This is a genomic window from Ruegeria sp. BI12 (assembly GCF_056537985.1).
This window is the reverse complement of the sequence record NZ_JBQFSL010000004.1, coordinates 56,372-111,193: the sequence shown is the minus strand read 5'-3', so window position 1 is coordinate 111,193 and position 54,822 is coordinate 56,372. Positions and strand designations below refer to the sequence as shown.

The 54,822-nt window shown below is 58.1% G+C and carries 63 protein-coding genes (1 of these 63 running past the window's edge); 29 read left to right on the top strand and 34 right to left on the bottom strand.

Going from position 1 to position 54,822, the window contains the following annotated elements:
* The 5 genes from ACR0AK_RS21795 to argH all read right to left on the bottom strand — a co-directional run.
* A protein-coding gene (locus ACR0AK_RS21795; RefSeq protein WP_480794957.1) for a TIGR02302 family protein crosses the window boundary here: on the bottom strand, positions 1-1,817 show its 5' portion. Its footprint begins 730 nt before the window's first position; the window shows 1,817 of its 2,547 coding nt (coding positions 1-1,817); it begins with the start codon at positions 1,815-1,817; the stop codon falls past the left edge of the window.
* Between the two features lie 36 nt (positions 1,818-1,853).
* Entirely contained in the window at positions 1,854-3,119 is a 1,266-nt protein-coding gene (lysA, locus tag ACR0AK_RS21790; RefSeq protein ID WP_480794956.1) for a diaminopimelate decarboxylase, read from the bottom strand.
* A 53-nt stretch (positions 3,120-3,172) separates the two neighbouring features.
* Positions 3,173-3,322 carry a hypothetical protein gene (locus ACR0AK_RS21785; RefSeq protein ID WP_480794955.1) on the bottom strand — a complete coding sequence of 50 codons (150 nt, stop codon included), beginning with the start codon at positions 3,320-3,322 and terminating at the stop codon, positions 3,173-3,175.
* Positions 3,323-3,403: 81 nt separating this feature from the next.
* Positions 3,404-3,586, bottom strand: a complete 183-nt coding sequence (locus ACR0AK_RS21780; protein WP_170562698.1) for an argininosuccinate lyase — start codon at positions 3,584-3,586, stop codon at positions 3,404-3,406.
* On the bottom strand, positions 3,586-4,974 hold the full coding sequence (argH, locus tag ACR0AK_RS21775) for an argininosuccinate lyase (protein WP_480794954.1): 1,389 nt from the start codon (positions 4,972-4,974) through the stop codon (positions 3,586-3,588). Before argH ends, ACR0AK_RS21780 begins: the two co-directional genes overlap by 1 nt.
* Before the next feature lie 21 nt (positions 4,975-4,995).
* Between argH and ACR0AK_RS21770 the strand changes: the two genes are divergently transcribed.
* The 11 genes from ACR0AK_RS21770 (at position 4,996) to yddG (ending at position 13,422) form a co-directional block, all read left to right on the top strand.
* Positions 4,996-5,562, top strand: a complete 567-nt coding sequence (locus ACR0AK_RS21770; RefSeq protein ID WP_480794953.1) for a TlpA disulfide reductase family protein — start codon at positions 4,996-4,998, stop codon at positions 5,560-5,562.
* Between the two features lie 60 nt (positions 5,563-5,622).
* The gene (locus tag ACR0AK_RS21765) at positions 5,623-5,991 is read left to right on the top strand and encodes a hypothetical protein (protein WP_480794952.1); all 369 of its coding nucleotides are present in this window, start codon (positions 5,623-5,625) and stop codon (positions 5,989-5,991) included.
* Between the two features lie 87 nt (positions 5,992-6,078).
* Positions 6,079-6,408 carry a hypothetical protein gene (locus ACR0AK_RS21760; RefSeq protein ID WP_170562688.1) on the top strand — a complete coding sequence of 110 codons (330 nt, stop codon included), beginning with the start codon at positions 6,079-6,081 and terminating at the stop codon, positions 6,406-6,408.
* 60 nt (positions 6,409-6,468) lie between these two features.
* A complete protein-coding gene (locus ACR0AK_RS21755) occupies positions 6,469-6,855 on the top strand; it encodes a hypothetical protein (RefSeq protein WP_480794951.1) in 387 nt (128 codons plus the stop codon).
* The gene (locus ACR0AK_RS21750) at positions 6,852-7,823 is read left to right on the top strand and encodes a sterol desaturase family protein (protein ID WP_480794950.1); all 972 of its coding nucleotides are present in this window, start codon (positions 6,852-6,854) and stop codon (positions 7,821-7,823) included. Before ACR0AK_RS21755 ends, ACR0AK_RS21750 begins: the two co-directional genes overlap by 4 nt.
* A 91-nt stretch (positions 7,824-7,914) precedes the next feature.
* Positions 7,915-8,103, top strand: coding sequence for a hypothetical protein (locus tag ACR0AK_RS21745; protein WP_480794949.1), 189 nt, complete (start codon positions 7,915-7,917; stop codon positions 8,101-8,103).
* A 102-nt stretch (positions 8,104-8,205) separates the two neighbouring features.
* Positions 8,206-9,039 carry an EAL domain-containing protein gene (locus tag ACR0AK_RS21740; protein WP_480794948.1) on the top strand — a complete coding sequence of 278 codons (834 nt, stop codon included), beginning with the start codon at positions 8,206-8,208 and terminating at the stop codon, positions 9,037-9,039.
* 183 nt (positions 9,040-9,222) lie between these two features.
* Positions 9,223-10,398, top strand: coding sequence for an acetyl-CoA C-acetyltransferase (locus tag ACR0AK_RS21735; RefSeq protein WP_480794947.1), 1,176 nt, complete (start codon positions 9,223-9,225; stop codon positions 10,396-10,398).
* A gap of 187 nt (positions 10,399-10,585) precedes the next feature.
* Positions 10,586-11,308: an acetoacetyl-CoA reductase gene (gene phbB / locus ACR0AK_RS21730; RefSeq protein ID WP_480794946.1), complete on the top strand. Its 723-nt coding sequence runs from the start codon at positions 10,586-10,588 to the stop codon at positions 11,306-11,308.
* Between the two features lie 303 nt (positions 11,309-11,611).
* On the top strand, positions 11,612-12,559 hold the full coding sequence (locus ACR0AK_RS21725) for a transcriptional regulator GcvA (RefSeq protein ID WP_480794945.1): 948 nt from the start codon (positions 11,612-11,614) through the stop codon (positions 12,557-12,559).
* A complete protein-coding gene (gene yddG / locus ACR0AK_RS21720) occupies positions 12,556-13,422 on the top strand; it encodes an aromatic amino acid exporter YddG (protein ID WP_480794944.1) in 867 nt (288 codons plus the stop codon). The genes ACR0AK_RS21725 and yddG overlap by 4 nt, the downstream gene beginning before the upstream one ends.
* Here the strand turns inward: yddG and ACR0AK_RS21715 are convergent.
* The 3 genes from ACR0AK_RS21715 to ACR0AK_RS21705 all read right to left on the bottom strand — a co-directional run bounded on the left by ACR0AK_RS21715 (position 13,419) and on the right by ACR0AK_RS21705 (position 14,690).
* A complete protein-coding gene (locus tag ACR0AK_RS21715) occupies positions 13,419-13,583 on the bottom strand; it encodes a YdcH family protein (protein ID WP_170350663.1) in 165 nt (54 codons plus the stop codon). The two genes, yddG and ACR0AK_RS21715, sit on opposite strands and share 4 nt — an antisense overlap.
* Positions 13,584-13,704: 121 nt before the next feature.
* Positions 13,705-14,478: a tRNA1(Val) (adenine(37)-N6)-methyltransferase gene (locus ACR0AK_RS21710; protein ID WP_480794943.1), complete on the bottom strand. Its 774-nt coding sequence runs from the start codon at positions 14,476-14,478 to the stop codon at positions 13,705-13,707.
* Positions 14,475-14,690: a putative signal transducing protein gene (locus tag ACR0AK_RS21705; protein ID WP_037316655.1), complete on the bottom strand. Its 216-nt coding sequence runs from the start codon at positions 14,688-14,690 to the stop codon at positions 14,475-14,477. Before ACR0AK_RS21705 ends, ACR0AK_RS21710 begins: the two co-directional genes overlap by 4 nt.
* Positions 14,691-14,746: 56 nt before the next feature.
* Between ACR0AK_RS21705 and ACR0AK_RS21700 the strand changes: the two genes are divergently transcribed.
* Positions 14,747-15,745 (top strand): polyprenyl synthetase family protein, encoded by a 999-nt coding sequence (locus ACR0AK_RS21700; protein WP_480794942.1) that lies wholly within the window; start codon positions 14,747-14,749, stop codon positions 15,743-15,745.
* Here the strand turns inward: ACR0AK_RS21700 and ACR0AK_RS21695 are convergent.
* The 4 genes from ACR0AK_RS21695 to soxR form a co-directional block, all read right to left on the bottom strand.
* Positions 15,738-16,559 (bottom strand): 4-(cytidine 5'-diphospho)-2-C-methyl-D-erythritol kinase, encoded by an 822-nt coding sequence (locus tag ACR0AK_RS21695; RefSeq protein ID WP_480795064.1) that lies wholly within the window; start codon positions 16,557-16,559, stop codon positions 15,738-15,740. The two genes, ACR0AK_RS21700 and ACR0AK_RS21695, sit on opposite strands and share 8 nt — an antisense overlap.
* A complete protein-coding gene (locus tag ACR0AK_RS21690) occupies positions 16,549-18,261 on the bottom strand; it encodes a tetratricopeptide repeat protein (protein WP_480794941.1) in 1,713 nt (570 codons plus the stop codon). Before ACR0AK_RS21690 ends, ACR0AK_RS21695 begins: the two co-directional genes overlap by 11 nt.
* A gap of 104 nt (positions 18,262-18,365) precedes the next feature.
* Positions 18,366-20,012, bottom strand: coding sequence for an electron transfer flavoprotein-ubiquinone oxidoreductase (locus ACR0AK_RS21685; RefSeq protein ID WP_480794940.1), 1,647 nt, complete (start codon positions 20,010-20,012; stop codon positions 18,366-18,368).
* Positions 20,013-20,147: 135 nt separating this feature from the next.
* On the bottom strand, positions 20,148-20,603 hold the full coding sequence (gene soxR, locus ACR0AK_RS21680) for a redox-sensitive transcriptional activator SoxR (RefSeq protein ID WP_480794939.1): 456 nt from the start codon (positions 20,601-20,603) through the stop codon (positions 20,148-20,150).
* Between the two features lie 88 nt (positions 20,604-20,691).
* Here soxR and ACR0AK_RS21675 point away from each other — a divergent pair, with 88 nt between their 5' ends.
* From ACR0AK_RS21675 to ACR0AK_RS21665, 3 genes are all read left to right on the top strand, one after another.
* On the top strand, positions 20,692-21,072 hold the full coding sequence (locus tag ACR0AK_RS21675; protein ID WP_480794938.1) for a VOC family protein: 381 nt from the start codon (positions 20,692-20,694) through the stop codon (positions 21,070-21,072).
* A gap of 140 nt (positions 21,073-21,212) precedes the next feature.
* Positions 21,213-21,683, top strand: a complete 471-nt coding sequence (gene greA / locus ACR0AK_RS21670; protein ID WP_170562645.1) for a transcription elongation factor GreA — start codon at positions 21,213-21,215, stop codon at positions 21,681-21,683.
* Positions 21,684-21,697: 14 nt separating this feature from the next.
* Positions 21,698-22,690 (top strand): hypothetical protein, encoded by a 993-nt coding sequence (locus ACR0AK_RS21665; protein ID WP_480794937.1) that lies wholly within the window; start codon positions 21,698-21,700, stop codon positions 22,688-22,690.
* Here ACR0AK_RS21665 and ACR0AK_RS21660 read toward each other — a convergent pair whose 3' ends face one another.
* From ACR0AK_RS21660 to ACR0AK_RS21640, 5 genes are all read right to left on the bottom strand, one after another.
* Positions 22,691-23,956 (bottom strand): molybdopterin-binding protein, encoded by a 1,266-nt coding sequence (locus ACR0AK_RS21660; protein WP_480794936.1) that lies wholly within the window; start codon positions 23,954-23,956, stop codon positions 22,691-22,693.
* Positions 23,953-24,444 (bottom strand): molybdopterin-guanine dinucleotide biosynthesis protein B, encoded by a 492-nt coding sequence (gene mobB / locus ACR0AK_RS21655; RefSeq protein ID WP_480794935.1) that lies wholly within the window; start codon positions 24,442-24,444, stop codon positions 23,953-23,955. Before mobB ends, ACR0AK_RS21660 begins: the two co-directional genes overlap by 4 nt.
* Complete coding sequence (mobA, locus tag ACR0AK_RS21650) at positions 24,441-25,085, bottom strand: molybdenum cofactor guanylyltransferase MobA (protein WP_480794934.1); 645 nt, start codon at positions 25,083-25,085, stop codon at positions 24,441-24,443. Before mobA ends, mobB begins: the two co-directional genes overlap by 4 nt.
* A gap of 59 nt (positions 25,086-25,144) precedes the next feature.
* Positions 25,145-26,098 (bottom strand): AEC family transporter, encoded by a 954-nt coding sequence (locus ACR0AK_RS21645; RefSeq protein ID WP_480794933.1) that lies wholly within the window; start codon positions 26,096-26,098, stop codon positions 25,145-25,147.
* A 110-nt stretch (positions 26,099-26,208) separates the two neighbouring features.
* Complete coding sequence (locus ACR0AK_RS21640; protein WP_480794932.1) at positions 26,209-27,150, bottom strand: formate dehydrogenase accessory sulfurtransferase FdhD; 942 nt, start codon at positions 27,148-27,150, stop codon at positions 26,209-26,211.
* Here ACR0AK_RS21640 and ACR0AK_RS21635 point away from each other — a divergent pair.
* A complete protein-coding gene (locus ACR0AK_RS21635) occupies positions 27,149-27,865 on the top strand; it encodes an AzlC family ABC transporter permease (protein ID WP_170562628.1) in 717 nt (238 codons plus the stop codon). The genes ACR0AK_RS21640 and ACR0AK_RS21635 overlap by 2 nt on opposite strands.
* On the top strand, positions 27,862-28,194 hold the full coding sequence (locus ACR0AK_RS21630; protein ID WP_170562625.1) for an AzlD domain-containing protein: 333 nt from the start codon (positions 27,862-27,864) through the stop codon (positions 28,192-28,194). Before ACR0AK_RS21635 ends, ACR0AK_RS21630 begins: the two co-directional genes overlap by 4 nt.
* On the opposite strand, the gene ACR0AK_RS21625 is transcribed toward ACR0AK_RS21630, so the two are convergent.
* From ACR0AK_RS21625 to ACR0AK_RS21595, 7 genes are all read right to left on the bottom strand, one after another.
* Entirely contained in the window at positions 28,183-28,815 is a 633-nt protein-coding gene (locus ACR0AK_RS21625; protein ID WP_170562622.1) for a hypothetical protein, read from the bottom strand. The two genes, ACR0AK_RS21630 and ACR0AK_RS21625, sit on opposite strands and share 12 nt — an antisense overlap.
* 18 nt (positions 28,816-28,833) lie before the next feature.
* On the bottom strand, positions 28,834-28,968 hold the full coding sequence (locus tag ACR0AK_RS21620) for an aa3-type cytochrome c oxidase subunit IV (protein ID WP_058273578.1): 135 nt from the start codon (positions 28,966-28,968) through the stop codon (positions 28,834-28,836).
* A gap of 68 nt (positions 28,969-29,036) precedes the next feature.
* Positions 29,037-29,597: a hypothetical protein gene (locus tag ACR0AK_RS21615; protein ID WP_480794931.1), complete on the bottom strand. Its 561-nt coding sequence runs from the start codon at positions 29,595-29,597 to the stop codon at positions 29,037-29,039.
* Positions 29,584-31,422: a glycerophosphodiester phosphodiesterase gene (locus ACR0AK_RS21610; RefSeq protein WP_480794930.1), complete on the bottom strand. Its 1,839-nt coding sequence runs from the start codon at positions 31,420-31,422 to the stop codon at positions 29,584-29,586. The genes ACR0AK_RS21615 and ACR0AK_RS21610 overlap by 14 nt, the downstream gene beginning before the upstream one ends.
* 64 nt (positions 31,423-31,486) lie before the next feature.
* Positions 31,487-31,939: a DUF6173 family protein gene (locus tag ACR0AK_RS21605; RefSeq protein ID WP_480794929.1), complete on the bottom strand. Its 453-nt coding sequence runs from the start codon at positions 31,937-31,939 to the stop codon at positions 31,487-31,489.
* Positions 31,940-31,943: 4 nt separating this feature from the next.
* On the bottom strand, positions 31,944-32,990 hold the full coding sequence (locus ACR0AK_RS21600) for an MBL fold metallo-hydrolase (protein ID WP_480794928.1): 1,047 nt from the start codon (positions 32,988-32,990) through the stop codon (positions 31,944-31,946).
* Positions 32,990-34,693 (bottom strand): acyl-CoA dehydrogenase family protein, encoded by a 1,704-nt coding sequence (locus ACR0AK_RS21595; protein WP_480794927.1) that lies wholly within the window; start codon positions 34,691-34,693, stop codon positions 32,990-32,992. The genes ACR0AK_RS21600 and ACR0AK_RS21595 overlap by 1 nt, the downstream gene beginning before the upstream one ends.
* A gap of 137 nt (positions 34,694-34,830) precedes the next feature.
* On the opposite strand from ACR0AK_RS21595, the gene ACR0AK_RS21590 reads away from it, so the two are divergent.
* The gene (locus ACR0AK_RS21590) at positions 34,831-35,781 is read left to right on the top strand and encodes an L-threonylcarbamoyladenylate synthase (protein WP_480794926.1); all 951 of its coding nucleotides are present in this window, start codon (positions 34,831-34,833) and stop codon (positions 35,779-35,781) included.
* On the opposite strand, the gene ACR0AK_RS21585 is transcribed toward ACR0AK_RS21590, so the two are convergent.
* On the bottom strand, positions 35,782-36,336 hold the full coding sequence (locus ACR0AK_RS21585; protein ID WP_170562604.1) for a YqgE/AlgH family protein: 555 nt from the start codon (positions 36,334-36,336) through the stop codon (positions 35,782-35,784). It lies immediately after the preceding gene.
* A 145-nt stretch (positions 36,337-36,481) separates the two neighbouring features.
* On the opposite strand from ACR0AK_RS21585, the gene ACR0AK_RS21580 reads away from it, so the two are divergent.
* Both ACR0AK_RS21580 and ACR0AK_RS21575 read left to right on the top strand, forming a co-directional pair.
* Positions 36,482-37,288, top strand: a complete 807-nt coding sequence (locus ACR0AK_RS21580; RefSeq protein ID WP_170562601.1) for a protein-disulfide reductase DsbD domain-containing protein — start codon at positions 36,482-36,484, stop codon at positions 37,286-37,288.
* Between the two features lie 13 nt (positions 37,289-37,301).
* On the top strand, positions 37,302-37,721 hold the full coding sequence (locus tag ACR0AK_RS21575; RefSeq protein ID WP_480794925.1) for an NUDIX hydrolase: 420 nt from the start codon (positions 37,302-37,304) through the stop codon (positions 37,719-37,721).
* Here the strand turns inward: ACR0AK_RS21575 and ACR0AK_RS21570 are convergent.
* From ACR0AK_RS21570 to ACR0AK_RS21545, 6 genes are all read right to left on the bottom strand, one after another.
* A complete protein-coding gene (locus ACR0AK_RS21570) occupies positions 37,718-41,116 on the bottom strand; it encodes an efflux RND transporter permease subunit (RefSeq protein WP_480794924.1) in 3,399 nt (1,132 codons plus the stop codon). The two genes, ACR0AK_RS21575 and ACR0AK_RS21570, sit on opposite strands and share 4 nt — an antisense overlap.
* A 5-nt stretch (positions 41,117-41,121) precedes the next feature.
* Complete coding sequence (locus tag ACR0AK_RS21565) at positions 41,122-42,576, bottom strand: efflux RND transporter periplasmic adaptor subunit (RefSeq protein ID WP_480794923.1); 1,455 nt, start codon at positions 42,574-42,576, stop codon at positions 41,122-41,124.
* 106 nt (positions 42,577-42,682) lie between these two features.
* Positions 42,683-43,225: a molybdenum cofactor biosynthesis protein B gene (gene moaB / locus ACR0AK_RS21560; protein ID WP_170562589.1), complete on the bottom strand. Its 543-nt coding sequence runs from the start codon at positions 43,223-43,225 to the stop codon at positions 42,683-42,685.
* Positions 43,226-43,231: 6 nt separating this feature from the next.
* Positions 43,232-43,852 (bottom strand): LysE family translocator, encoded by a 621-nt coding sequence (locus ACR0AK_RS21555; protein WP_480794922.1) that lies wholly within the window; start codon positions 43,850-43,852, stop codon positions 43,232-43,234.
* On the bottom strand, positions 43,849-44,448 hold the full coding sequence (locus ACR0AK_RS21550) for a metallophosphoesterase family protein (protein ID WP_170562582.1): 600 nt from the start codon (positions 44,446-44,448) through the stop codon (positions 43,849-43,851). The genes ACR0AK_RS21555 and ACR0AK_RS21550 overlap by 4 nt, the downstream gene beginning before the upstream one ends.
* Positions 44,445-45,212 carry a uracil-DNA glycosylase gene (locus tag ACR0AK_RS21545; RefSeq protein WP_480795063.1) on the bottom strand — a complete coding sequence of 256 codons (768 nt, stop codon included), beginning with the start codon at positions 45,210-45,212 and terminating at the stop codon, positions 44,445-44,447. Before ACR0AK_RS21545 ends, ACR0AK_RS21550 begins: the two co-directional genes overlap by 4 nt.
* A gap of 759 nt (positions 45,213-45,971) precedes the next feature.
* Here ACR0AK_RS21545 and ACR0AK_RS21540 point away from each other — a divergent pair.
* From ACR0AK_RS21540 to ACR0AK_RS21510, 7 genes are all read left to right on the top strand, one after another.
* Complete coding sequence (locus ACR0AK_RS21540) at positions 45,972-46,907, top strand: aspartate carbamoyltransferase catalytic subunit (protein WP_170562579.1); 936 nt, start codon at positions 45,972-45,974, stop codon at positions 46,905-46,907.
* Positions 46,904-47,422, top strand: a complete 519-nt coding sequence (locus tag ACR0AK_RS21535; protein WP_480794921.1) for a hypothetical protein — start codon at positions 46,904-46,906, stop codon at positions 47,420-47,422. The genes ACR0AK_RS21540 and ACR0AK_RS21535 overlap by 4 nt, the downstream gene beginning before the upstream one ends.
* Complete coding sequence (locus ACR0AK_RS21530; protein WP_480794920.1) at positions 47,407-47,793, top strand: hypothetical protein; 387 nt, start codon at positions 47,407-47,409, stop codon at positions 47,791-47,793. Before ACR0AK_RS21535 ends, ACR0AK_RS21530 begins: the two co-directional genes overlap by 16 nt.
* Entirely contained in the window at positions 47,790-49,070 is a 1,281-nt protein-coding gene (gene pyrC, locus ACR0AK_RS21525) for a dihydroorotase (protein ID WP_480794919.1), read from the top strand. Before ACR0AK_RS21530 ends, pyrC begins: the two co-directional genes overlap by 4 nt.
* The gene (gene plsY / locus ACR0AK_RS21520) at positions 49,070-49,675 is read left to right on the top strand and encodes a glycerol-3-phosphate 1-O-acyltransferase PlsY (RefSeq protein WP_480794918.1); all 606 of its coding nucleotides are present in this window, start codon (positions 49,070-49,072) and stop codon (positions 49,673-49,675) included. Before pyrC ends, plsY begins: the two co-directional genes overlap by 1 nt.
* Positions 49,672-49,938, top strand: coding sequence for a hypothetical protein (locus ACR0AK_RS21515; RefSeq protein WP_480794917.1), 267 nt, complete (start codon positions 49,672-49,674; stop codon positions 49,936-49,938). Before plsY ends, ACR0AK_RS21515 begins: the two co-directional genes overlap by 4 nt.
* Positions 49,939-50,132: 194 nt before the next feature.
* The gene (locus ACR0AK_RS21510) at positions 50,133-50,606 is read left to right on the top strand and encodes a YHS domain-containing (seleno)protein (RefSeq protein WP_480794916.1); all 474 of its coding nucleotides are present in this window, start codon (positions 50,133-50,135) and stop codon (positions 50,604-50,606) included.
* 72 nt (positions 50,607-50,678) lie between these two features.
* Here the strand turns inward: ACR0AK_RS21510 and ACR0AK_RS21505 are convergent, their stop codons facing one another.
* Entirely contained in the window at positions 50,679-51,662 is a 984-nt protein-coding gene (locus ACR0AK_RS21505) for a quinone oxidoreductase family protein (RefSeq protein WP_170562564.1), read from the bottom strand.
* 191 nt (positions 51,663-51,853) lie between these two features.
* On the opposite strand from ACR0AK_RS21505, the gene ACR0AK_RS21500 reads away from it, so the two are divergent.
* Positions 51,854-52,711 carry a DUF2189 domain-containing protein gene (locus ACR0AK_RS21500; protein ID WP_170562561.1) on the top strand — a complete coding sequence of 286 codons (858 nt, stop codon included), beginning with the start codon at positions 51,854-51,856 and terminating at the stop codon, positions 52,709-52,711.
* 34 nt (positions 52,712-52,745) lie between these two features.
* Here the strand turns inward: ACR0AK_RS21500 and ACR0AK_RS21495 are convergent, their stop codons facing one another.
* Together ACR0AK_RS21495 and ACR0AK_RS21490 are read right to left on the bottom strand one after the other, a co-directional pair.
* Complete coding sequence (locus tag ACR0AK_RS21495; protein WP_480794915.1) at positions 52,746-53,732, bottom strand: NAD(P)H-quinone oxidoreductase; 987 nt, start codon at positions 53,730-53,732, stop codon at positions 52,746-52,748.
* Positions 53,733-53,787: 55 nt separating this feature from the next.
* Positions 53,788-54,480 carry a COQ9 family protein gene (locus ACR0AK_RS21490; RefSeq protein WP_170562554.1) on the bottom strand — a complete coding sequence of 231 codons (693 nt, stop codon included), beginning with the start codon at positions 54,478-54,480 and terminating at the stop codon, positions 53,788-53,790.
* 111 nt (positions 54,481-54,591) lie between these two features.
* Between ACR0AK_RS21490 and rpsU the strand changes: the two genes are divergently transcribed.
* On the top strand, positions 54,592-54,798 hold the full coding sequence (gene rpsU, locus ACR0AK_RS21485; protein ID WP_005614280.1) for a 30S ribosomal protein S21: 207 nt from the start codon (positions 54,592-54,594) through the stop codon (positions 54,796-54,798).
* Positions 54,799-54,822 lie beyond the last annotated feature (24 nt).

The following is a 54,822-nucleotide window of genomic DNA, read 5'->3' as shown; positions in this document are numbered from 1 at the left end:
CCCTGACCCTGGCCTTGGGTGACTCGCATGTTTTCCATCATCTGCTGAAACTCTTCCAAAGCCTGCTGCGCCTCAGCCATGCGGCCCTGTTCCATCAGTTCCTGAATTCGGTCCATCATGCGCTGCAGGTCATCCTGAGTCATTTGCATGGACTCGCCGTCCTGGCCCTGCTGGTTCTCGTCGAACTCGCCGTTTTCCTGCGCCAGACGCTGTAATTGGCGCATATAGTCCTGCGTGGCTTCACGCAGTTCCTGCATTAGCTCGGCGATCTCTTCGTCGGTGGCGCCGTTTTTCATCGCCTCTGTCAAACGCTCCTGCGCCCGGCGCATACGCTCCAGCGCGTCTGCAAGGGTGCCATCTTCAATCAGTACGCCAAGTTCCCAAAGCGCCTCGGCGATTTCCGCCTGTTGCTCGGGTTTCAGTCCGTATTCGTTAAACATCTCCAACCGGCGCAAGATCACACGCAGACGCAGATAGGCGGTGTCTGAACGGAAAAGGTTTTCAGGCAGGTGCGAGACCGCCCGCAATACCTGCGACACCCGTGTCGCGTTTTCGCGCGTCCAAAGCAGATCGCGGCGCTGCTCGATCACGGCAGCCGCCAAAGGATCGAAGAAGCGGCGTGCGGGCAGCGTCGCCGCATAAGGTTCGGATTGTCCTTCCTGATCAGCCGCGTCACGGGCCATCAGGGTGATTTTCACAGGCAAATGTGCCCAGGGGTGCTGCGAAAAGTCCTCAATCAGGTCTTCGGTGAAATCCGCCCGATCGCCGGTGATCGGCATCGGCAGTTCAACCTTGATGTCCTCGCGCGGCTCAGGCGCAGAGGTCAAACCGTACCGGCGGTCGACGGAAGCCAGGTCCAGTTCGATCACCGCCGAACCGGAAACAACGCCGTAATCGTCACTGGCAGCAAATGGCAGTTTCATTTGGCCACCCGCCTCTGACTCGGCTGAACCTGTCACGGCCACCTGAGGACGTGTATCCGAGATGACGTTCAGCGCCCAGTCCCGGCCCGATGGGCCGTCGATTTTTAACTGGCCCGAGCGTTCGACGACAAAATCCTGTTCCGGTTCAGTCGCCGCTTCAGTACCCAAAGGCGTGGTGGTTTCGGTCAAACTGTGCGCGCCGATTTCTCCGTAAAAGCGCAACGTGATGCGACTACCCTGCGGGACAGACAACGTTGGATCAGATTGATCGGCCAGATAAAGCGTCGGCAACCCGGTGTAACGGGGCGGTTCAACCCAGCCTTCCCAGCTGGGACCTTGCCCTGCCACGGCGGCACCCGGCGTCATCTCGGCCACCGAGCCAATCCGCCAGAACGATCCAAACATTGCCGCGATCACCAGCGCCAGCAGCGCTGAATAGCGCAGCGCATACGGGTCGCGGTCTGCCAGCCGCAGATCGGGTTTGACAGGCTCCGCCAGGGCAACGCTCCGCGCCATCCTATTCTGGTGCGCGCGCCACAACGCAACAGAATCCGCGTCCATCGCGCCGATGGCCTGATCATCTATCAAAGCTTGGATAGGCCGCCCCGGCATCGCCGCGTCCAGCCGCATCAGCGCTTCGGCCCGTGAAGGGAAATGGAATCGCCTTGCACCAACAAACAGCGTAGCGGCCAGCCCCAACAATGCGACAGCCCCCACTGCCCAGACGATTTCAACGCGGACCTCGTCCTGCAAACCCAGCATCAAAGCCGCCAGAATTGCCATCAAAACTGAGAAAAACGGCCAAAATGCACGCAAGAACTGCTCGGCCAGCATCCCTGCGTGCGTCAGCCACAGGGACAGTCTAGGGATCGGCAGGTTGTGTTTTGCGCGCAAAGCGGGCCTCCTGATCGGGCCCACGCGCCTATCGCGTCAAAGCCACTCAGGTATGGTATCGCGGTTTATGATTTCGTCAAAGCTTGGGCGTTCACGAATAACTGCAAATTGATCCCCATGTACAAGAACCTCTGGGATCAGGGGCCGGGTATTGTATTCGCTGGACATCACCGCACCATAGGCTCCGGCACTGCGGAAGGCGACCAGATCGCCTGGCGCAAGGGGCGGCATGTTGCGTTCCTTGGCAAAAGTATCACCGCTTTCGCAGACCGGGCCGACAATGTCATAGGGTTGTTGTTCGACGCCCGGAGCAGGTTCATCTACGGCAACGATGTCATGATGCGCCTCGTACATCGCCGGACGGATCAGGTCGTTCATCGCGCCATCCAGAATCAGGAAGTCACGGCCCTCGCCAGATTTCACGTAAATTACCTTGCTGACCATTAGACCGGCGTTTCCGGCAATCAGGCGGCCGGGTTCGATCTCGATCTCACAGTCCAGATGGCCCAACGTTTTCTTAATCAACGCTCCATATTCCACTGGCAGCGGTGGTGCGTCATTGGCGCGGGTGTATGGAATGCCCAAGCCCCCGCCCAAATCCAGACGGCGAATATTGTGACCTTCAGACCGCAGCTTTTCCGTAAGTTCGGCGACCTTAGTGTAGGCCATCTCGAACGGCTCCAACTCGGTCAGTTGCGAGCCGATATGGACGTCGATACCGATCACCTCCAGCCCCGGAAGGCTGGCCGCATGTCCATAGACCTCGGAGGCGCGGGCAATCGGAATGCCGAACTTGTTTTCGGACTTACCCGTGGCAATCTTGGCATGGGTCTTGGCGTCTACGTCCGGATTTACGCGAACTGTGATCGGCGCGACCACACCCAATTCAAGCGCGATGGCGTTGATCACTTCCATTTCGGGCTCGGATTCCACGTTGAACTGGCGGATGCCTCCAGTCAGCGCAGTGCGAATCTCATCGGCCGTTTTACCGACGCCGGAAAACACGATCTTGTCTCCCGGAACACCCGCTGCCTTGGCGCGCAGGTATTCCCCGCCCGAGACAACGTCCATTCCAGCGCCCGCCCGCGCCAGCGTCTTCAGAATCGCCTGATTACTGGCAGCTTTCATCGCATAGCAGACCAAATGATCCGTTCCGTCCAGCGCATCATCGAACAGCTGGAAATGCCGCAACAAAGTCGCAGTTGAGTAGACATAGAACGGGGTTCCGACCGCGGCTGCGATTTCGGAGATCGGGACATCCTCGGCGTAAAGCGCGCCGTCGCGGTAGAGAAAGTGATCCATGACAGCGCGCTTAGACCAAAATGGCCTCGCGGATCAATGGATTCCGCGCAAGATCAGTTCGACGTAGAAATTCCGACCCTGCCATAGCCCGAGATTTTGAGGCCGGTCCCGGTTGACGTCTCTGCGGGTTCCGGGCGGGGTTTATACGTCGGGTCGCAGGCTGCCAGAACGAACAGCGCGAGGATCAGGCCAATGATTTTCATTGTTTAAACTTCTTGTTGTGTTTGGCGCAGGGCCGTTCTGCCATGCAGATAAGCATGGTTTTGCAAGATTGCTATCCGCGATTAAAGTCCTAGGAAAACCCCGAACCCGCCGCGACTTAGGCCGACTCCGACGCCACCATAGGTGCCGCTGCTACCGACACCGATATTTGCGCTCATCGTGGGTTGAATGGGTTCGCCATCCGCTCCGCAACCCGCCAGAAAAAACCCTGCCGACATCAGAAGGACCACACGTAGTATCAGCATCACACCAGCGCCTTCCACCGCTTGACCTGGGCACGCACCTGATCGGGCGCAGTGCCACCATAAGACTGGCGCGAGTTTACCGAATTTTCGACGGTAAGGACAGAATAGACATTATCCGTGATGTCTGCATGGACCGACTGCATGTCTTCCAGTGTCAGATCGGGCAAATCACAGCCTTTGCTTTCGGCCATCGCCACCAGCGATCCGGTCACGTGGTGCGCATCGCGGAACGGCAGTTCCAGCACTCGGACCAGCCAATCGGCCAGATCGGTCGCGGTCGAGAAACCGGATCCGGCAGCTGCGGCAAGACTGTCCCGGTTGGCTGTCATATCCTTGACCATGCCTTCCATCGCCGCCAATGCCAGCATCCAGTTGTCGGCGGCATCAAAGACCTGCTCCTTGTCTTCCTGCATGTCCTTGGAATAGGCCAAAGGAAGGCCCTTCATCACCATCATCAGTGCCGTGTTGGCACCGTATATCCGTCCCACTTTGGCGCGGATCAACTCGGCAGCGTCGGGGTTTTTCTTCTGTGGCATGATCGACGAGCCGGTCGAGAACCGGTCTGACAAAGTCACAAAGCGGAACTGGGCCGAGGACCAGATCACCAATTCCTCTGCAAAGCGCGACAGGTGAACGGCACAGATCGACGCACAGGACAAGAATTCTAGCGCAAAATCACGATCACTGACCGCATCCAGCGAGTTTGCCGCAGGGCGGTCAAAGCCCAGCGCTTCGGCTGTCATGTGACGATCGATTGGGAAGGACGTTCCTGCCAATGCAGCGGCCCCCAGCGGGGATTCGTTCATGCGGGCGCGGGCGTCGCGAACGCGGCTCAAATCGCGGCCGAACATCTCGACATAGGCCATCATGTGATGGCCCCATGTGACAGGCTGCGCGGTTTGCAGGTGGGTAAAGCCGGGCATGACCCAATCGGCGCCTGCCTCGGCCTGCGCTAAAAGAGCGCGGATCAGGGCCAACAGGCCCGTTTCAGCCGCATCAAACTGATCGCGGACCCAGAGCTTAAAATCGGTCGCGACCTGATCATTGCGCGAACGGCCTGTGTGCAAACGGCCTGCGGGCTCTCCGATCACCTCTTTCAGGCGCGCCTCGACATTCATGTGGATGTCTTCCAGCGCGGTCGAAAACTGAAACTCTCCGTTCTGGATTTCTGACAAAACGGTGAGCAGCCCTTCCCGAATAGCCTGCGCATCACTATCAGTTATAACGCCTGTGGCAGCCAGCATGGCGGCATGGGCGCGCGAGCCTGCAATGTCCTGGGCTGCCATCCGCTGATCGAACCCGATCGAGGCATTGATCGCCTCCATGATCGCGTCTGGACCGGCGGCAAAGCGGCCGCCCCACATCTGGTTCGAAGATTGATCGGTCATGTAAGAAAACCCGGAGTTGATATGCGCCTATTTCGTCTGATCCCCCTTTATATGGCCCTTGCGTTGGGTGCAAACGCGGCTTTGGCCACGGATGCTGAAACTCTGGCACCGCTGCGGGAGGACACCCTGAAACGGTTGATCCTGCACAAAGAACCGAAACCCGTTGAAGCAGTAGAGTTCCAGCTTGAAGATGATGGCGGTGTCGCGACGCTTGAAGACTACAAGGGCAAGTATGTCCTGCTGAACTTCTGGGCCACATGGTGTGCACCCTGCCGAAAGGAAATGCCCCAGATTGCCGAGCTGCAGGAAGAGTTTGGCGGAGATAAATTCGAGGTCCTGACACTTGCAACCGGGCGCAATTCACCAGCTGGGATAAAGAAGTTCTTCGAAGAGAACGGCATCGACAATTTGCCCCGTCATCAGGACCCTAAATCGGCTGTTGCCAGGGAAATGGGCGTAATCGCTCTGCCTATCACTGTCATTCTGGACCCCGACGGCAACGAGATTGCCCGATTGATTGGCGATGCTGAATGGAACTCGGACAGTGCCAAGGCGATCGTTTCGACCTTAGTGGGTGCCGAAGGTTAACTGACCAAGGGTTCAGCGAATCGTGATAGTCTCTCTGGTGTTTAACCAGGGAGACTTGTTGTGAAGCGTATTGTTTTAACTTTTATAATTTCAGTTCTTGTTGCGGCAGCTGGTGCCGCTCAGGCAGATTACAAACGCGTCAAAACTGCGGATCAATTCAACATTCAGCTTGTCGGCAAAAAGCTGACGGATGAACAGGGCAACGTGTTTATTGCCAATGCCGACGGCTCGGTTTCAGCAAAGTTGACCAGCGGGAAGAAATTCAGCGGCAGTTGGGTTTGGAACAAGAAATTCTGGTGCCGCAACGGCGTGCTGGACGGCAAGGCGCTTGGGACCGATTGTCAGGTTTGGGAAATTGACGGAAATTCGGCGCGCATGACGCGCGAAAAGGGCAAGGGCAAAACAACCGTTTACAAGGTTTCGAACTAGCGTCCACCGCCACGCTCAATCTCGTGATACAATGCTCCTGCCCTTCTTTTGGGCAGGGCAATATGTACGATTGAAATGGAGGCGACGATGAGACCAGTGGTGTTACTGATTGGACGCTTGCCAAATGTGATCGGAGACGTTGCGCGGCAACTTGATCACCTTCCGATCCAATGGCTTGGCGCGCATGATCAGGAAGAAGTCAAACGGCAGTTGGACGAAGAACCGCGCATCTCTTGCGCGATCATGGGCGCAGGTCTTGATGACAGGATACGCGGCGAGATGGTGGGCATCATCGCGGCGCGCAGGCCCGACATCTGTATCCACCTCAAGGATCGGGCTTCCGGTCCCGAGGGGTTGGTCCCCTTTGTGCAACGGGTCGTGCAGTATGAAATTCTGGACAGTCTGGAGCATAGCTGACGCCACGCCACCTTTGACAGCCTGCCTGCCGCTTTGCACTCTGCCGCGCAGGAGGACGGAATGCCGCTTGAAATTCTACTGGTTCTGGTGGTCGGAGGCATCGCCGGGATAACGGTGATGTTGCACATGACCGGCAGGTCGCGGTTGCGTAGGCTGACACCAGAAATCGCACGTTCAGAATGGCTTCGCCATGCGCCGGATGATGAGGTTATCGACGTCACAGTTGCCCATGATGGCCACGCGGCGCTGATTCGAACCGAAAAAGGCAATGGCGTGCTTTGGTCCTTTGGCGCAGACACCGTGGCCCGACATCTGCTGGACTTTGACGTGATGGACCATCCACAAGGGGTCGAAGTCCGGTTCCACGACTTCGGAACGCCAAAAGCCGTCATCCACCTTGACGAAACAGAACGCCGCCATTGGCAGCACCTGATGGAGCCCGCATGATCGACCAAGTGACTTTCCCGGACGCCGTGCAATGGGCCGTCCCCTTTTTTATTGCCGCCATTCTGGCCGAGTTTCTGTGGATCGCCGTCAAGGGGCGTGGAGGGCGCTATGAGACACGGGATGCCGTCACATCTCTGATCATGGGCGCGGGCAATATCGCATCCGGCTTTTTACTGGGATTCATCGCTTATGCGTTTTTCATGTGGCTGTGGCAAATCACACCGCTGAACCTGGGGACGTCTATACCCGTCATCATTCTATGCTTTGTACTGGATGACCTGCGTTATTACTGGGTGCACAGATTTGGTCACCGCATCCGCTGGGTCTGGGCCAGCCATGTGAACCATCACAGCTCGCAACACTACAACCTGACCACAGCTCTTCGTCAGACCTGGACCTATACGTTCACCTTCATGATGGTGGTTCGTGCTCCGCTCATCCTTCTGGGCTTTCACCCGGCGATGGTGCTGTTCGTGGGTGGTCTGAACCTGATTTATCAGTTCTGGATACACACCGAAGCCATCGGCAAGATGCCCCGCTGGTTCGAGGCGGTGATGAACACGCCTAGCCACCACCGCGCCCATCACGGTCGCAATGCACGCTATCTGGATTGCAACTACGCCGGCGTGTTCATCATCTGGGACAAGATGTTTAGAACCTTCGTTCCCGAACAGGAAGATGACCAAGTGGACTATGGGCTGGTGCACAACATCGGCACGTTCAACCCGCTGCGCGTGGCTTTTCATGAATGGGTCGGCATCTGGCGTGACGCTACCCAACCCGGGCTGACGATGCGCCAGCGGCTGGCCTATTGCTTTGCCCCTCCGGGCTACAGTCATGATGGCAGCCGAGACAATTCCGAACAGATCAAAGCCAAGCATCTGGCCCGCCACCCGGAAGATCGCGGAACGCCCGGATTCGAGCAGTTCGACGCCAAACAGCCCAATACGCAGGCAAAACAGGCCTGATCCCGCCGACCGGCCCGACCCAATTCTTGAAATCCGGCCCCTGCGCCCCATATCGATCCGATGTGAGTAGTGCGAGTAACCGGAGGCCAAGATGATCAGACTGACAACCCTGTCCACCGTAATGGGTCTTACCGGTATGGTGTTGGCGATGATGACCGCCCTTGGTGGTGGTGCCTCTGAGATCGTCGCGTTGGGCTTTGGCATGATGCTTTTGGGCTTAATGGGTGCGGTGATCGGCGGCTTTGCTGCGCTAGGTCGCATCTGGGAAACGACACGCTGACTTGTACTGACCTGCACCAATCACGTCTTCCTTAACCACAGATTCATACCTTTCCTCTGAAATCGTCACCGGACCGACGACAGTAAGGGAAACGGGTTGCTCATGCGGAAAAAGGAACTGGCAGATTTGCCCGAGGGTGGCGACAACCCTCTAAACGCCGCCGTTAAATCCCGTGATGCCTCGACTCTTGAAACCGCGGCCGAGGCTGTGAAGCACAAACAGTGCAAACTGGCCTTTCAACCCGTGATGCAGGCGAACGCGCCACATGGTGTCGCCTTCTACGAAGGCTTCATCAGGGTGCTGGACGAAACCGGTCGGGTCATTCCAGCGCGCGAATTCATGCCACAACTGGAAAACACTCCAATCGGACGCGAACTAGACTGTGTCGCGCTTGAAATGGGCCTGCGGACGCTGACCAAAAACCCCGACATTCGCCTGTCCATCAACATGTCCGCCCGTTCGATTGGGTATGCGCGATGGTCGCGTGTACTGGAGCGGTATTTGAAGAAAGGTGCCAGTATCGGCGAAAGGTTGATTTTGGAAATTTCCGAAAGTTCGGCCATGACGGTGCCTGAACTTGTGATCGACTTCATGGATCGGCTGCAGCCGCGCGGCGTCGCCTTTGCGCTTGATGACTTTGGTGCCAGTAACTTCAGCTTTCGCAATTTTCGCGAGTTTTTCTTTGACGCCGCAAAGATCGACGGCCAGTTCATCCACGGTATCAGCGAAAACCCGGACAATCAGGCGCTGGTGCGGGCCTTGATCGCCGTGGCCCGGGAATTCGAGATTCTGGTCACCGCCGAATCAGTCGAAACACAAAGCGATGCCGAATTCCTTATCGCTAACGGCGTCGACTGCCTGCAGGGGTTCCTGTTTGGCGCACCAACCGTTTCCGCCCCATGGAAGGCGAAAAAGCGCGCACGTACAGCCAGTTAGAAGGAATGTGCCGGTCCACACCCGGGCTGAGACAAGCTGACCGTTGCTGCAACTGCAGCGTTGCGCTATGCCATTGAGAGTTGGAGCGGGGAACATGAGGCGCTCTTACTGCCACAGGGCCCTCTCTGTGCGATCCGCGCCGTCGAATATCCCGCAGGACCTTGACGGTAAAGGATTGTCTAAATGACCAACGTAGTAATCGCATCCGCCGCGCGTACCGGAGTGGGCAGCTTTGGCGGCTCGTTTGCAAACACACCCGCGCATGATCTTGGAGCCGCCGTACTGGAGGCCGTAGTAGAACGCGCAGGCGTGGAAAAGGGCGAAGTCAGCGAAACCATTCTGGGACAGGTGCTGACAGCTGCTCAGGGTCAGAATCCCGCCCGTCAGGCGCATATCAATGCTGGTCTGCCGCAGGAAAGCGCAGCCTGGGGCATCAACCAGGTGTGCGGTTCGGGTTTGCGGGCGGTTGCTTTGGGCGCACAGCACATCCAACTGGGCGACGCCGAGATCGTTGCTGCCGGCGGCCAAGAGAACATGACCTTGTCGCCCCATGCCGCCGCTCTGCGGGCCGGTCAAAAAATGGGCGACATGAAATATATCGACACGATGATCCGCGATGGTCTTTGGGATGCGTTCAACGGCTATCACATGGGTCAGACCGCTGAAAACGTCGCCGAGAAATGGCAAATTAGCCGCGACATGCAGGATGAATTCGCCGTGGCCTCGCAGAACAAGGCTGAAGCTGCGCAAAAGGCTGGCAAATTCGCCGACGAAATCACGCCTTTCACCATCAAGACCCGCAAGGGCGATATCGTGATGGACGCTGACGAATACATCCGTCACGGCGCAACCATGGAAGCCATGGGCAAACTGCGTCCGGCCTTCACCAAGGACGGTTCGGTCACGGCCGCAAACGCTTCTGGCCTGAACGACGGCGCCGCGGCCACTCTGCTGATGTCCGCTGAGAACGCTGAAAAGCGAGGTATTGAACCTCTGGCCCGCATCGCATCCTACGCAACCGCCGGTCTGGATCCGTCGATCATGGGCGTTGGCCCGATCTACGCGTCGCGCAAGGCGTTGGAAAAAGCAGGATGGTCGGTTGACGATCTGGATCTGGTCGAAGCCAACGAAGCCTTCGCCGCACAGGCCTGCGCCGTGAACAAGGACATGGGTTGGGACCCGTCGATCGTAAACGTGAACGGCGGCGCTATCGCCATCGGTCACCCGATCGGCGCTTCGGGCTGCCGCGTTCTGAACACGCTTCTGTTCGAAATGAAACGTCGCGACGCGAAGAAAGGTCTCGCCACTCTCTGCATCGGCGGCGGCATGGGCGTCGCCCTGTGCGTGGAGCGCGACTAAGTGCGTTGATAATCAAATAAAAAAGGGCGTCCATTGGGCGCCCTTTTTTGTTACATTGGGTCCTTAACCCAAAGATGCGACGATATTGCCAAGCGGAAAATCAAATTTCATGACGAAACAATATTGCGCACGATCACCTCTCAAAGTAACAGCATTACCAAGACGACTTAAATTGGAGGATTCCTAAATGGCACGTACAGCACTCGTTACCGGCGGCTCCCGCGGCATCGGCGCAGCAATTTCCAAGGCGCTCAAGGCCGAAGGGTACAATGTTGCAGCCACCTATGCGGGGAACGACGAAGCCGCCGCGAAGTTCACCGAAGAGACAGGCATCGCCACCTACAAGTGGAACGTCGCTGATTACGACGAATCCAAAGCCGGAATTGAAAAAGTCGAATCTGAAGTCGGCCCCATCGACATCGTGGTCGCCAACGCGGGCATCACCCGCGATGCACCGTTCCACAAGATGACCCCGGAACAGTGGCACCAGGTCATCGACACCAACCTGACCGGCGTGTTCAACACCGTGCACCCCGTCTGGAACGGCATGCGCGAGCGTAAGTTCGGCCGTGTCATCGTCATCAGCTCGATCAATGGTCAGAAGGGCCAGTTCGCTCAGGTGAACTATGCCGCGACCAAAGCAGGTGATCTGGGCATCGTGAAATCGCTGGCGCAGGAAGGCGCGCGTGCTGGTATCACCGCCAACGCGATCTGCCCCGGCTACATCGCAACCGAGATGGTGATGGCCGTTCCTGAAAAAGTCCGCGAATCCATCATCGGCCAGATCCCAGCAGGTCGCCTGGGTGAGCCGGAAGAAATCGCGCGTTGCGTGGCGTTCCTGGCATCCGACGATTCTCAGTTCATCAATGGTTCGACAATCTCGGCCAACGGAGCACAGTTCTTCGCCTGATCCGAAGCGCTGAAAAGACAACGGGCCGGTCCCTTGCGGACCGGCCCTTTTTTATCCCGTAAGAACGCGCGCGCTACGCTCAGCGGGAACCGAATAGCCAGTTAATGGCGTGTTTGATCATCTTGCCGCGCTCAGCGTGCGCCCGCTGAAAGGCGCGGGCAGCTGCGGGGTTGGTCGTCATTTCGATCATGGCAGTCGTCCTTTCAGTTCAGCTTGGTTTGACATGCGACCAATATGCGCCTTATCAATCAAAGTGACAAACGAGCTTTATTGGGATTTCAGTTAAGATATTCTTGTGCATCTATGAGCGATTATCTTCCCCCTCTGACAGCTTTACGCGCTTTTGACGCCGCTGCACGCCATATGTCATTTGCGAAGGCCGCCGAAGAATTGCGTGTGACCCCCGCGGCCCTGTCTTTCCAAATCAAATCACTGGAGGAACATCTGGGCCGCCCCCTGTTTCACCGACTGAACCGCGCGGTGGAACTGACCGAAGCGGGACGCGTCCTTGCTCCTGGTGCCGCCGAAGGTTTCGCAGCGCTGCAGGCCGCATGGCGATCCGTGCGACGGCAAGGTAACGATACCTCTTTGACAGTGACCGCCGGACCAGCTTTGACCGCTAAATGGTTGGCGCCGCGCCTGTATGAATTTGCGCGTACGCATCCCGAGATTGACCTCAAGTTCTCGGCAACATTGCGGATCATGGACCTTGAACGTGATGACGTGGATGTCGCTATTCGGTTTGGCTACGGAGGCGATGAAGGGCTGTATTCCCTGCCCGTGCGCAAGGAATGGTTGACCCCGGTGATGACGCCAGAACTGGCCGAGCAGTTCCCAACGCCCGACAGCCTCAGAGATGCTCCCTTGATCTTTGATGATTCAATTGCGTTCCTGCAGCCGCCCAGCGACTGGCCAACCTGGTTTCGAGCAGTCAGAGTTGATTTTGCGCCTGCCCACGGAGCTCATTTTTCGAACGCAGACCACGCGATTGATGCTGCGGTTGCCGGAGTTGGCATTGTATTGGGACGCCGCGCGATGATCCTGAAGGACCTTACCGAGGGTCGCCTTGTCGCACCGTTCAAAACGGCCATTGAAACCCGGGGTCGGTTTCGGTTTCTGTGCTTGCCAGGCGCAGAAAACAGGCCTCAGATCGCTGCGTTCCGTGACTGGTTCATGGCCGAGATCGAAAAGACCGCGCATATCTCGGACGAATTCAACATTATCCCGGTCGAAGAGGTTCAGAGCCTATGACCAAATCCCGAGCCACGGCCATCGGGTTTGTAGCCGTCCTGCTGTGGTCTCTGCTGGCCCTTTTCACAGTCGGGTCGGCCCCTACGCCGCCACTGTTACTTAATACAATCTGCTTTTCTATCGGTGGAGTTTTGGGTCTGATCTGGACCTGGCGCAGTGGCGGGTTGCGGCAGTTAAAAGAGATTCCATGGACCACCTATCTGTTCGGCACAGCCGGGTTGTTCGGCTATCACGCGCTTTATTTCTCGGCCCTGCGCACGGCTCCTGCAGCCGAGGCGGGTTTGATCGCCTATCTCTGGCCCTTGCTCATCGTGTTGTTTTCCGGCCTCTTGCCGGGCGAACATCTACGCATCGGACATTTGTTCGGCGCCTGCCTTGGATTCGCAGGGGCCGCCGTGATTATCGGCGGTGCTGGCAGCACAGGGTTTCAGACCGACCACCTGCCCGGCTACGGGTTGGCCTTGCTATGCGCGCTTACATGGTCCGGCTACTCGGTTCTGTCGCGCCGACTGGGGAATACACCAACAAGCTCTGTGGCCGTTTTCTGCATTGCTACGGCTATAGCCTCTGGTGCACTGCATCTCGCAGTCGAGGATACTGTATGGCCCCCCAGCGCCTTTGGCTGGGCGTCCGTGATCGCATTGGGCTTAGGGCCGGTGGGACTGGCGTTCTATGTCTGGGATATCGGGGTCAAGCAAGGCGACATTCAGATACTGGGCACGGCATCGTACGCAGCACCCCTGTTGTCTACGCTGGCATTGGTTGTTGCCGGGATCGCCGCCCCGTCCTGGGGTCTGGCGATCGCGGCCGTGTTAATTACTGGCGGCGCGTGTATTGCTGCGCGAGCTAGTATGAAAACCTAGGCTGACAGGCGTTCGATCTCTTCCTTTAGCTTTAGTTTTTGTTTTTTGAGTTGCGCGATATGGAGATCATCGATGCCTGGCGAGCGTTGGGCCTGTTCAACTTCAAGACCGAGAGTTTCGTGCTTTTTCTTCAGTTCGGTCAGATGTGCGCTCACGCTCATGGCGATACTCCTTCGTTGGTGTCTCAGGTTCACGTAAGAATTTGACCACATCGTTTCCAGCCTGTCACGCTGCAGACGCACAGAATCTGTAATAAATCCGACAAATTCGGCTGGTTAATGCCTATTGAACGGAAAACCCAGGCAACGCAGCCCCTTTGCGCAATACGTCCGATATCTGCGGCGTATAGCTTTCGCCATCACGTTCGTGCCGATCCCCGCTGTGTAAAACCACTGGCGCATGCAGCTGAAAATCGGCGCGACCACCCTTTCTGGCCCGTAAAATCACCAATTCGGCTTTGCGGCCAGATCTGGCGACCAGTGGGAGGATCTCAACCGATCCTAACCGCCCTTCGCATGCCGCCAGCATGTCAGGAAGACGATTGGCTTTCTGGATCATGTGCAAATACCCACGCGGCGCGAGGCGCTTGGATGCGCAGCTAAACCAGTTTTCCAAAGGCGTTTGCTCGCCCAATGCGATACTACGCCCCGCGTCATCTGCCGGGCTATGCGCACCAGCACGGTAATAGGGTGGGTTGGCGATCACGTGATCAAATTGTCGTGTTTTGAGCCTAGCCGGCAAGGCACCAAGGTCAGCCTCTACAACCTCCAGCCGCGCAGTGTTTTCAGCCGCATTTCGGCGCGCCAAATCAGCATAGCTTGCCTGCAGCTCGACCCCAACGGCCTGCAGGTGCGAAACACGCGCCAACAGACACAGGATCGCGGCACCTGCACCGCAGCCCAGTTCCAACACGGTGTGACCACGTGTCGCCGGGACAGCCGCCGCCAGCAGAACCGGATCAACACCCGCGCGATATCCCGCGCGCGGCTGCAACAGACGCACACGTCCGCCCAAAAAGTCGTTTTGGGTCAATTCACTGTCGGAAAACAGGCTCATCTGCCAAGCGGGATTTCGTTGTCACGCATGACCCGTTCTGCGCGGGTCAGGTCATCGGCCCGCACCATCAGGCGGCGCGGAAAGATTCCTATGCCTCCTTCGAGGATGCTCATATTTACGTCCATCTGAAAGCAGTCTATATCCTCGCCCTCAAGAAGGGCGGAAGCAAAAGCCAGAATCGTCGGATCGGTGCTGCGCAGTAGTTCTTTCATGGGGATTGATGTAAGGGCAAGGCAAGGCGGAAGTCGAGCCTTGTATCAGGAGAGTGATGAACATCGACACGATCTCGAAACCGCATGAGCGACTGGCCGAGATTCTGGACGGCGAAATGGACGCCGTAAACCAGTTGATCCGCACGCGTATGGCCTCGGAACATGCACCGCGTATACCGGAAGTGACAGCGCATCTGGTTGAGGCGGGCGGCAAGCGTCTGCGCCCGATGCTGACGCTGGCAGCCGCTCGGATGTTCAATTATCCGGGCGATCACCACGTGCGCCTCGCCGCAACGGTCGAGTTCATTCACACCGCAACCCTGCTGCACGACGATGTCGTTGACGAAAGCGCTCAGCGGCGTGGCCGCCCCACTGCGAACCTGTTGTGGGACAACAAATCCAGCGTTTTGGTAGGCGACTACCTGTTCTCCCGCAGTTTCCAGCTGATGGTTGAGACCGGTTCCCTGCGTGTGCTGGACATTCTGGCCAATGCCTCGGCGACCATTGCCGAGGGCGAGGTGCTGCAAATGACCGCCGCCACCGATCTGGGCACTACCGAGGCAATTTACTTGCAGGTCGTGCGTGGCAAGACCGCTGCACTGTTCTCAGCCGCAACCGAGGTGGGCGGCGTGATCGCCGGGGCGTCAGAAGATCAGGTTAAGGCATTGTACGACTATGGCGATGCGCTGGGGATTGCATTCCAGATCGCCGATGACCTGCTGGATTACCAGGGGGACAGCAAGGCGACCGGCAAAAATGTCGGCGACGACTTCCGTGAGCGTAAGCTGACTTTGCCGGTCATCAAAGCCATCGCACAGGCCTCCCCGGAAGAGCATGCCTTTTGGGAGCGCACAATTGGCCGCGGCCGTCAGGAAGACGGCGATCTGGACCAAGCGCTGAGCCTGATGAACAAATACGGCACGTTGGACGCCACACGCTCGGATGCGTTTGGGTGGGCCGCCAAAGCCAAATCTTCGCTGGACGCATTGCCGGATCACGAGATCCGGTCGTTACTGCGTGACCTGGCCGATTACGTGGTTTCGCGCCTTAATTGAGCAGCGTTGCGCGGCACCACCAGTCAGGATGGGCCGCGCCAATCTCATAAGCGGCAAAATGGGCCGCATTCATGGTCGGATAGAGCGCGAAACAAGTCGAACCAGAGCCTGACATACGGGCCATTAAAGCATCTCTTGTATCTGATAGATCATCCAGAACGCGGGCGACCTCGGACGCTAGGTTCTTTGTTGGTGTTTCAAGGTCATTGCGTTGTGCCAGCAGCCAATTACTGCAGGTTTCAGGCGTCTCAAGGGCCGGGATATTTTCAGGCATTGGCGCGTTGTCGCGACTCTGCAGAGCAGAGAAGACGGCACCGGTAGGAACCTCCACACCGGGATTGACCAAAAGAGCTGGCAATCGCGGCAGTGAAACGGGCTGCAACTGTTCGCCGATACCCTGCATCCGGGTGGCATTGGCCGCCACGCAAACCGGTACATCCGCACCAAGGGTCAGGGCCGTCTCGTCAGGGATCGCACCACCGTGATCTGCAATCATGCGCAGCGTCGCCGCAGCGTCCGAGGATCCCCCGCCAATCCCGCCTCCGTGCGGCAACACTTTGTTCAGGTTGATGTGCCCGGTCCATCTGGCAGCAGCAGCAGCTTTCCAAACCAGATTTCGGTCGTCTGTCGGCACCCCTTCGGCGTGTTCACCTATGACGGACATCGACAACGTCGGCCCCGGTGTGAACTCCAGCGCGTCACCGACATCCGCAAAGACGACCAGCGAATCCAACAGGTGATACCCGTCCGCGCGGCGGCCGGTCACATGCAAGGTCAGGTTAATCTTTGCAGGCGCGAAGCCCTTAACCCTCATTAGCGACATTCAGGGGATCGGCGCCTTCTTCCACCAAAACCGCGTCCAGCCCAACTTCAAGCTTGCGACGGATGCGGTCCGGATCAGCTTCACCATCTGTGTCTTCTGGGTCAACAAAAGACAGCGCGCGTTTCCACTGGAATTCAGCTTCGCGGGCGCGCCCCACAGCCCAGTACACATCGCCCAGGTGATCATTCACTACTGGATCGACAGGCATCAACTCGACCGCGCGCTCCATATGTGCAACGGCTTCGTCGTAGCGACCCAGACGGAACAGAACCCACCCAAGACTGTCAACAATATAGCCGCTGTCCGGGCGCGCAGCGACAGCGCGTTCGATCATGTCCAGCGCTTCGTCCAGCTTTTCCTGACGTTCAACCAGCGAATAGCCCAGATAGTTCAGAACTTGCGGCTGATCGGGGTTCAATTCCAGCGCGCGCCTGAAATCAGCTTCGGCCAAATCCCAGTTCTTGAGACGTTCATGCGAGATACCGCGGGCGTAGTACAGAAACCAGTTACCGCTGACGCCCTGCTCGGTCAGTTCGATAGCCGTGTCATAGGTCGCAACGGCATCAGTATAGTTCTCTTGCCGTCTTTGCAGATCGGCCAGGGCCACGTGCACACTGGGTAGGTCAGGGCTTTGCGCCGCAAGGTTCTGCAGAACTTCGGCCGCTGCATCTGTTTTTCCTGAACGGCCCAGAACCTCGGCTCGGCCCAACTCGGCCGCGTGGTAGTCACTGCTAGTTGAAGGCACCATGCGATAGGCTTCGACGGCCAGGTCATATTGTTCGAGCGCATCCAGCAACTCGGCACTCAGAAGGATGGCATCGACATGGTCCTGGCGCAGGAACGCTGCAATCCGGGCGTAGAGCAGAACGTAATCTTGTGACGCTTCGCTGCTGAGCGCTGCACCGACAGAAAAGAAGACCTCGGCCATACCGTCCTGAGCGGACTGAACATGTGTGAACGGCAGCGTTTCACCAGCCTTCAGACGGGCTACATACCCTTCAATCGACGGGTCGCTGCCAGCCGCGAAAACATCATCTAGGTATTGCACCGCATCCTCGTTGCGGTCCAGTTGCGACAGCACCTCGGTCCGGGCCAGCGCTGCACGCCGCGAGAAACGAGAGACCGCGCCATTGTTGGCAGAAAAAATCTCTTCGGCACCTTCGAAATCACCAACCGAAGCAAGCGCCAGCGCCTTGTGGAACATGGCGAATTCCCGCAGCCCCTCTTGCGTGCTGACCTCGTCAAACTTCTCCATAGCCTTGGTCATGGCACCCTGAGCCACATAGACCCAGCCCAGAACCAGCCCATCAACCAGTGGTCCGACGCCTTGGGTCTCAGGATCGCGCGCAAGCAGCTCATCCAACTTTTCGTCGGCGATCAGGTTGGCCATGATGACCATTTTTGCCGCCTGGCTTGGCAGTTGAAGCGCTTCAATGGATTGGGCAACCGGCAGCGCACGCTCAACCTCACCCAACGCAAGGCGTGCTACGACGACGTTTTCCAGTAGCTTTCCGTTTTCAGGGTCGGCCCGCAGGGCCTGCGCATAATACTTCTCGGCAGAGGTATAGTCGCTTTGATAAATCGCCTGACGTCCGGCCAGATACGACCCAGAGCCAGAATCCGACAGCGCCGGGAATGCAAATGACGAGGTTAACAGCGCGACCAATGCCGCGCGACGAACGAGGGAAGCCACCAAAATCCTGCCTTGCTATCGTTGACTGGGCAACAAGCTAGGGCTTTGACCGGAAAGAGGCAATGGCAGAGCCTTCACGACCCTGCCATTGCCCGTGTTTTCGCTTACATGTTGGGATAGTTCGGTCCGTCCCCACCCTGTGGCGTGGTCCATGTGATATTCTGGCTGGGATCCTTGATGTCACAGGTTTTGCAGTGGACGCAATTCTGGAAGTTAATGACGAATCGCGGACCATCTTCATCCTCGACCATCTCATACACGCCCGCCGGGCAATAACGCTGCGCCGGTTCATCGAACTTGGGCAGGTTGACCTTTACCGGGATCTCCGGGTCCGTCAGTTTCAGGTGGCAGGGCTGGCTTTCCTCGTGGTTGGTCATCGCGAAGGACACGTTGGTCAGACGGTCAAACGACAGCGTACCATCGGGCTTCGGATAGTCGATAGGCTGATGCTTGCTTGCCTCTTCGGTCGCCTCGGCGTCGTTTTTGCCGTGACCCAGAGTGCCCAAAAGCGAAAAGCCCAGCGTGTTGGTCCACATGTCCATACCACCCAGCATCAGGCTGGCGGTCAGACCGTATTTCGACCACAGCGGTTTGACGTTGCGCACTTTCTTTAGGTCCGCACCGATTGCGCCTTCACGCACGTCGGTCTCGTAAGCGGTCAGCTCGTCGCCCGAACGTTCGGCCTTGATGGCGTCGAATGCGGCTTCAGCCGCAGCCTTGCCCGACAGCATTGCGTTGTGGTTGCCCTTGATGCGCGGCACGTTGACCATGCCCGCCGAACAACCCAGAAGCGCCACGCCAGGTGCAACCAGCTTTGGCATCGACTGCCAGCCACCTTCGGTAATTGCACGTGCACCATAGGCCACGCGCTTGCCGCCTTTCAGCAGATCGGCCACCACCGGGTGATGCTTGAAGCGCTGGAATTCCATGTAAGGATACAGATGCGGGTTTTTGTAGTTCAGGTGAACCACGAAACCGACATAGACCTGATTGTTTTCAAGGTGGTAAATAAACGATCCGCCGCCCGCGTTGCTGCCCAGAGGCCAGCCCATCGTATGAGTTACTGAGCCTTCCTTGTGCTTGGCGGGGTCGACCTCCCAGATCTCTTTCATGCCGACGCCGTATTTCTGCGGCTCTTTGCCAGCAGACAGGTCGTACTTGGCGATGACTTCCTTGGACAGCGAGCCACGGACACCTTCCGAAAGGAAGACGTATTTGCCGTGCAGTTCCATGCCCGGCTCGGTGCCCGGGCCATAGGACCCATCAGGCTCCAGGCCGAAGACACCGGCAACAACGCCTTTGACTTCGCCATTGTCGCCATACACCAGTTCCGAACACGCCATGCCAGGGAAGATTTCTACGCCCAGCTCCTCGGCCTGTTCAGCCATCCAGCGGCAGACATTACCCATAGAGACAATGTAGTTGCCGTGATTGTTCATCAGCGGCGGCATCGGGAAGTTGGGGATGCGGATCTTGCCCGCCTCGCCCAGCATGTAGAAGTTATCTTCATGCACCGGCACGTTCAGCGGGGCGCCTTTTTCCTTCCAATCCGGGATCAGAGCGTCCAGACCGCAGGGATCCAGAACTGCTCCAGAAAGGATATGCGCGCCCACTTCCGAGCCCTTCTCGAGCACGACAACGTTCAGGTCGGCATCCAGCTGTTTCAGACGGATGGCCGCCGACAGGCCCGCGGGGCCTGCACCCACGATCACCACATCGTATTCCATCGCTTCGCGTTCAATCTCGGCCATCGCGGGCTCCTTAGCTAACTTTCCGAATTGGCGCTTTCACTGCGTGGTCTGCGCAATATTGTTTCACGGCTGATTACATGGTCTCAAAGACGTTGGTCAATCAAAACACGGCGTAACTTTGCTGCAATGCGGCAGTTATGCCTCGGGTGAGTCCCCCATCAGATACCTGGGACCGCTACCATTTGATTTGGCGCGGTCATCGGGGTTGTACAAGGCGCATTTCGGCAGACTAAGGCAACCACAACCGATGCAGCCGTCCAGATTGTCGCGCAATCGCGTCAGGGTATCGATTCGCTGATTCAGATGGGCCCGCAGACCCTTGCTGATTTTTTGCCAATCCTGCGGGGTCGGGGTGCGATTGCCCGGCAGGCCGGACAGCACCTCTCGGATCTCGGGCAGGGTCAGGCCGAACTGCTGGGCAATCATCACAAAGCTCAGGCGTCTGATGTCCGCGCGTTGATACCGCCGTTGCCCGCCCGCGTTACGCCAAGGCGATATCAGGCCTTGCGCCTCGTAATACCGGATGGCCGACACAGCCAGCCCAGTACGCTGCGCCAATGCACCAATTGCCAACCCGTCCGAAACCGCCATCACATACTCCGAAATAATACCTTGACCTAAAGTTAGGTTTAGAAATTACGGTGAGTCGGGACAAGCCTCAAGATGCAAAGGAGATCCCATGATGGCGACGCTTGAACACACCAATTTCACTGTCCGCGATCCACAGGCTTCAGCTGCGTGGATGCACAAGGTTTTCGGTTGGAAAACCCGCTGGGAAGGCCCGGCAATTGCAGGCGGTTACACGGTTCACGTAGGCAGTAAGCACACATACTTGGCACTTTACGCGCCCAGCGATCCGCAACCGTCCGGGGAAAGTAGCTATGACATCGTTGGCGGCCTGAACCATGTGGGCGTATTGGTCGAGGACATCGATACAACCGAGAAAAAGGTGATAGCCGCAGGATTCACGCCTAAGTCCCATGCGGATTATGAGCCAGGTCGGCGGTTCTACTTCAATGACGACAATGACATCGAATTCGAAGTCATTAGCTACGACTAGGCCGTAATCCGCGCGTCGCGCGACCAAGCCCCCTTGCAATTCACGCCTCATTTGGGTCAGGTATTTGATGACCCATCAAATCGCCCCGACGCTTGTCTCATGCGGCGGGGCGAAACAATTTATGCGTGGACGACAAGAACATGGAAAAAATTCCAATGACGCCTACGGGCAATGCCGCTCTTGCGGCGGAGCTGAAAAACCTCAAGTCGGTCGAGCGCCCGGCGATCATCGAAGCCATCGCCACAGCGCGCGAGCTGGGCGACCTGAAAGAGAATGCCGAATACCATTCGGCCCGTGAAAAGCAGGGCTTCATCGAAGGTCGTATCAAAGAGCTGGAAGGCATCCTGTCACTGGCTGACGTGATCGACCCGGCCAAGCTGAACGGCGCAATCAAATTTGGCGCCAAGGTAACGCTGGTGGACGAAGACACTGACGAGGAAAAGACCTGGCAAATCGTCGGCGAGTACGAGGCCAACATCGAAAACGGCCTGCTGAACATCAAATCGCCCATCGCAAGGGCATTGATCGGCAAGGAAGAAGGCGACAGTGTCGAAGTACGCACCCCCGGTGGTGTGCGGTCCTATGAAGTTCTAAGTATCGAGTATGCCTGACCGGAGCCTTGACCATGTCAGAGCCCAATCCCGAGCAAGATCCCGAACGGCCGACCCCTTTGGGTATCTATGACAAGCCTTCGCATCCTTCGGTGACCGAGATCGAGATCGTTGCCATCGTGCTTAGCGTGGTCTGGCTGATCGTGTCTGTTGTATTTCTGGTGCTTCCCGACAAGGTCGAAGGTGGCGGATTCGTCGTGACCCTGCTGGCGGTGTTCATGCCAGTGGCTATGATCTGGGTCGCCGCGACATCAATGCGCGCCAGCCGCGTCATGCGCGAGGAAAGCGCCCGGTTACAAACCGCGATTGACGCGATCCGTCAAACCTATGTGATTCAGCAACAGCGCGCGGCTAGTCTGCAAGAACCCGGTGTCAGTAAAAAACTAGATGAAATCGCTGAGGCCACCAAAAAGACGGAAACCGCGCTGGCGACGTTTTCGTCGAAACGGACCGAGCCGGTTCGGGGCGAGACCTCTGTTGATGCGGGTGACCAGACGTCATTGGAACTGGGTACGCCGGCTGAGGATATCGCGCCGCCATTGACGACCAATACCTTCATTCGGGCGCTGAACTTTCCTGAAACACAGGATGACGCCGAAGGGTTCGATGCCCTCAGGCTGGCGCTTCGGGATCGCAAGACCGCGCAACTGGTACAGGCTTCACAGGACGTACTGACACTGCTGAGCCAGGAAGGCATCTATATGGATGACCTGCGCCCGGATATGGCCCGCCCTGAAATCTGGCGGCAATTCGCGCAAGGCGCGCGCGGCCGCGCGGTTGCCGCGTTGGGCGGAATCAGAGACCGTTCTTCGCTGGCCCTGACCGCCGCAAGGATGAAGCAGGACCCGATATTCCGGGACGCAGCGCATCATTTCCTGCGCCGTTTTGATCACATGATCGTCGAATTTGAACCGTCGGCCAGCGACGCGGACCTGACTGCATTGGGCGACACACGAACCGCCCGTGCTTTCATGCTGCTTGGGCGCGTCGCGGGTACATTTGACTGATCACAACCCAAAGCTGCCATAAGGAATGAACCGCACCGGATCACCTGGCACGATGTGACAAGCGCCATCCTGAATCTCGACCAGTCCCTCAGCCCAGCTAAGTCCACTGATACGACCTGAGCCTTCCGAGGCAAAAACCTCGACCCTGCCATCACGGACGCGGGCGCGCAGATACTCGCGCCGCCCCGGTTTCTTGCGTTTCTCGAAATTGGCAGGCAGGTCGAAGCCCTGCGGTTCGGACCAACCTTCGCCCGCCATCAGACCCAACCCAGGGCGGGCAAAGATCAAAGTGCAGACCTTGGCGGCAACAGGGTTTCCCGGCAGACCAAACACGGGCGTTTCGTTCCACATACCCAACGCCAATGGGCGGCCCGGTTTCAGCGCGATCCGCCACTCCTGCATGGCCCCGGCCTCTCGCAACAATGCTGAGACGTGATCTTCATCTCCGGCAGACGCGCCGCCGCTGGTCATAATGACGTCTGCCTGCGCTGCCGACCTGTCCAACCTGTCACGCAAGTCTTCCCTGTCGTCGGACGCCCGACCCATGTCAACCGGCTCAAAACCCAGCCTTTCAATCATCGACAACAGCATTGGACGGTTGGCGTCGAAAATCTGACCGGGACCGGCGAGGTTTCCCGGTTCGACCAGTTCATCCCCGGTCGACAGCACCGCAACCCGCAACGTTTTGCGAACCGAAATCTCGGCAATCCCTGTTGCCGACAAAAGCGCGACATCAGCCGGCGTCAGCCGGCGCCCGGCGGGCAAAACCAAGTCGCCCTCTGCAACGTCCTCGCCAGCCTTGCGGGTGTTTGCGCCCTGCTTCAGCGGACCATGAAAGGCGATATGGCCGTCCTGAACGGTCACATCCTCTTCCAGTATTACCGTATCCACGCCGTCGGGCAGCGCCGCGCCGGTCAATACGCGCAGCGCGTTACCCAGCGCCACTACGCCGTCAAACGGGATACCAGCAGCGGCGCGCCCATCCTGCAGCGGCATCACCTGCGGTCCCTCGGGGGCCGCTCCGGAAAACCCATATCCATCCACAGCCGTATTCGGTTGCGGCGGGTTCGAACGCTTTGCCAAAACGTCTTCTGCAAGTATACGTCCCGAAGCCTGCTCGATCTGGGCGATTTCGACCGAAGTCACAACAGTCAACCTCGACCGCAACATCTCTAGTGCCTCGTCCACGGGCGTCCAATTGACCCCGGCAGGCAACGCAAAACAATCATTTCGCAAGGGCGGAGGCGTGATGTTTGGCGGCGTCATAGTCCGACCTCTTTCAAGATGAAATCTGCGATTGCGGAGGTGTCGTTCAGATCGAACACCGGAACCCCGACCTGCAGCGGTGTATCGCTGGCTATGGCCCGGATCGTATTGTTCTCCCCGGCCATCAGCGCATTGCCAGCCTCTGCCCTAAACGCTTCGATCTTGGGGTGTCTTTCCCGTTTGAACCCTTCGATCAGGACAAGATCGACCGGAAGAAGCCGCGCCAGAAGATCTGCCAGAGGTGGTTCGGGTGCCCCGCGCAATTCCTGCATTACCGCAATGCGCTTACCCGATGCCAGAAGCACCTCGGATGCACCGGCGTCTCGATGGCGGAAACTGTCAGTCCCAGGCTGGTCGACATCGACCGCGTGATGGGCGTGCTTGACCGTAGAAACCGTGAGGCCGCGTTTGGTGATCTCGGCAACCAAACGCTCCATCAGACCGGTCTTGCCGGCGTTTTTCCATCCGGTGACGCCGTAAGCCCTCATGCCTGCTCCAGCAGTTCTTGCGCCCGTGCCAGATCGTCGGGTGTGTTGACGTTGAAGAACGGATCGAACGGATCGGCAGGAAACAGCGCCTCGCGCCCGTTGTGCTTGTCAGTCCACTGCACGACTTTACGCAATCCGCCGTTCAAAGCGTCCCGTAGATCGTCGCGCAGCGCGACAGGCCAAAGGCCAAAGGTCGGGTGCCGGTTCACCCGTTTGCCGCCGCCCGACTTCAGAGCTTCATCACTGGTACGGGGGGTGGTTGCCAAAACCAACGGATGCACCTGACCTTCGGCGGCCCGCATCAGCCGCACGGCCAGATCACGCGGGAAAAACGGCGTGTCGGCAGCCGCGGTTACGATGCTTTCGGCGCCCTGCCCTGCCGCCCAGTCAAGCCCGGCCAGAACTCCAGCCAGCGGTCCTGCGAACCCTTCTATTGTATCGGGCAGGATCGGCAGATCGAGGTTTGCAAACCGCTTGGGGTCGCCATTGGCGTTCAATGCCAGCCCGCCCACCTGCGGTTTCAAGCGATCGATCACATGAGACAGCAGACTCTGCTTACCGATTGTCAGCAGGCCCTTGTCTCCTCCGCCCATTCGGGTGGCGAGACCGCCCGCCAGGATAACACCAAGAGGGGTATTCATTGCCGTACCTTGTTGCCTAGATCCAAGTGATCAATTGATCGCAACTTTGTAGATCGAACTCAATTCAATTGGAACGCTGTTGGATGCAGTTGGTGCAGGACAAACAGCCACAGGATCAAAGTCACCACCGCCAGAAGCGAAGTCGCGGAGACTATATGAGCGGCAAGCTGAGGCTCCTGATCATAATGTTTAGCCAAGAGGAAGATGCTTTTAGCCGTAGGGGCCGCCGCTGAAACCGTTGCCGCAATGGTCCAAAGCGGGTCCAGCCCGATCAGATGTGCCGCAAGCAGCACGAGCCCCGGAACTACGAGAAGCTTCATTATTGACAGAAACAAGATCATCGGACCGGTTTGAAGGATCGTACGCACGCTTGTGGTGAACCCGATCGCGAACAAGGCAACTGCCGCCAGCGCCTGACTCATCAACTCCAAATAGTCCGAAACAGCCTGAGAAAACCCAATGCCCGTAAAAGAATAGACAACGCCTAACAAAGTTGCAGCGATAATCGGGTTTTTCAGGACATTGGCGACAATCTTGTAAACGGGCGTCCTCTTGCTTGCCTTATGCCCTGCAGACGTTTCGAGAATGGTGGTCAAAACCAACAGCAAAATGGCGACAACAAGGTTCGCCAAAACTGCCGGCAAAGCCCCTTTTGACCCGAAAATCGCGTGGAGAATGGGCAACGCAACCAACGCTGTGTTTGAAGCAACACCAGCAAAGGCTAACACGGTTGCGGATCCGACCTGATAACTCGTCAACGTTTTCAGGCAGATGAATAAAACAGCAAAAAGAACCAGGAGTGTACCGCCGTAGGACAGATAAAACCCATAGTTCAGAAGGTTCTCGAAATCCTCCTGACCAATCAGGTAGAACATGATCGCAGGGATCAGGACATACACCGCAAATTGCACCAGAGCCTCGGATGTGTCCTCGCTCAGAAGTTTTGTCCACGAAAACACGTAGCCCGTCAGGATCACCGCAAAGACCGGTGCAATTAAGCTGATTAACTCCATAGCGCCCTCAGGTTGCTAACACCCAATATCTCACTTCGATTTGCCCCACCTTAGGGCATATCCTGTGGAATTCGCAGAGTTTTTTCGAAGTGACGGCACACTGAAGAAATTCAGGACTGAGAGCTTTTTCTTTTATGCTTCTTATCTTCGACCGGAACGCTCGAAGGATCAACATCGCGCACCAGACGATCTTCTCCTGACAAACACACAAAACGTTGCCCACGCATCCGGCCAATCAGCGTCAGTCCAACCTCGCGCGCGATCTCGACGCCCCAGGCGGTGAAACCTGACCGAGAAGCCAGAACCGGAATGCCCATCATCGCCGTTTTGATTACCATCTCGGACGTCAGACGACCGGTGGTGTAGAGAATCTTGTCCTCAGGTGTTTCTTTTGCGGACAGCATCCAGCCCGCGATCTTGTCGACCGCGTTATGACGACCCACATCTTCCATATAGACCAGAGGGCGGTTTTCGCGGCACAGTACCGTGCCGTGGATTGCTCCGGCTTCAAGGTAAAGGGATGGAGTTCGGTTGATTTTGGCAGCAAGGTCATAAAGCCACGAAGTACGAACCTGAACCTGCGGCAGGCGCACATCCTCAAGCCCTTCCATCATATCACCAAAGACCGTGCCGACCGCACAGCCGCTGGTACGGGTCTTTTTCTTCAGCTTGTCTTCGTAGGACGTCTCGCGTGCCGTGCGTACTACCACGGTTTCCAGATCTTCATCATAGTCGACGCGCGTGATTTCATCATCCGCCAGCAACATCCCCTGATTGCGCAGGAAACCCAGCGCCAGATATTCTGGATAGTCCCCTATGGTCATCGCGGTCACGATTTCCTGTGAATTCAGGAAAATAGTCAGCGGGCGTTCCTCGACCACCGAGATCTGACTGACCTCGCCATTCTGATCCACGCCTTCGACCGCGCGGGTCAGGCGCGCCGCACCGGGATCGGGGGCGATGATGTAGTCTGACAGGTTCTGTTTCGTGGCCAATTGCAACCCTTTCCCAAGACCGCTACTGCTGCGGGGATCACCATAGGATTTAGCCATGGCAGACACCACATCCAAGTCATACTTCTGGAAGGGTTTTCGCGACGGGACCCCGTTTATTTTTGTGGCAATCCCGTTTGGCACCCTGTTTGGCGTTTTCGCGACTGAAGCTGGGCTAAACATCGTGCAGACCATGGCGTTTACGTCCACGGTCTTTGCAGGTGCTGCGCAGTTTGCTGCACTGCAATTGCTGCAGGATCAGACACCAACAGCCATTATTCTCGTCTCTGCCCTTGCAGTAAATCTGCGAATGGCGATGTATTCCGCGTCGCTGACCCCTTATCTGGGGGCTGCGCCGATGTGGCAACGCGCATGTGCCGCTTATCTAACGGTCGATCAATCCTATGCCTGTTCAATCGTGCAATTCGAAAAAGAACCCAGGATGACGGTCCCGCAGCGCATGGCCTACTTTGTTGGCTCGGTCACACCCATCACGCCGCTATGGATATTTGCGACTTATCTGGGCGCAGTGCTTGGCACGCGCATTCCCGAAAGCTGGGCGCTGGACTTTGCCTTGCCGATTACATTTCTGGCCATGATCGGGCCGATGATGCGCACCCTGCCCCATGTGGTGGCTGCGCTGGTTGCCATTGTCGTTTCATTGCTGACCGTTGGCATCCCATACAATCTGGGGCTGTTGATTGCCGGGTGTGCCGGCATGATGGCAGGTGCGCAAGCCGAATTGTACGCTGAACGCAGAAAGGCCGCGGCATGACCCCCGTTGATCCCGTCACGATCTGGACCATTATTATCGGTCTCGCCATCGGCAGTTATAGCTTGCGCTTTGTCTTTATCGGCCTCGTCGGGGATCGGCCGATGCCGCCATGGCTGCTGCGCCATTTGCGCTATACCGCCGTCGCCATCCTGCCCGCCCTGATTGCACCGCTGGTTGTTTGGCCAACCGCAACCGAAGGGCAGCCCGACATTCCACGGATGGCCGCCGCCGCCGTTGCATTGACGATAGGGTTGATGACCAAAAACGTACTGGCGGCCATATTCAGCGGTGCTGCAACCCTGTACGGGTTGCTGTACTTATTGGGTTGAGACCGTTTCCAGTTGGTTCAGCGTCGCGTTGTTGGCGGCCAGACCTTTTTGCAGGTCGGCATCGTCGTTCTCACGATACTCAGTGGTCACGACCCCCGGAAGCTGACCGAATTGCTCCGACAGCTTGACTGGGAAAAAGGTCACGTTGATCTGTTCGAAACCCGGAACCTGCTTCAACAAGGACGCGGTGGAATTCGCACAATAGGCACCCGCAACCGGGCCAGATTGCTTGGCCAGCTGCAAGGCAATCTCTGCCTGTTGTGGGCTGACTTGAATGGTCTGGATGCGCGCATAGTGCGTTTCGCGCGCGTGTGAACTGCGGTATGCGCGTTCGACATTCGGGGTTATGCCGTACAGAACGTCATCCTTGATCGGAACGACATCTGCCCGGAATGACCCTGCAGGATCAAAAATCACCCTCTCGCTGCCGCTGATCATCAACGAGGTATGCGCGCCAGATCCGGTGCGCGTGCTGATCATTGTATAAAGCGTCAGGGTAGAGGGCCCCGGATCACGATAAGATCGGGCAACGACTTCAGCCTGGTCGGCCTGCGGACGCTGCGATCCCGCGCAGCCAGCAACAGTTGCTGCCAGCAGGCAGGCAATCAAAATCCGGATCACGGTCAACCCCGTTTTGGATTAAGCGGCAAAGACTGCCAGGAACAGGCAAAGTAAGGCGATGGCAACCACGCACCATGTGGTGGCTTTGACAAACCCATCAAAGGTTTTGGTTTGAACAGTGATATCCATTTCGCCGTGCTTGTGTTCAGCCATGAGTCTCAGAATCCTAATTCGCGTGTTTGAAATGTTGGATAATCGAAAATCCTGGGCCTGTCACCACGTCATTCGCGCGCAGGGGCCAAAGGAGGAAATACCGAACACCCCGGATACCCAAAACCCCAGCGCCAGGGCAGGCCAGAACACGGGCCGCCGCCGAACCGGACCGCTGCATACATCGCCTCAGCCGTGACGGAATGAGCGGTACGGATTTGTTCGGCCGTCATATCATAGCGTTCGGCGTATTCCTCGTCATGTTCAACCCCATGCTGTTTGACGCAGGCACGCAAGGTATCATCTGCTGAAAGGCGCGCCTCGTAGCTGTCTTCGGCCCGCAAAGCCCCACCCGCGTGGTGGTAGGCGCGATCATGGGCCACACAGCAATATTCCCAGGGCGGGTGTGCCTCATATAAAGCCCGAAAGCTGGGGAACGTATCCGCTACAAAGCGCCAGCTTGCCGAAAGACCGCCCGAACAACCATCGGTTTCAAACGAGGTCAGCTCTGCACCTTCGCGTTCTGCCATCAGGCTGCGATGCGCGGGTAACTCGAAGCTGCGCATGACGTCCTGCGCAGTGGCGGCCGTGGCACTAAGCAAAAGGATCGCTGCCAGCCTAAGGGCTTTCATCGCGCGCCGCCTCAGTATCAAAGGACATGCCGAAGGTGGTGGCCAGCCATAGCAACAAGCGCTCTGCCGGACCCATTTCTGCGCGCACCCGCAGCACTTCGTTCGCCATCGCTGGCCGGTCCGTGATCAAACCGTCTACGCCCATCGAGGCCATCGCCGACATCTGCAGCGGGTCGTTGACCGTCCAGACATAGATATCCTTACCTGCCGCCTGAACCGAATTGACCAAACCCGGCGTCGCCATGGCGGCGTTCACAGCAACGAAATCACCTTCGAGACCCGATAGATCACCCACCGCAGTCGCGGCCAGAACCCCGGCCCGCCAGTCGGGACGGATCGCCTTCATCTTTTGCACAGCCGGGTATTTCAGGGACATCGTTGCAATATCGTCCTGCATATCCAGCTCTTCGACGAGGGCGACGACGCGATTCTCAAGGTCTATGTCGTGGCCATAATACTTCAGCTCTATGATGACCTTGGCCTTGCCCTTCGCGGCCTCCAGCACATCGCGCAGTGTCGGCGTACGCTCATCGGCGTATTCCGGGCCAAACCAGCTGCCGATATCGATCTGGTCGATGTCCTCCATCGTGGCATCCCAGACCTTGAGGTTGACGCCAGCAAGTTTCATGAAGTCGCTATCATGGGCGACGATGACCACATCATCTGCAGTTTCCTGCACGTCTATTTCGACCCAGTCGGCACCATCCTCGATCGCCTTGAGAACCGAGGCCATCGTGTTTTCGGGCCGAAGCGCCGCAGCGCCGCGATGTCCGATAACCTCGGCGCGGTCCGGCGCCTGTACCCTTTCCAGAAGGTGCTGGCCGAACCATATCCCGACAAGAACGGCAACGACTGCGGCTCCAACAGCCATGAACACCGATATGCGTATGTTGCGCGGCTCAGGATGCGGTGGTTCGGATGTTTGGATGTCAAAGAATCCATCGAGCAGCACAGCCAAAGCGCCAAGCGCCGTGGCCGCCAAAACTAATCCGGCCAGTGACCAGATCCCGGCAACGCCCAGGCTGTAAATCAGGGCCAATCGCAGGTTAGCTGCGCCTTGCAACGGCACCAGTGCGAACAAAAGCCCCGCAACCCAGGCAATCATGGCGGCGATGGCAAGGCGCATAACCAACCAGATGGCCAATTCTATCTTGAGGCGCCCACGCTTACCCTCCATCCGGCTGGCGCTGATACCGAATGCGTGCCCGGGATGTACACCCTCAAACAAAACCAGATGCAGCGACAAGGCCCAGGCTGAGAGACGGCGAATAAGCACCCACGCCATTACCAGAACAACAGCCCCAATCAGAACCAAGGCCACCCAGAATGAGGGCGGGTGGAAAGTCAGGTAATAGTTGATGTCGTATTCCGTCAGCGTCCACCACGCGATAACGGCAGAAACAACGGCAAAGGGCAAAACCAACAGCAAAACCCGCATGACAAAGCGCACCGCAAAGCCAAACAGGGATGGAAGTCGCGACAATATTAACCTGATCGAAGAACTGCCCGACCGCCAGGGGTCCGGCTCTGCCATCCGCAATGATCCGGCCATGACCGAAAAGACAAACACCTCGGCCAGAAGAAACAAGCTGAGAACAGCGATGGCCGCGACAAAACCGGCAGGCGACAGGATGAACGCCGCGATGGCCTGATCCGTCAGTGCGGTTTGGTTGGACAACCTAACCGCAAGATTCACTGCGATAGCGACACCCGGCGCAACCAGGGCAACCAGCAGCAGGCGCACGACGAGGTAGATCGGCACAAAGACACGGCGACGCGCCCACGCATCTTTGTAGGCACTTGTAACAGAAGAGAAAGTGGTCACGCGACACCCCCTTGAATGGTGGACTCATTCAAGGCTGCGCAGACGTGAATTGCAAGTCAGGTGATCAGCTTTCTTCCAGATCCGCCGCCAGACGGAACCCGATCCGGTTGGCGGGTTTATCCTCGACCGATTTGGGCAATGCCCGCAACATCACGTTCAACTGGCTGACATGCTGCACCAGCTGAGTGCGCGCGCCGGTCGCGTCGGATCCGTAAAAGGTGATGATATCAGGGTCGAAATACCCCATCCCTTCGATCCGCATGACACCGGCGTCTCCGCCAGTGAAGCCCATCGCGACTTCTTGGTCACCTGTCAGAGTTTTCTCGAAATTCTGGATATAGAGGATCAGACGTTCATACGCCCATTGCGCGGGGCTTTTTGTTTCAACCGGTTTTTGCAACGGGCCAGGCAGGTCCTTCGCACCGGACTCGGACTCAGAGTTCGCATGCACTTCGTAGCAACGCGGCAGAGCTGCGGCTTCGGCGGCCTCGGCCGATGTTTCGATCTGATCCTGCATGGCTTTACCCTTTGCGCTGAAACTCCCACGCCCCGTCCGCGCGGCGCGTCCGGGTGACAGCACCAATGTGGTAAAGATGGTTCAGATGTGCAACCGCTTCGACCAGCGCAAGCCCATACTCGCCGCCACTGATTTGCCGTTTGAACAAAGGCACGAAACACTCGGCTGCGGTTTTTGGCTGGTCCAGATAGTCCTGCAACCGATCAAGCGCGCCGTGATGGTTGGAAATCAATTGCTTCATCCGTGTTGGCAGCCCTGTGAAAGGCAGCTTATGCCCGCCCAGTGCCAGATGATCAGGCCGTGCCAACCCCTGAAGCCGCTCGCAGGCTTCCAGCCATTCGGCAACCGGGTCGGCCAAAGGTTCAGTGACATAGACACCTAAATTGGGACTGATCGAACTGAGTATCTGATCGCCTGTGATCACGAGGTTGTCGTCGCGGCTCCAGAACGTGGCGTGTTCTGGGGCATGACCATTGCCCATATGCACGTCCCAATCGCGCCCGCCCATACGGATCACACTACCCTGCTTGATCCGAGTGAACCCCAGTGGCATCGGATAAACGGTGTCGCAATAATTGAACGGGCGCTCGGCCATCCGCTTGGCCAGAACCTCGGGCGCCATACCTGCGCTGCGATAATAATCCAGAGTTTCCTGCGGCCAGCTTTCCTGAACATCCAGTTGCAGCATACGCGAAAACAGCCAGGAGGTGCGCGAAGCCACCAGCTCGACGCCGTGTTCGGATTGGAACCAACCCGCATTGCCCACATGGTCGGGGTGATGATGCGTCACCACCACCCGCTTGATGGGCTTGCCACCCAACGGACCGGCCATCAGTTTTTCCCAGATACGCCGGGTCTTGTTCGATGACATGCCCGTATCGATTACGGTCCAGCCGTCGCCATCGTCCAACGCATAGATATTGACGTGATCCAGTGCCATAGGCAGCGGCAAGCGCATCCAAAGCACTCCTTCGGCGACCTCGATCGCCTCACCCTCGGCCGGAGGTTCGGGCCACGGATACCGGATCGCCAAAGGGGTATCTCCGTCCATCAGGCCAAAAGCTCCTCGACGCTGAGCCCGAACACATCATCTGCGCCGTTCTGAGCTTGCGCCAGCAGTCCGGCATATTCGGGCAACAGTGCGTTGATGTAGTAACGAGCCAGTTTGAAGCGCGGACCACCCGGTTCTGCCAAAGCAGCCATCAGATGATAATGCGCGCCCAGAACGCGGGCAAAGGCGTGAAGGTACGGCACCGCACCGGCAAATCGGTTGTTCAACTCGGATTGCGCAACCATCCATTCGGTTGTTTCGCGCAGGCTTTCCGTGGCTTCCCAAACCGGGCCAGCCAATTCGGGTATGGTTGCGCGCGCCTGCTCGGCGTGATCCTCGATTTCGTCCAACAGACGCGATGCTGCGTCGCCGCCGTCCATCATCTTGCGCGCGACAAGGTCCATGGCCTGAATGCCATTGGTTCCCTCGTAAATCGCAGTCACACGGACGTCTCGGTAGTACTGCGCGGCACCGGATTCTTCGATAAAGCCCATGCCGCCATGCACCTGAACGCCGTTTTCGGACACCCGCATACCGGTCTCGGTGCCAAAAACCTTTCCGATCGGTGTCAGCAGGGCGGCACGAGCTGCCCAGTCTGCATCGCCGGTCGCGTTGGCCATATCAATGGCGGCAGCGTTGGCCAGCATGATCGCACGCGCGGCGAACGTGTCGGCACGCATACTCATCAGCATCCGACGCACGTCGGCGTGGTCAACGATCGTACCTGATGGCGTTTTGCCCTGCTTACGGTCCAGCGCATAGGCCAGCGCGTGCTGATAGGCACCTTCGGCTGCACCCACACCCTGACCACCGACGCCCAGACGCGCGTTGTTCATCATGGTGAACATCGCAGCCATGCCGCCATGTTCCTTGCCCACGATCCAGCCCTTAGCACCGTCAAATTGCATCACGCAGGTTGGTGAGCCGTGCAGGCCCATCTTGTGTTCAACCGATACGACCTTCAAATCATTCGCAACGCCGGCCTTACCGTTCTCATCCGGCAGGTACTTGGGCACCAGGAACAGCGAAATCCCCTTGGTTCCGGGAACGCCATCCGGCAATCGCGCCAGAACCAGATGGCAGACGTTCTCAGCAAAATCGTTGTCACCCCATGAGATAAAGATTTTCTGCCCTGTCACAGAAAAAGTGCCATCCCCATTGGCTTCGGCTTTCGAAGTCAACGCACCCACATCCGACCCGGCCTGTGGTTCTGTCAGGTTCATGGTACCAGACCACTCACCCGCCATCATCTTGGGCAGATACAACTCCTTGAGCTCATCGCTGGCGTGGTGCTCAAGCGCCTCGATCTGGCCCTGCGTCATCAGCGGCGCAAGTTGCAGCGACAGGCAGGCGGCTGACATCATCTCGTTCACGGCGGTGGTCAGCGTCATCGGCAGCCCCATGCCGCCATATTCCGGATCACCGCTCATTCCGATCCAGCCGCCTTCGGCAATGGCTTTCCAGCCGTCAGAATAACCGGGCGAGGTGCGTAGCACGCCGTTTTCCAACCGTGCTGGCTCCAGATCACCGGGTCGCTGCAGCGGAGCCATCACCTCTTCGCACATTTTCCCGGCTTCGGTCAGAATGGCACTGACGACATCTTCGCTGGCTTCCGAGAATTTCTCGGTCTCGGCGATCTGTTCGAAGCCGACCGCGTGGCGGAACAGGAATTCATAATCAGAGATTGGCGCGCGGTATGGCATGTCTTCCCTCGGAGCTGTCTGATTGCATTTACGCCGACGGGCTTGGAATTTCCACCGCCCATCTTTATGCATCTGGGTTCAACCGATTACGTATCGGTCCACATGCTATACGCAATCAAAACGCGGCGTCACCACCCATGATCCCTAACGGCACCCTGACATTATCCGCCGATCCGGCCGGAATCGCGCTGGCTGCAGACCTGCTGCGCCAGGGGCTTTTAGTCGCAATCCCGACCGAAACAGTTTACGGCTTAGGCGGGGATGCGCGTAACGGCGAAGCCGTAGCCAGCATCTATGCCGCCAAGGGACGACCCAGTTTCAACCCGCTGATTGCGCATGTAGCCTCGGCCGAAGCTGCCCGGCGTTTCGTGACATGGTCCGATAATGCCGAGGCTTTGGCGGCCGCGTTCTGGCCCGGGCCGCTGACCTTGGTTTTGCCGCTGCGGCCGGATCACGGGATATCCTCGCTGGTAACTGCCGGGCTTGAAACCCTCGCGGTGCGGGTTCCAGCCCATCCTGCGGCGCGCGCGTTGCTGTCCGAGTTTGACGGCCCGGTCGCCGCGCCTTCTGCCAACCCATCCGGACAAATCAGCCCAACGACCGCCGCACACGTCCTGTCCGGATTGAATGGGCGCATCGCCGCGGTGCTGGATGACGGTCCATGCGGGGTCGGATTGGAAAGCACCATTGTGGGTCTTTCCGGCGAGCCCGCGCTTTTGCGCCCCGGCGGTGTTGCGCTGGAGCAGATCGAGGCCGTTTTGGGAACTCAATTGCATCATCACTTACCGGGTGATGCGCTGAGCGCGCCAGGTCAGCTGCAATCGCACTATGCTCCGGATGCGCCCGTTCGGTTGGACGCAAGCACCGCGCAGGGAGATGAAGTACTGTTGGGGTTTGGCCCGGTAGACTGCGATCTAAACCTTTCAGCGAAAGGTGATCTTTCCGAGGCGGCGGCGAACCTGTTCGCCGCTTTGCACAGCCTGAATGACACCGGCAGGCCAATTGCGGTTACGCCAATTCCAGATCATGGATTGGGTGCAGCCATTAACGACCGCCTGCGCCGTGCCGCAGCCCCGCGAAACAGCTGATCAGGCGCGCCCGGACTCCGCAGACAGGATCAGGGGGTCAACGCCCAAAGTCGCCAGAGCGCCGCTCCATTTCTCATCATCCGGCACATCAAAGACCAACTGTGACGACGCCTCAGTCGTGAGCCAGCCGTTCAGGGCGATTTCGTCCTCAAGCTGACCGGGTCCCCAGCCCGAGTAGCCCAACACCAAAGTTGAGTTCAAAGGCCCGCGCCCCGAGGCAAGATCCTCGAGGATATCCAGCGTTGCCGTCATGCTGAACTCATCCGTGATGTGCATGGAATGCAAGTTCGCTTCGTAATCCGAGCTGTGCAGGACAAAACCACGCGACATCTCGACCGGACCGCCGAAATGGACCAGACGTTCGCCCACGACCGGAATCCGGCAGGGGATGTTCAGCTGACTCAACAGGGTTTTTAGCCGCAAGTCCGAAGGTTTGTTGATTATCAAGCCCATAGCACCATCTTCGCCATGGCTGCACAGGTACACCACTGAATGGTCAAAACGCGGATCGCCCATGCCGGGCATCGCAATCAACAGTTTTCCGGTAAGATCCATGGGCGGACATCTCTTAACAGGTCTGTTTCAACAATGACCCTTGGTCACCCGGAATGGCAAGGGATCAGCACACATTTCCGCAGATTTCATCCCAGTGACCGGAACGTGACTTGGAATCTGCGCCGCAACCGCGCATTTATGAACCATGAGCGTTAAAAAGATATTTCCGGCGATCGCCCTTACCATCGGCGTGGCCTTACCTGCGACAGCGCAGGTAAAAGGCCCTGTTGCTGAGTTGGACATTCTGGACGGCGGACGTACAGCGAAAGGAACATATCTGAGCGCCGTGCGTGTGACGCTGCAAGACGGTTGGAAAACCTATTGGCGTGCGCCGGGGGATGCTGGGATCCCGCCGGAATTCAACTGGACCCGCTCGGACAATGTTGGCGGCGTGTCGATTACGTGGCCCGCACCGGATGTCTTTGACCAGAACGGGCTGCAATCGATCGGCTATGAAAACCAACTAGTTCTGCCGGTCGAGATCACACCGAAAAACCCGGCGCGGCCCGTACGGCTGCAAGGAACAATGGATCTGGGCGTCTGCAAGGACGTCTGTATCCCCGAACAACTGGAATTCGACCATACTCTGGACGCAGAAGCCGGGCGAAACCCGACCATCGCTGCAGCGCTTGCCCAGCGACCCTTTTCTGAACGAGAAGCCAATGTGGCGCAGGCAAGCTGTCACCTGTCACCAACAGCCGACGGGATGCAGATCGAGGCACGGGTGACCATGCCTTCTGCCGGCGGGCGCGAGGTTGCGGTGATCGAACCGGGCAATCCTGCTCTCTGGGCCTCTCAGACGCAAACAAAACGGACGGGCAATACTCTGGTCGCAACCTCCGAGGTAATCAACGCATCCGGAGGGCCATTTGCGCTGGACCGATCGGAAATCCGTATCACTGTTCTGGGTGCAAATCACGCGGTCGACATTCAGGGCTGCAGCGCAGGCTGAGCCCGGTGATTTCATGACACAAACCCCAAAAATCGGCGCTTTGGCGGTTGTCCTGCATAAGGACCAAGTGCTGCTGGTTCAGCGCAGCAAGCAACCTGATGCTGGGCTATGGGGGTTCCCTGGGGGTCATGTGGAATGGGGCGAGACTGTCCTGCAAGCCGCGCAAAGAGAACTGCGCGAAGAAACCTCGGTCATCGCAGACCCACAGCACTATTTAGACAATCTTGATTTGCTGCGCTGGGACGCGAACGGCAACGTCCAGACACACTACCTGCTGGTAGGCGTGGCCTGTCAGTATCAAACCGGCGACCCCTTTGCAGGTGACGACGCGCTCGACGCGCGTTGGTTCCCTGTGGATCAGATCCGCCGTGGCGAATTGGAGATGAGCAACCGCGTCATCGACCTGCTGGAAACTGCCCTGCGCCGGGCTTAGGTCGCGGATCTTTTGAACCGCGCATAAAGCAGGCCGGAAGCTGCGAGGCTGAAGAACAGGATCAACGCAGCGCCGGCAACGAATGCACCCAGCCCCATCTGCAGGATCGCCATGCCACTCTCGCCAGCATAGAGACCGGACAACACCCCAAGAGGTGCACCGGTAAACGCGGGCCAAACCATTGTAACCGCAAACCACAAAAGCAGGGCAAGGCCCGTGCACGCCAAAGCCCCTTGCACCACCCGGTCCGGGGCGCGGGCAGCACGGCGCATCGCGGTCATTGGACGGGCCAAATCGTTCAGAATGGCAAGCAATGCCGGCACCAGCAGCAAGACCAGCAACATCCCGAACCCAAGCCCATAGACCAACGTAATGACTGTGGGCTTGAGAAACTGCGCCTGTTGCGATCCTTCATAAAGCAGCGGGGTCAGCCCCAGCACTGTGGTCAGAGTGGTCAACATCACAGGCCGCAATCGATCCGCCGTGCCCTCGACAATCGAAGGAACAAGCCCACGCTCTTTTTGGTAGCTGTCAATGGTGGTCACCAAAACGATCGAGTCGTTGATGATAATCCCCGTCATCCCCAACAGGCCGACAACCGTGAACATGCTCAGCGGGACGTCCCACAGATAGTGTCCCCATATCGCACCGACCAAGCCAAAGGGGATAATCGCCATCACCACCAGCGGCCGTGTCCAGCTGGCGAACACCCAGGCGAGCACCAGATAAATGCCTGTCAGACACAGGATCAGGCCGGTACGGGCCTCGGACAGGAACTCATCTTCCTGTTCACTCAGACCGGCCATGCGCCATTCAACCTGTCGTTCCGAGGCGATTTTCGGAAGGATTTCCTCGCCCATGGCACGTGCAATCTCAGCCGCGCGCGTCGGGTCGTCTTCCGATATGTCACCGTTTACCGAGATCACACGCAGGCCATTTTCGCGCCGGACGGTCGAGAAGCCGGACTTTCGCTCGACCGACACGATATCGGCCAACGGCACATACACTCCATCGGGTGTGCGCATCAGAGTGCGCTCCAGGAAATCGGCGGTCAGCTCGCCTTCAGGCAACTCTACCCTGATCTCGGCACTGCGCGGGCCATCCGGGAAGGTCGCCGCCTCGATCCCGTTCAGGCGATCACGCAACACGCGACCCAGCGTTTCAATCCGGAAACCCAGCGCCTGACCCTGTGCCGTCAGGTCCAGGATGTACTCTTCCTTGTCATAGGCAAGGTTGTCTTCCAGTGCCGAAACCTCGGGGTATTTTGAAAGCTCGGTCTGCAAATCCTCGGAAGCGGATTTGAGCGTGTTCACATCCGAGCCATAGAACTGAACATCAATGGCATCACCACCGGGTCCCGAGCGCCAGCCTCGGAAACTGAGCAGTTCGACCTTTGGATGGCGGGGCACAAAGTCCTGCAACTCACCCACAAATTCAAAGCTGGAATAGGGGCGCAGATCCGCATCAATCAGCTCGATAGAAATACCACCCAGCAAATCTGCGTCTTTGCCATCCGCTGCCGCCAATCCCCAACCTGCGGATCCGCCAACCTCGGCCAGAACATAGTCGATCGGGTTGCGACCATGGCGCTCTTCATAGATTTGGCCCAACTCTTCGGTCGCCCGCTGCAACTCGTGCATCATGGCCACAGTCTCGGCGCGGGTGGCGCCTTCGACCATTATGAAGTTGCCCGTGACCGAGCCACGCTCGGGTGCGTTAAAGAACCGCCAGTTCACGTCGCCGCGAATGAACAGGGCAATCTGACTGGCCAAGACCACCACCATCAATGCGACCACCACATAGCGCGCCCACACGACCCAGGCGATCAACGGGCGGAACAGATGATCGCGCACCCACCGGAACCCGCGATTGACCACCCGGTTCGGCAGATCATACCAGTGTTCTTTGGTGGAATGCGCGATGGCATGCGCCATGTGGTTCGGCAAGATCAAGAAGCATTCGATCAACGAGGCAATCAGCACCGCGATCACCGTAAAGGGGATGTCGCGTATCAACTCGCCAAACCGGCCGCCAACCAGGGTCAGACCAAAAAAGGCAATCACCGTCGTCAGGGTCGCCGCAAAAACCGGCATCGCCATACGCCGTGCCGCCCGTTCGGCAGCCACCATCGGTGCCTCACCCAGCCGGCGCGCGCGGAAATCAGCATGCTCGCCCACGACGATGGCGTCATCCACAACAATGCCCAGCGTGATGATCAAGCCGAACAGGGACACCATATTGATCGACAGCCCACCGATATACATGAAGGCAATCGCGGCGGACATGGCAACCGGAATGCCGGCAGCGACCCAAAAGGCGATCCGAGCGTTCAGGAACAGGAACAGCAGACAGACAACAAGGCCCAATCCGACGAGACCATTGTCCACCAGAATATCCAGACGATCGGTGATCGCCTGGGCGCGGGTTCGGATCAATTCGATTGTCACGCCTTCGGGGACGCTGGCCTGCATTTCCTTCACAACGTCTTCGACCGTGTGCTGGATTTCGATCGCGTCACCTAGATTCGAGCGATCCACCCGCACCGACATCGCAGGATTTTCGCCCACGAAATAACTGCGATTGCGATTGACACCTTCGACCCGGATTTGTGCTACATCGCCCACCAGCAACTTGGATCCATCCGCAAAGTTGCGCAGCGCTATGCCTTCGATTTCCTTGGGCGTGCGCTTTTCCGTGCCTGTGCGAATACGGGCATTCGCGCCAGTCACATCACCCGCCGGGTTTGCGTTGACCTCAGCCGCTACGGCTGACGCAACCTCGGACAGCGTGATGTCGTTAGCAATCAGTTGTGCGGTCGGTATCTCAACCACAATACGCGGCGCGGCGAGGCCTCGAATTGTTGTGCGCGTAACACCAACCGCAAAAAGACGGTTGATCAATTCGTCGGTGAACTTGGCCAGATGATCGGGGTCGACTGGCCCTGTCACAACTACATCCGTAACCCTGTCGCGCCAGGCACCGCGGCGGATCGTCGGTTCCTCGGCATCGTCGGGCAGGCTGGTGACACTGTCGACGGCAGTCCGGACCTCTTCGACGGCGCGGGACATGTCCCAATTCGGCTCGAACTCCAGCTGGATGCTGGCGCGCCCTTCACGCGAGGTCGACTCGGTGCTGGCAACGCCCTCGACCGCCAGCAAGGCAGGTTCGAGCACCTGAACGATCCCGTTGTCCACGTCTTCAGGACCGGCCCCGTCCCAATCAACACGGACGTCGACACGTTCTAGAACCACATCAGGAAAGAACTGCGCCCGCATATTCGGGATCGCCGCCGCACCCAGTACCAGCATCACCAGCAGTAGCAGGTTTGCCACCGTTTTGTGACGCGTGAAGTAACTGAGGATACCGCCTGCCGCGCTGGGGATCTCGCGCATCATAGCGCTTAGCCCCCCGCCCTGTTTTCAAGCCGCTGGACAAGCGAGGCGGGCACCTTAGCCTCGCTCAATTGACCCAGAACCCGTTCTTTGACGTCCTTTGGCATGCGGGTGCTGGCCTCAACCTGAGCTACCAACTTAGCGCGCTGTTCCACTGACAGCTCAACCATACCCGGTGCAGCCCCGGCGCTGTCATCTATCCGCAATGGCCGCACACGCACGCCTGATCCCAACAGCGGAGTGCGGCCTATCACGACCTCGCGCCCCACCAAACCGTCACCACGCAATAAGACTTCATCGCCCTGACGCCGGATCAGCTGCACCGGCAGTGCCTCGAGCCTGTCGCCATCGTCCAATACCAACACCGTCCCAACGGCATCCAAAGCCGAAGAGGGCAACCGCACAACATTGTCCAGCGGTTGTTCCTGCACAGTGACCGTAACAAAATCGCCCGGCTTGAACCCCGACGCATCGTCTAGGCGGGCATAGATCAAACGCCCGGTCTGTCCTTCGCCCGCCGAGCCGCTATCACGACTGATGCGGCCTTGGGCGGTCAGGTCGGTGCCGGTAACCTCAAGCGAGACGGTAACCGGCGCGTCGATCAGGTCGCCAGCTGCGTCCAGCAATCGAACGTATTGCGCGGTCGACACGCGGAAAGCCACTTCCAACGCGTCAGGGTCGACGAGTTCAGCCAGTTTTTCGTTCGCAGACACCAGCCGACCTTCGACCAGCGTTACATCCGTCAACGTCCCCGCAAACCGGGCGCGGATTGTCATGTCGTCCAGATCGCGCTCTGCGGCCTCAAGCGCAATACGCGCCCGGGCCAACAGGGTGGTCGCCTGATCGACGCGCGATTCTGCCTGAGCCAGCGCAATGCGCCGCGCCAGCACCGCTTGCTGGGCAGCTGCTTTTGCAAGCTCTGCCTCTTCCACAGCAGCTGCGGCACCGACGCCACGTGTCTGCAAATCCTGCTGACGCTGCAAGGCACGCCCACGCAACTCCGCCTGCGCCTCGGCCGAGTTCAACTCGTCCTGCGCCAGCAGCAGCGACCGTTCAGCGTCACGCTCTTCAAACTGCGCGTCCAGCAAATCGGATTTTGCCCGGTCCAGCGCGGACTGGGCATCAGCAGGATCAAGTTCAACCAGAACCTCATTTGCTGTCACAACACCGCCATCTTCGAAATCATCGGCCAGCCCGACCACGCGCCCCCCCAAAGCCGCGCGCAGTTCCAGCCTGCGGCGGCTTTGCACCTCACCGAATGCTTCAAGATAAGGAGTCACGGTTACCAGTTCCGCAGGCCGAACAGACACCGCGAATACACGCTCGCGCGACTGCGGAGCGGACTCTTCCCGTGTCAGAACGTCCTGTACCGCGCCCGAAATCATCTGTGCCGCCACAAACAACAGGGCTAGCGTCAGCGACGCCAGAAAGACTCCAACAAGGCTTTGCCTCAGAAATCGCATATAAAATTCACCCCGGTTGCATCAGGCTGCCATTCGCAAAAGGTAGCTGGACAATAAAAAATGCCAAGCCACAAAGCGGTTATGAACGTTTAAACGCGCGACCAGTCTACTTCCGTCGCAAATGTTCGTCCAATCTGGGCATTATTTCGACGAAATTACAGGGACGGTGGCGATAGTCGAACTGCTTTTCCAAAATCCCGTCCCAAGCGTCCTTGCAAGCGCCCGGACTGCCCGGCAATGCAAATAGATATGTGCCGCCTGCCACGCCGCCAGTTGCCCGCGATTGAACGGCGGAAGTGCCGATCTTTTCCATGGAAATAATTGTGAACACCGTGCCGAAAGCCTCGATTTCCTTCTCATAGACATCGCGATGCGCCTCGACAGTTACGTCGCGCCCCGTCAGGCCGGTACCCCCGGTCGAAATTACCACATCTATTTCCGGGTTAGCGATCCAGGCCCGCAACTGATCGGCGATCTTGCTGCGTTCGTCCTGAATGATGCTGCGGTCAGCAACGTGATGCCCGGCGCGTTCGATGCGGTCCACAAGTGTCTGGCCGGATTTATCTTCATCCAGCGACCGCGTGTCCGAGACGGTTAGCACGGCGATACGGACCGGAATGAAGTCTTTGGTCTCATCAATGCGCGACATGTTTCCTCAGGCCCTTTCCAAGATGGCAAGCCGGATCGCGAGGGCTGTGAAAATCCCTCCGGTCACCCAGCCCATGATGCGCGAAGCGCGCGGGTTCGCGATCAACACTCGCCCAGCACCCCCGGCAAAAATTCCCACCAGTCCGTTCACTGCGAAGCCGCCCAGCGCAATGATTGATCCGAAAATCAGGAACTGAAGCAGAATCGCGCCCGCTGCCGGATTCACAAATTGCGGAATAAAGGCCAGAACGAACAGGATGACTTTGGGGTTCGTCAGATTGACGACCAAACCGTCCCGGAATGCCAGTTGCGTGGGTCCGGACGGCGCGTCCGCAGAGACTACCCCGTTCCGAAATGCACCCCAGGCGAGATACAACAGATAGGCTACGCCCATCCAGCGGATCACGTCGAACAACCAGGGCATCGTCGCCACGGCTGCGCCAAGACCAAGGCCGGCCAGCAGAACGTGAACCATGGACCCGGCAGAAATACCTGCACTGGCGGCGATTGCCGATTTCGGCCCGGACCTAAGACCTTGCCCAAAGCAAAACATCATATCGGCCCCGGGCGTCAGATTCAGGGCAATTGCAGCTGGGATAAACGCCAGCAACGTAACTGTTTCTATCACGTTGTGACCTCGAACCAATTCACCGTGGGGCCAAGGTTGGCGATCTGCGTCACTCCGATTGTACCGCGATATCCCCAACTGTCGTGGATATGCCCGCAAAGCGCGTATTGAGGCTGCAAGCGTTCAATTGCGTTTCGCACCGCCACCGACCCTACGGCATCGCCCATCGACGTAGTATCGCCGTGGCCCTTCGGTGGGGAATGAGCGATCAGGATGTCGGTGCCGTCACACCGGTCCAGAAGCTCGGCCGCCTCGGGATCAGACAGGTCGCAAGACCAGCCGCCAAACGGCGTAACTGGCACGCCGTAGCCCAGCCCAAACAGGCGCAGACCATCCATCGTCATACCTGTCCCGTGCAGGACGTGCACGCCTTCAGGTGCGGCGTCTTCCAGTTCTTCCACACTTTCGGCATTGCCGGGCACCACGACCATTGCAGCCGAAATACCCGCAAGCATAGCCATCGCGTCATCCAGCCCTTGCCGCATATTACAGAAATCCCCTGCGCCAATCACCAGATCGGCCTCGGCGCTGGCTGCGACAACCTCGGCCGCGCGATTGCGCGCCATATGCAGGTCCGAGAACGCGAGGATTTTCATGCCTTTCCCTCCAGCCGCGCTTTGAGTTCCAGCAAATCGGCCCATGCCTGCCGTTTCATCTGCGGCTGTCGCAGCAGGTAAGCTGGGTGGAACATCGGGATCACCGGTAGATCCATCGCCTGATCCCACTGACCGCGCAACCGCGTGATCCCCCGTTTGCCCAGTACGGCCTGACAGCTGATATTGCCCATCACCACCAAAACCTCGGGCTTGGCCAAGGCGACGTGCCGTTCCAGGAACGGCTTCAGCATGCCAATCTCTTCGGGTTTGGGATCCCGGTTCTGCGGTGGGCGCCACGGCAGGACGTTAATGATATAGACGTTTTCCGCCCGGTTCAGATCAATCGCAGCCAACATGCGGTCCAGCAATTGCCCGGCCCGCCCGACAAAGGGCCTACCCTCGCGGTCCTCATCCCGACCCGGTGCTTCTCCGATTACCATCACCTTCGCACCCGGTGTGCCGTCAGCAAAGACCAGCTGTCGTGCGCCTCTCTTCAATTCGCAATGGTCAAACGCGTCCATGGCCGCCTGCAACTGATCCAATGTACCCGCGGCTTGGGCAACTGATCTTGCTACAGCAACCGGATCCACCTGTTTGGGTTTTTCTGGTGCGGTCTGCGCTTTTTGGGTTCTTTTGGCTTTGGGCGCTGTATCAGGCAGCGCATACCGGTCAACCGGTGCGTCACCGATCGCATCCGTTGCGCCCAGCTCGATCTGCCATTCCAGCAGGGCGCGGGCAGTATGATAGTCCAAAGCCGATTCCATATCCCTCAATCTAACCACCTTTTGAACGAGGGAAAGCAGATAGACCTTGATTGGTCGGTCCATCGCACCGACGATTGCCATATTCATGTTGTCTGTTTTGCGATTCTTGTTCCTTGGCTTGCTGCTGATCATTCTCAGCGGTCCGGCTTCTGCGCAGTTCAAAGACAGATATGGCCAGTGTCGCGCGGGCCAATTCAAATGCGGCAGCACGTGTTGCTCGGGCGGACAAAGATGCAGCTTTGACGGGCACTGCATTCCATTGGGCGGCACCTATTGCGGTGGCGGCAGAACCTGCGGCCCGTTCGAACGCTGCGTGGCAGGCGGCACCCGGTGCGCCCCAGCCGGACAAAATAAGTGCAGATCGCGTCTGGATTGCCCGGGCGGCAGCACCTGCAACGCCCGCGGGGAATGCGAGAAGATAACGCCCGACATTCTGGAACTGCCTTCCCTGACGTGTGACGACGGTCGCATTTGCGGATCCGGATCGTCCTGCCTGCCGGGGGGAGGATGCACGCGCCCCGGTTGGTATTTCTGCGAAAAAACCGGGTCTCAGTGCCGTCAGGGATTCAAATGTTCAAAAAACCAAGGATGTGTTCCTGTTAAGGCCATCGACTGCGGATACGGCAAGTGGTGCAAGCCCGGCGAACAGTGTCTGCCCGAAGGCGGGTGCGAGAAACTACCTGAAGGATCTGATCCTTAGGTTGCCTTGGGCTGCGTGGCTTCTTATAAGCGGCGCGATTGTCAGACAGGAGCCCGCCAATGCGTTTCGCCCATCGTCACCTTCTTGGCATCGAACATCTGTCGCAATCCGATATCACTGCCATCCTTGATCTGGCCGAGAAATACGTCGACATGAACCGTCAGTCGACCAAGCATTCCGACGTTCTGTCGGGCCTGACGCAGATTAACATGTTCTTCGAGAATTCGACCCGCACGCAGGCCAGTTTCGAAATCGCGGGCAAGCGGCTGGGCGCGGACGTGATGAACATGGCGATGCAGGCCAGCTCGATCAAAAAAGGCGAGACGCTGATCGACACGGCCATGACGCTGAATGCAATGCACCCAGACCTGTTGGTGGTACGCCATCCACATTCAGGTGCCGTTGATCTGTTGGCGCAGAAAGTGAATTGCGCTGTACTGAACGCCGGCGATGGTAAGCACGAACACCCGACGCAGGCTCTGCTGGATGCTTTGACCATTCGTCGTGCCAAGGGTCGCCTGCACCGGCTGAACATTGCGATCTGCGGCGATGTCGCTCATTCCCGCGTTGCCCGGTCAAACCTGATCCTGCTGGGTAAGATGGAAAACCGTATTCGCCTGATCGGGCCGCCGACATTGGTTCCGTCGCAATTCGCAGATTTTGGCGCCGAAATTTACGACGACATGAACGAAGGTCTAAAGGACGTCGACGTCGTCATGATGCTGCGCCTTCAGAAAGAGCGGATGGACGGCGGCTTTATCCCGTCAGAGCGGGAATACTACCACCGCTATGGCCTCGACGCTGCGAAACTGGCACAGGCCAAACCCGACGCCATCGTCATGCACCCCGGTCCGATGAACCGCGGGGTCGAGATTGACGGAACACTGGCAGACGACATCAACCGGTCCGTCATTCAGGAACAGGTCGAAATGGGCGTCGCCGTTCGTATGGCCGCAATGGAACTGCTGGCCCGCAACCTTGGTGAGGCCGCATGAGTGATCTGAACGTCGCCCCACATGAACACGGCGTTCTGCGCTTGTTTCAACTCGACATGCGCCCGGAAGAGGCAAAGTTCCTGCGCGAACCCGGGGCGGCAGACCAGATTCTGGGTGTCGAGGGTCTGGATCTGGCCCAGATCGACGTCTTTCCTGTCTCGGACCTCGAGGAACTGGGTCTTTATGGCTATCTGAACGAAGGATGTGGCATACCCAAAGATCAACTGGATCGAGATGCGCTGGAGAGCGTTGAAGGTTGGGTTATGGTCGTGCGCAGTGCTGCGTTTCAGGGGCGCGCAGCCACACTGCGACCGAATCCGAAGATGCGCTTGATTGGCCTCTATACCGAAGAGGCGACAAACTGGACCGGCGGAAGGATTGAAACCGATAGCGCAAAACCGTTCTCGGCCCCACAAGTTTCTTCACAGGATGACAAACCCCGCCGCATCGGATCGGCCATGCTGGCGGTGGTGGCACTGCTCGTCATCGGAGGTATCCTGTGGCTGATCCTGTGACCTTTGCGCCCGACAAGGGGGCTTATATCCGCACAAACACATGGCTGGCCGCAGGGGCAATGGCCGTCGCGATGATGGTGCTGTGGTTGATCGGCAATCCCTATCCTTGGACAGGGGCGCCTGCCGGTTTGGCCGCAATCGGTATCCGCGCATGGTATCTGGCTTCGGAGGAAATGACCGCCGCGTGGAAAATGACGGACACCACCCTAACCGGCCCGGGCCCGCGCAATGTTGCGCTGAACCAGATTGAGGCGGTCAAAATCATGGGCAGTTTTGTCCAGATTGTCACTAAGGGCGGTGACAAACATCTGATCAAATACCAGGCAGATCCAGCTGCAACCAAAGCCGCTATCGAAAGGGCAATGGCATGAGCAACACTATTTTCACCAACGCCCGCCTGATCGACCCGGAAGCCGGAACAGACAGCCTTGGGTGGCTACAAGTGTCCGAGGGTCGAATTGCTGGGCGCGGCGAAGGGGATGCTCCGGCGCTGGATGGCGCAGTCATTGATTGCAAAGGACAGTGCCTTGCCCCGGGTATCGTCGATATTGGCGTCAAGGTTTGTGAGCCGGGTGAGCGGCACAAGGAAAGCTATAAGTCCGCCGGTCTGGCCGCCGCCGCCGGAGGCGTGACCACGATCGTGACCCGTCCTGACACTTTGCCTGCCGTTGACACTCCGGAAACCTTGGAATTCGCAACCAGGCGAGCGCAGGCCGACGCACCTGTCAATGTCTTGCCTATGGCGGCGCTGACCAAGGGCCGCGAAGGGCGCGAGATGACTGAGATCGGGTTCCTGCAGGATGCCGGAGCCGTGGCCTTCACAGATTGCGACCATGTCGTCGCCAACACCAAGGTGTTTTCCCGCGCCCTGACCTATGCCCGCGCTTGCGGGGCGCTGGTCATCGCCCACCCGCAAGAACCCATCCTCAGCAACGGTGCCGCGGCGACTAGTGGTAAGTTTGCCGTGCTGCGTGGCCTTCCCGCTGTTTCGCCAATGGCCGAGCGGATGGGGCTGGATCGCGACATCGCCTTGCTTGAGATGACCGGCGCCGCTTATCACGCTGACCAGATCACCACCGCCCGCGCCCTGCCCGCGCTTGAGCGCGCAAAACGCAACGGTCTGGATATCACCGCAGGTACGTCGATCCACCATCTGACACTGAACGAGCTGGACGTGGCCGACTATAGGACCTTCTTCAAGGTCAAACCGCCGCTGCGCTCCGAGGATGACCGACAAGCGGTAATCGAAGCCGTGCGGACCGGCCTGATCGATACAATCAGTTCGATGCACACGCCACAGGACGAGGAAAGCAAGCGCCTGCCGTTTGAAGAGGCGGCCTCGGGCGCGGTGGCTCTTGAAACGTTGTTGCCCGCAGCACTGCGCCTGTGTCATGCCGGGCAGCTGGATCTGCCAACATTGTTCCGTGCCATGTCTCTGAACCCGGCAAAACGACTGGGCTTACACAGCGGACGCCTGTCCGAAGGCGCACCTGCAGATCTGGTTCTATTTGACCCAGATGTACCCTTTGTGCTGGACCGGTTCTCGCTGAAATCGAAATCGCAGAACACACCGTTTGACGGCCAGCGGATGCAGGGTAAGGTCACCGCAACTTTCGTTGCAGGCCAAGAAGTTTACCGGAGACCCTGATGCCCGCCATTGACAGTACAACGACCCAGCTGATCCTCTGGGCGGCCTTTGGGTATCTGATGGGGTCGATCCCGTTTGGCATGGTCCTGGCCAAGGTGATGGGCTTGGGCAATCTGCGCAACATCGGTTCGGGCAATATCGGCGCAACCAATGTTCTGCGGACTGGCAACAAAACTGCCGCGGCCCTGACCCTGATCTTAGATGCCGCAAAAGGCGGTGTTGCCGTTCTGGTTGCGCGCGCTGCAGCGGGCGAAGATGCAGCGCAGATTGCAGCGCTGGCCGCATTATTGGGTCATTGCTTCCCCGTTTGGCTGGGCTTTAAGGGAGGCAAAGGGGTCGCCACGTTCCTGGGTATCTGGCTGGCGTTGGACTGGCGCGTTGGTGTCGCCTGTTGCCTGACCTGGCTGGTTGCTGCTGCAATATGGCGTATCTCATCCCTTGCGGCACTTGCAGCCGCCGCGATGTCCACTATTTGGGTCCTTCTGCTGACGAATTCAGTGACGCTGGTACTGACAGGTATCCTGACCATGTTGGTCTACTGGCGCCACAGCGCAAATATCGCCCGCATCAAATCCGGTACTGAACCAAAAATTGGACAGTCTTGAGCGCCTCGGACGCCTTCCTGACCGCCTTTTTCGCCATCCCGGTGGGCTCATCAACCGGGTACGCCCACGGCAAGCGATACATCGTCAACCGAACAGAATTCTCAGACGGTAAATCTCAGAAGCTTGTCGCGCACGCTATGGCTGGCGGGGATTATATCAGTCTGAACATCTATCTGACCAGAAACGGATCACTTCTTCGCCCCTGCGAAATGCCGGCAGAAAAAGTTACTGAATTCGTTCTGGCATTCGTGACCGATACCTAAGGCCAACTCTGCATTTGTGAACAGAACCTATTCACCTCTGCACATTCACAATTGATTGCTTTGAACGTGATGACCTGCCTGCCCACTTGGGTTCCGTGACGACCAATTGCGGGTCTCACGGACAAAAAACTCTTGGGTCGTCTGGGCGCAATTTTCTGCGCGACGTGGCGGCCCCTTCACGAAAGGTGAAAACAATGAACAAGTTCAAATCTCTTATTGGCGGCGTTGCGCTGTCTGTTGCCATCGCAGGTTCGGCTTTGGCCGCTGGTGTTGAACTGAATGCAAGCTCGACCGGTCTGGCCTTGCAGGGTTATGACCCGGTTGCCTATTTCACCGAAGGTCAGCCGACGAAAGGTGACTACCGTATCACCGCGCTGCACAATGACGCGATGTACCGCTTTGCCAATGAAGAAAACAAAGCCGCATTCGAGGAAAACCCCGAGGCCTACCTGCCCGCATACGGCGGCTACTGCGCATTTGGTGCCGCGATGGGCTTCAAGTTTGACGGTGACCCGAACTACTGGAAGATCGTCGACAACAAGCTGTACCTGAACCTGTCGCAGGACATCCAGCAGCGCTGGGAAGGCGACATCCCTGGCTTTATCGATCAGGCCAGCGCCAATTGGGAAGATATTTCCGACAAGACACCGGCGGAACTGCAGCAGTAAATCGCAAACATTCCCCAAAAAAAGCGGCGGCAGATTTTCTGCCGCCGCTTCCCGTTTCGCGACCAGGCAGTCTTACGGTTCCAGAACCGTGCTGCCCGTGGTTTGACGCGCTTCAAGCACTCGGTGCGCCTCGGCAACTTCCGCAAGAGGAAAGCGTTGGTCGATGTGGATTTTGACCTCTCCGCCTTCGACCTTACCGAATAGCCGCCGCGCCATTGCCTGACAGACGGAATGGTCCGAGATGTGGGTAAACAGGGTCGGCCGCGTGATCTTCAACGAACCCTTCTTCCCCAGAATGCCGATATCCATCAACGGAACCGGTCCCGAAGCGTTGCCGAATGAGATCATCATCCCCAAAGGTTTCAGGCAGTCCAGCGAGCCATTGAACGTGTCCGCGCCAATGGAGTCCATCACCACATCCACACCCTTTCCACCAGTGATCTCTGCCACACGCTGGGCAAAGTTCTCAGTCCGATAGTTGATGCAATGCGCGGCCCCGTTGAACTGTGCAAGGCTGCATTTCTCATCCGTTCCAGCGGTTCCGATAAGGGTGATACCTTCGGACTTGGCCCATTGGCAGGCAATCAAACCAACACCACCGGCTGCCGCATGGAACAGAACCGTGTCACCGCGTTTCAAGGGCGTTGTCCGATGAAACAAATACTCCACCGTCATCCCCTTGAGCATCATCGCCGCGGCCGCATCAAAGGAAATCCCTTCAGACAACGGGCATACCTGCGCCGCAGGCATCACGCGCGCTTCGCAATAAGCTCCGGCGGGGGCTGCGGCATAGGCTGCGCGTTGGCCGGGTTTCAGATGGGTAACACCTTCACCTACGGCCTCAATCACACCTGCAGCTTCCATGCCCAGCGCATGCGGCAGATCCAGCGGATACAGCCCGGTGCGCTGGTAAACATCAATGAAGTTCAACCCACATGCCCTTTGGCGAATGCGAACCTCGCCGGGTCCGGGATCGCCCAAGGGCCGGTCTTCGATCTTCAGAACTTCGGGGCCGCCGTGTTCGTGAATGACGACGGTTCTTGCCGTTTGCTGCATGCTGACCTCCTGTTGCCTGACGCCAAGCTAACACGACTGTGAAACAGGGCAATTGGAAGGTTTTTGCCGCCACGCAACCACAGCGCGAAAAACTGTGCTATACTAGGTCCCGAGCGTTGCCGGCTGGTCCGGCCAAAGGCAACCAACGCCGGATTGACCCCGCTGCGCACTGGCAAAGGGAGGGGATCAAGATGGCCAAAACAATTGGAAATCCAATTAGCTGGGCGGCCCGAAACATTGGCGCAACCGGCGATCACATCACCGAAAGCGTGCACCACATCGGCAGCGCGGAAACTCGGCATCTGCCGCAGGTGCAAACCCTGACGATGCAGGATCTGAAGGCCTGTTTACAGGCCGGGTACAACGATTTCCTGGAAACGCGGGCGGATGCCATTTTCATCATACTGGTTTACCCGATCGCGGGCTTGTTGATGTTCGGGTTCGGCCTGAACCGCAATATGGTTCCGCTTCTGGCGCCGCTGATCATGGGATTCGCACTTGTGGGTCCAATAGCCGCCGTGGGCCTTTACGAGATCAGCCGCAAACGTGAACAAGGCGGCGAAGTGCATTGGTTGGACGCCTTGGGCGTATTCCGGTCCCCATCGTTTGGCGCGATTCTGGCTTTAGGTTTTTATCTGGTCATGCTGTTGCTGGTCTGGCTGATGGTCGCACAGAGCATATACGTGCATACGCTAGGGCCTGATCTGCCCGCCTCATTCGGGGCCTTCGTGACTCAGGTGTTCACCACAGGAGCAGGCTGGTCCATGATCATCTTCGGAAATGCGATCGGGTTCCTGTTTGCGTTGGTCGCATTGGCCGTGAGTGTCGTCAGCTTTCCGCTTTTGCTGGACCGTCAGGTTGGCCTGCCGGTTGCAGTCGTAACTTCTGTCCGGGTGCTGCGGCATAACCCAGGTGTCATTCTGGCGTGGGGGTTCATCGTGGCGGCCTTGCTGATTATCGGAGCCATCCCGATGTTGTTGGGGCTGATCGTCGTCATGCCCGTCTTGGGCCACGCGACCTGGCATCTCTACCGCCGCGCGGTGGTCTGATTGAAAAAGCGCGGGAGCTACCCGCGCCTAAGCTTTAGCCGGCGACTTTCAGGACGATCTTTCCGATATGTCCCGAACTTTCCATCCGTGCATGGGCGGCTGACGCATCCGCCAGATCGAACTCACTATCCATCACAGGGGCCACCTTCCCGGCCTCCAGCAATGGCCAGACGGCTTCGCCCAGATCCTGCGCAATCTTCGCCTTTGCCAGATCACTTTGAGGGCGCAAAGTACTGCCAGTCAGGGTCAGGCGTTTGACCATCATCATCGCAAAGTTCAACTCGACCTTCGGACCTTGCAGGAAGGCGATCTGAACCAGACGCCCATCCTCGGCCAGAGCTTTGACGTTACGCGGGATATAGTCGCCACCAACCATGTCGAGGATCAGGTTCGCCCCACCTTCGGCGCGCATGACACCCACAAAATCCTCGTCCCGGTAATTGATCGCCTTCTCGGCGCCAAGGCTCACACAAGCCTCGCACTTCTCAGCAGACCCGGCCGTTGCAAATACCCGCGCGCCAAACGCATTCGCCAGCTGAATAGCCGTTGTGCCAATTCCGCTTGACCCGCCATGAACCAGAAAACGCTCGCCCGCTTTGAGCCCACCACGAGTGAAGACGTTGGACCAGACAGTGAAGAAGGTTTCGGGCAGACAGGCCGCTTCTTTCATCCCCATTCCCGAAGGAACTGGCAGACAATGTGCGGCTGGGGTGGCCACATATTCCGCATAGCCACCACCAGGCAACAATGCGCAAACCTGATCGCCAACTGCCAGACCTTGTACCCCGGCACCAACGGCAACAATCTCGCCCGACGCCTCAAGCCCAGGCAAATCGCTGGCGCCCGGAGGCGGATCGTATGCCCCGGCGCGCTGCAGCGCATCCGGGCGGTTCACGCCAGCATAGGCCACTTTCAGGATCACTTGTCCGGCTTGCGGTTCGGGCACGGGGCGTTCCGTCAGTTGCAGAACATCCGGGCCACCGGGTTTGGTGATTTCGACAGCGCGCATCATCTGGGTCATGGGCAAATCTCCTTTGCCCAATGCCTAGCAGGCAATTTCTGGAAGGCCCAGACGCTTACTTGCGCGGGTTCAGCATCCCCGGCAAATCGGCCCTCATTTTCAAGGGTGGCTTCACCTGACCGGCCAGCCAATTTGGAACCGCCAGAAACGGTTTGAACAGCGGGTTACCATTCACCTGCGCTTTGATCTTTTCGATCTGCATAACGTTATCTATGCGCCGATCCAGAAACTCCCATGTTTTCTGGTGATCGGGGGAATCGTCGCCCAGCCAGAACAGCAGTGTCGAGGAATAGACACCCGACAATGTCGCACGTTTTGTGTACCAGTTCACATCGTCCGATGTATCTCCCAGCGTGTCCCAAATCAGATCACAGGTCTGCCACAGTGCTTTTGCCCCATCGGCTGCATGAGTAGGCAGGGAAAACAACGTCATGCCCCGGCGAACCAGTTCCTTGTCCGGAACAGCCTCAAGCCGAAAGCGAACTGCGGCGGCGATTCGCTCTCGGAACTTCAGATCGCTCAGGTCCGTGGATTTAAGGCGGTCTTCCATCGCCGCGTCGCCGCGCGCATGGAACGCAAGCGCCAGATCAACTGCGCCGCGGGGGCAGATCGCGCGCGCCAGAGTGTCATCCATATCGCAATCTAATATAGCCGCGCGAAAGCTGGCCTCGGACCAGCCGTCAAACGGCACATGGATCAAGACTGCGTCCAAAAGCTGCTGTTTTGCATCTTCATAAGTGGTCGTCATGGCGGTTCTCCGGTTCTCAGAGCCAGTACTAGACAAGATAGAGGCGCTTTGCTATACGGCCAACTCCTGCAATTTCCTTGCAACTCTATCTAGAAAGGTGGTGACAACCACATGCAGGTTAGTGTTCGCGACAATAACGTCGATCAGGCGCTTCGTGCCCTGAAGAAAAAGCTGCAGCGCGAAGGCGTGTTCCGTGAAATGAAGCTTAAGCAACATTTCGAGAAACCGTCCGAGAAAAAAGCGCGCGAGAAGGCTGAAGCGATCCGTCGTGCCCGTAAACTGGCACGTAAGAAAGCACAGCGCGAAGGTTTGCTCTAAAACCTCGCTCGTCCAGCTTTGGAT

Bases quoted from the DNA above. Each gene is read 5' to 3' on its own strand.
- mobB (WP_480794935.1), bottom strand. From the start codon at position 24,444: ATGAGGGCTTACGGCGTCACCGGATGGAAAAACGCCGGCAAGACCGGT.
- ACR0AK_RS21760 (WP_170562688.1), top strand. From the start codon at position 6,079: ATGAGACCAGTGGTGTTACTGATTGGACGCTTGCCAAATGTGATCGGA.
- argH (WP_480794954.1), bottom strand. From the start codon at position 4,974: ATGACCGATCAATCTTCGAACCAGATGTGGGGCGGCCGCTTTGCCGCC.
- moaB (WP_170562589.1), bottom strand. From the start codon at position 43,225: ATGTCGCGCATTGATGAGACCAAAGACTTCATTCCGGTCCGTATCGCC.
- ACR0AK_RS21565 (WP_480794923.1), bottom strand. From the start codon at position 42,576: ATGCGATTTCTGAGGCAAAGCCTTGTTGGAGTCTTTCTGGCGTCGCTG.
- ACR0AK_RS21580 (WP_170562601.1), top strand. From the start codon at position 36,482: ATGAGCGTTAAAAAGATATTTCCGGCGATCGCCCTTACCATCGGCGTG.
- ACR0AK_RS21640 (WP_480794932.1), bottom strand. From the start codon at position 27,150: ATGGCTAAATCCTATGGTGATCCCCGCAGCAGTAGCGGTCTTGGGAAA.
- ACR0AK_RS21620 (WP_058273578.1), bottom strand. From the start codon at position 28,968: ATGGCTGAACACAAGCACGGCGAAATGGATATCACTGTTCAAACCAAA.
- ACR0AK_RS21745 (WP_480794949.1), top strand. From the start codon at position 7,915: ATGATCAGACTGACAACCCTGTCCACCGTAATGGGTCTTACCGGTATG.
- ACR0AK_RS21770 (WP_480794953.1), top strand. From the start codon at position 4,996: ATGCGCCTATTTCGTCTGATCCCCCTTTATATGGCCCTTGCGTTGGGT.
- ACR0AK_RS21540 (WP_170562579.1), top strand. From the start codon at position 45,972: ATGCGTTTCGCCCATCGTCACCTTCTTGGCATCGAACATCTGTCGCAA.
- ACR0AK_RS21590 (WP_480794926.1), top strand. From the start codon at position 34,831: ATGATCCCTAACGGCACCCTGACATTATCCGCCGATCCGGCCGGAATC.
- ACR0AK_RS21785 (WP_480794955.1), bottom strand. From the start codon at position 3,322: ATGAAAATCATTGGCCTGATCCTCGCGCTGTTCGTTCTGGCAGCCTGC.
- ACR0AK_RS21665 (WP_480794937.1), top strand. From the start codon at position 21,698: ATGTCAGAGCCCAATCCCGAGCAAGATCCCGAACGGCCGACCCCTTTG.
- plsY (WP_480794918.1), top strand. From the start codon at position 49,070: ATGCCCGCCATTGACAGTACAACGACCCAGCTGATCCTCTGGGCGGCC.
- ACR0AK_RS21500 (WP_170562561.1), top strand. From the start codon at position 51,854: ATGGCCAAAACAATTGGAAATCCAATTAGCTGGGCGGCCCGAAACATT.
- ACR0AK_RS21780 (WP_170562698.1), bottom strand. From the start codon at position 3,586: ATGCTGATACTACGTGTGGTCCTTCTGATGTCGGCAGGGTTTTTTCTG.
- ACR0AK_RS21685 (WP_480794940.1), bottom strand. From the start codon at position 20,012: ATGGCCGAGATTGAACGCGAAGCGATGGAATACGATGTGGTGATCGTG.
- ACR0AK_RS21570 (WP_480794924.1), bottom strand. From the start codon at position 41,116: ATGATGCGCGAGATCCCCAGCGCGGCAGGCGGTATCCTCAGTTACTTC.
- ACR0AK_RS21505 (WP_170562564.1), bottom strand. From the start codon at position 51,662: ATGCAGCAAACGGCAAGAACCGTCGTCATTCACGAACACGGCGGCCCC.
- lysA (WP_480794956.1), bottom strand. From the start codon at position 3,119: ATGGATCACTTTCTCTACCGCGACGGCGCGCTTTACGCCGAGGATGTC.
- ACR0AK_RS21695 (WP_480795064.1), bottom strand. From the start codon at position 16,559: ATGAGGGTTAAGGGCTTCGCGCCTGCAAAGATTAACCTGACCTTGCAT.
- ACR0AK_RS21645 (WP_480794933.1), bottom strand. From the start codon at position 26,098: ATGGAGTTAATCAGCTTAATTGCACCGGTCTTTGCGGTGATCCTGACG.
- ACR0AK_RS21490 (WP_170562554.1), bottom strand. From the start codon at position 54,480: ATGACGACCACTTATGAAGATGCAAAACAGCAGCTTTTGGACGCAGTC.
- ACR0AK_RS21725 (WP_480794945.1), top strand. From the start codon at position 11,612: ATGAGCGATTATCTTCCCCCTCTGACAGCTTTACGCGCTTTTGACGCC.
- ACR0AK_RS21675 (WP_480794938.1), top strand. From the start codon at position 20,692: ATGATGGCGACGCTTGAACACACCAATTTCACTGTCCGCGATCCACAG.
- ACR0AK_RS21535 (WP_480794921.1), top strand. From the start codon at position 46,904: ATGAGTGATCTGAACGTCGCCCCACATGAACACGGCGTTCTGCGCTTG.
- ACR0AK_RS21585 (WP_170562604.1), bottom strand. From the start codon at position 36,336: ATGGATCTTACCGGAAAACTGTTGATTGCGATGCCCGGCATGGGCGAT.
- ACR0AK_RS21700 (WP_480794942.1), top strand. From the start codon at position 14,747: ATGAACATCGACACGATCTCGAAACCGCATGAGCGACTGGCCGAGATT.
- ACR0AK_RS21705 (WP_037316655.1), bottom strand. From the start codon at position 14,690: ATGAAAGAACTACTGCGCAGCACCGATCCGACGATTCTGGCTTTTGCT.
- soxR (WP_480794939.1), bottom strand. From the start codon at position 20,603: ATGGCGGTTTCGGACGGGTTGGCAATTGGTGCATTGGCGCAGCGTACT.
- ACR0AK_RS21710 (WP_480794943.1), bottom strand. From the start codon at position 14,478: ATGAGCCTGTTTTCCGACAGTGAATTGACCCAAAACGACTTTTTGGGC.
- ACR0AK_RS21575 (WP_480794925.1), top strand. From the start codon at position 37,302: ATGACACAAACCCCAAAAATCGGCGCTTTGGCGGTTGTCCTGCATAAG.
- ACR0AK_RS21550 (WP_170562582.1), bottom strand. From the start codon at position 44,448: ATGAAAATCCTCGCGTTCTCGGACCTGCATATGGCGCGCAATCGCGCG.
- ACR0AK_RS21755 (WP_480794951.1), top strand. From the start codon at position 6,469: ATGCCGCTTGAAATTCTACTGGTTCTGGTGGTCGGAGGCATCGCCGGG.
- ACR0AK_RS21600 (WP_480794928.1), bottom strand. From the start codon at position 32,990: ATGGACGGAGATACCCCTTTGGCGATCCGGTATCCGTGGCCCGAACCT.
- ACR0AK_RS21660 (WP_480794936.1), bottom strand. From the start codon at position 23,956: ATGACGCCGCCAAACATCACGCCTCCGCCCTTGCGAAATGATTGTTTT.
- ACR0AK_RS21495 (WP_480794915.1), bottom strand. From the start codon at position 53,732: ATGACCCAGATGATGCGCGCTGTCGAAATCACCAAACCCGGTGGCCCG.
- pyrC (WP_480794919.1), top strand. From the start codon at position 47,790: ATGAGCAACACTATTTTCACCAACGCCCGCCTGATCGACCCGGAAGCC.
- ACR0AK_RS21605 (WP_480794929.1), bottom strand. From the start codon at position 31,939: ATGCAGGATCAGATCGAAACATCGGCCGAGGCCGCCGAAGCCGCAGCT.
- ACR0AK_RS21630 (WP_170562625.1), top strand. From the start codon at position 27,862: ATGACCCCCGTTGATCCCGTCACGATCTGGACCATTATTATCGGTCTC.
- rpsU (WP_005614280.1), top strand. From the start codon at position 54,592: ATGCAGGTTAGTGTTCGCGACAATAACGTCGATCAGGCGCTTCGTGCC.
- phbB (WP_480794946.1), top strand. From the start codon at position 10,586: ATGGCACGTACAGCACTCGTTACCGGCGGCTCCCGCGGCATCGGCGCA.
- greA (WP_170562645.1), top strand. From the start codon at position 21,213: ATGGAAAAAATTCCAATGACGCCTACGGGCAATGCCGCTCTTGCGGCG.
- ACR0AK_RS21750 (WP_480794950.1), top strand. From the start codon at position 6,852: ATGATCGACCAAGTGACTTTCCCGGACGCCGTGCAATGGGCCGTCCCC.
- ACR0AK_RS21615 (WP_480794931.1), bottom strand. From the start codon at position 29,597: ATGAAAGCCCTTAGGCTGGCAGCGATCCTTTTGCTTAGTGCCACGGCC.
- ACR0AK_RS21635 (WP_170562628.1), top strand. From the start codon at position 27,149: ATGGCAGACACCACATCCAAGTCATACTTCTGGAAGGGTTTTCGCGAC.
- ACR0AK_RS21715 (WP_170350663.1), bottom strand. From the start codon at position 13,583: ATGAGCGTGAGCGCACATCTGACCGAACTGAAGAAAAAGCACGAAACT.
- mobA (WP_480794934.1), bottom strand. From the start codon at position 25,085: ATGAATACCCCTCTTGGTGTTATCCTGGCGGGCGGTCTCGCCACCCGA.
- ACR0AK_RS21740 (WP_480794948.1), top strand. From the start codon at position 8,206: ATGCGGAAAAAGGAACTGGCAGATTTGCCCGAGGGTGGCGACAACCCT.
- ACR0AK_RS21510 (WP_480794916.1), top strand. From the start codon at position 50,133: ATGAACAAGTTCAAATCTCTTATTGGCGGCGTTGCGCTGTCTGTTGCC.
- yddG (WP_480794944.1), top strand. From the start codon at position 12,556: ATGACCAAATCCCGAGCCACGGCCATCGGGTTTGTAGCCGTCCTGCTG.
- ACR0AK_RS21545 (WP_480795063.1), bottom strand. From the start codon at position 45,212: ATGGAATCGGCTTTGGACTATCATACTGCCCGCGCCCTGCTGGAATGG.
- ACR0AK_RS21595 (WP_480794927.1), bottom strand. From the start codon at position 34,693: ATGCCATACCGCGCGCCAATCTCTGATTATGAATTCCTGTTCCGCCAC.
- ACR0AK_RS21735 (WP_480794947.1), top strand. From the start codon at position 9,223: ATGACCAACGTAGTAATCGCATCCGCCGCGCGTACCGGAGTGGGCAGC.